This window comes from Lentzea terrae (genome assembly GCF_003265345.1).
GTDB classification, from domain to species: Bacteria; Actinomycetota; Actinomycetes; order Mycobacteriales; family Pseudonocardiaceae; genus Lentzea; species Lentzea terrae.
Genome location: NZ_QFWW01000030.1, coordinates 456633 through 513006 on the forward strand (window position 1 = coordinate 456633; position 56374 = coordinate 513006).

The following is a 56374-nucleotide window of genomic DNA, read 5'->3' on the forward strand; positions in this document are numbered from 1 at the left end:
CGCCGCGCAGCGACTCCCACGCGCTGCCCGACTTCTCGGCCGCGCCCGTCACGAGGTCGGCCACGGTCTCCTTGGCGTTGAGCGCGTTGATGCCCTGTGCTCGTGCGCCCGCCGCCGGCCGCACGATGACAGGGACGGTGTTGCGGCGCGCGTCGTCGTAGCCGAACTCCACCAACGACGTCACGTCGAACAGCCGCGGGTCGAGCTTTCCGTTGGCCACCAACTGAACCGCGTCGGCGGGCACGACGTGCTGGTGCCCGTTCTGCGTGTAGGTGCGCACGGCCAGTTGCCCTCTGCCGGGACCCGGCACGTACTTCACGATCCGGTTGCCGGCCAGTTCGACCCGGTCACCGGTGATCAGCGTGACGCTCTGGCCTTGCTCGGTCGGCTTGGGCTGGTCCGCGTGTGCGACTGCTGCAGTTGTGGTGATCAGGCCCGCCGACAGTGCGAGCGCGGTGAACCCCCGACGGGCACCTCGCTGTCCTGCTCTCACTGGGTACCTCCAGTGTTCGATGAGGTGTTGCTCGAGTGACCGTAGGGACACTTAGCGTCACCCCACCTCCCTCTGGAGGCCGGAGGTGTTATCGCAGATGTCATCCCGCAGAGGTACGCGGAGTGGCCGATCGGCTGGTTGACAGGGTTGCGGGGGTGGCGGCCTCCTTTCCGTGGTGACTGGGCCGGGGTGCGTTCTGTGGGCGGTGGCTCGTGCCTGGTTGGTCAGGGCGGGCGGGGGTTGCGTTGTGCCGGCGGGGGGTGGCGGGTGCGTCGGCGGGCCGGTGTTGCGTTGGAGGCTTGGACTGGCGAGGGGTCCGGGCGTTGGCTTGCGGACCGGCTGGCGCACATGCGGCGGCGGACGTTGTGCCGGGTACGCGGGTGGGGGCGGCGAGGGCGCAGGTGGGCGGGCGACCGACGGGACTTGTTGTGCGAGCCGGGATTGGCCGACGGTTGCCGGTACGCAGGCCGTGGTGGGGACCGTGGGGTGTTGCGGTCGATCAAGGCTCCTTTCAGTTGGTGGGTGGCGGGTGGACAGGCGGCAGGTGACGGGCAGCAGGTGACGGCCGGTAGGCGATGGGTGATGGGCGGTAGGTGGTGTGCGGTCGGGTAGGTGGTGTGCGGTCGGGTAGGTGGTGTGCGGTCGGGTAACTGGCAGGCGCGTTGTATGGCGGGGCTGCGCGGGCGGGCTAGCAGGAGGGTGGTGAAGTTGGCCCGTGCGCGAGCAGGTCGGCGTTGCGTGCCACGCCAGCGAGGCGTAAGCACGCCAGCGTTGCCCAGGCGGCGTGCGGTCAGGCCTCTGATGCGCGCTGTGTTGGCGGGTACGAGCGCCAGATGCGTGGGCGGGCTGGCGGGTGTGGGCGTGGCTCGCCGCGGTGGCGCGCTAGGGGGTCCGCGCACGCCTGGAGCGGTTGGGCAGAGCCGGTTAGCCGACTGTGGCTGGGACGCGGGTTGGCGGTAGGGGTTGGGGGATGCGGCGGCGGTCCAGGACGGCTCGTTCCAGTTGGCGGGCTGGGGATTCGCCCAGGAGTTTGCGGGCCAGGGCCGTGCCTCGCGGTGGGGCCAGAGCCAGTTCTGTGCGCAGGGCTTGGACGCCTACGAAGTGGCTCACCTCTTCGAGGATGGCTTTGGTGTCCGGGATCGACTTGGTGCGGCGGATTGCGTCGATGGCGGCTCGTTCCAGCGGGGCTGTGTGGAAGCCGCGGCGGATCGTTGGTTTGGGGAGGCGGTCGGTGTGTTCTACGCGCAGGGCGGCGTAGCCCATGGCTCTGGAGCGGCGTGGGGCCAGGACGTGGATCGGGCCCAGGAGCGGGATTGCTGACTTCATGCCGTGCAGGCAGAGGGCGTCGAAGGCGGTGAGCATGGCGCCTTCGCCTGCGTACATCAGGGCCGCGTGGACCAACTGGGTGCGGCTGGGGCCTGCTCGGCTCAGGAGCAGGATGCCGGGTAGCAGGCGTTGCCAGGGGCCGCCTGGGCGGCAGCGTTGCTCTATCAGGGGCGGGGTCAGTCCTATGTGGAGCAAGGCGGCCAGCGGGGCCACTCGGTGGTCGAAGAGGGTGCCCAGGGCTTCTAGGTCGATGGGGTGGCGCATGGGTTCATGGTGCGCCGGAGGGCACTCGTTGGAGTCGGGTCAAGTGGAAGTTGTGGATAAGTTCGGGGTTGTGGACAAGTCGCGATCACTCGGGCTTGGGTTCGGGCTCGGCTGTCCTTTCTGGACTGTTGCCGAGGAGTGAGGCTGGGCGGACCGCTAGCGAGCCGAAGCGGGAACGGGCCTGGTCAGCGGCTTGTTCGGCTTCGCGCCAGCCGCGTTCTGGGGCGTCGAAGATCAGTTGCTGGGCGGAGTCGGCGTTGTCAAGTCCCTCTATTCGGACGCCGATCAGACGGACTGCGCCGGGCGGGACCTGGGTGTCGAGGAGCTCGACCGCGGTGCGGTAGACCTCTTGGGTCACGTCGGTTGCCACGGGCAGCGTGCGCGAGCGGGTGATCGTGGTGAAGTCGGCGAAGCGGACCTTGATGGAGACTGTTCGGCCGCACAAACCCTTGGCGCGCAAGGAACCTGCCGAACGCTCGGACAGGCGCAACAGCTCCCGGCGCAGCACGGCACGATCCAGGTGGTCGACCTCGAAGGTTTCCTCGGCGCCGATCGACTTCTCTCGAGCAGAAACGACGACATCGCGCTCGTCCACACCGGAAGCCAGAGCGAACAGGTGCTCCGCCATCGCGACGCCGATCATGCGGCGCAGGCGGGGCAACGGGGTCGCGGCGACGTCGGCGACGGTTTCCAGACCCTTTTCCTCAAGGCGCGCAGCGGTTTTCGCACCGACGCCCCACAGCGAGGACACCGGAAGAGGGTGCAGGAACTCCAGCGCAGCATCAGCGGGAACGACCATCATGCCGTCGGGCTTGCACATGCCGGACGCGAGCTTGGCGAGGAACTTCGTCGACGCCACGCCGACCGAACAAGTGACGCCGAAGGAGTCGAACACGCGCGCACGAATCAGCTCCCCCACGCCACCCGAGGTCAGGCCGAGCCGGCGCAGAGCACCACCAACGTCCAGAAAGGCCTCGTCCAGCGACAGGGGTTCGACGAGCGGTGTGATGTCGCGGAAGATCGCCATGACCCCGCGCGAGACCTCCTGGTAGAGGTCGAACTGCGGCGGCAGGTACACGGCATGAGGGGCCAACCTACGAGCATGCGCGGTGGGCATCGCGGAACGCACGCCGAACGTGCGAGCCAGGTAATTGGCGGAGCACACGACGCCACGGCCGCCGATGCCGCCGACCACCACGGGCACCGACGCCAGCTCCGGGCGTTCGCGGATCTCCACCGACGCGTAGAAGGCGTCCATGTCGACGTGCAGCATCCGGCAGCCCGTGTCGTCGGGCCAGACGCCGTCACGGGCACGGAACCGGTCGCGCAGGCCGCGTGGCAGGTTCGCACTGCGACCCATGAACACCCCCTCGAACGTCAGTTCGAGAGAATCCTACAGTTTGTACACGCGCGCCGCGTTCTCCGACGCGATGAGTCGCGCGATCCGGTGCGCGTCCTCCTCGAGAAACGCGTCACGCCGCAGACCATCGGACAGGAAGTCGGACAACGCGCGCCGGAACAGCAACGCGCCGAGGTAGTACAACTCGGGCAGACCGAACGCGTCGGACGAGAACAAGAACTTCCCGTACGGCACGATCTCCAGCGCCTCGGCGAAGACCCGCGACGCCTGATGCCCCAGCCCGTGCGTCGCCAGCCCGAGATCGCAGAACACGTGCGGGAACACCTGCGCGAGATACCCGGCCTGCCGGTGGAACGGGTAGTTGTGCAACAGCAGCACAGGCACCCCAAGAGACACAGTCGCGCGCAAGAACGGCGTCAGCAACGACGGATCGCATCGGTGCAGATCGATGTCCGAGTCGCCGTAGCCCACGTGGAACTGCAACGGCAGCCCGGCGTCCAACGCCTCCCACGCCAGCCACGCGATCACGACCGGATCGGCCAACCGCCCACCTGACCACGCCCCCACCGCGGCCAGCACATCCGAATCAGCAGGCCGAGCACCAGGCAACGCAAGCCCAACCCGGTACGCCGCAACGGACTTCGCCCCCACGGCCCCACCAGAAGCCAGAGCAGAACGAACGGCGTCCAAAAACTCCGAAGCAGAAACCGACGGCCGCACCGTCTCAGCCAGGTGCTCCAACCGCACCACGGAGTGCGAAACCGCCCCCGCCAGCGACGCCAACTCGGAACCGGACAGCAACCGGTCCGGCTGGAACCCGCCGTCCACCAGAAAGGTGTGGATCCCGGACGCCATGAGGAACGTCCGCGACACCTCGGTGATGTGCAGCGAGTTCCTCCGTTCGAGGTACGCCTCAGCCGACGCGTGCCGGGGCAGGTCGAGCAGCGGAGCACACCACCGACGCACCGCGAACCCCAGCGCCGAGTCGAAGAGCGATCCACCCGGCACAGCGACCGAGTCAGCCTCCAACAGCAGCGACTCGAACTCCGATCGAGTGCTGTCCACGCGCAGCACGCCGTGGCAGTGGTGATCTATCAGCCCGAGTTCGGCGACGAACGGCAAGATGCCCATAACCTTAGGATCGTGGACTCTGCGGAACGGGACCAGCGGTTCGACCGCGCGACGGAACTCTTCGACGGGCTGAACGCCAGGGGCGTGCGCGTCGTGGCGCTCACCTGGGTCGACAACAGCGGCATCACACGCACCAAGTCCGTGCCTCTGCGCAGACTGGCCCACGCGGCGGCACACGGCGTGGGCGCCTCACCGGTGTTCGACGTGTTCCTGTTCGACGACTGGATCATCCAGGGCCGGTTCGCCGGCGGCCCGGTCGGCGACCTGCGCCTGCACCCGGACCTCGACCGCCTCACCGTGCTCGCGGGTCAGCCGGGCTGGGCCTGGGCACCCGCCGACCGCCACTTCCAGAGCGGCGTCGCGTACCCGATGGACCAGCGCCTCCAGGCCCGCAAAGCCGAACAGAAGCTCGAAGAGCAAGGCCTCTCCGCCAAGGCCGGCTTCGAGATCGAGTGGTGCGTCGGCAAGCCCGACACCGACGACTACGTCCCCGCCACGAGCGGCTCCGCCTATGGCCACGCACGGCAGGTGGAGCTGTCCGACTACTGCGTGGACCTCCTCAACGCGTTGGACCAGCAGGACGTCGAGGTCCTCCAGTTCCACCCCGAGTACGCCGCCGGCCAGTTCGAGGTCTCCACAGCGCCCGAGGACCCCACAGCAGCCGCGGACACCGCGGTACTGGTCAAAGAAACCATCCGCGCCATCACGATCCGCCACGGCATGCGCCCGTCGTTCTCCCCCAAGGTGATCAACGGCGGCGTCGGCAACGGCGGTCACCTGCACATCAGCCTGTGGCGCGACGGCACGAACCTCTTCGAGGACTTCCACGACGAGGCCAGGCAGTTCAGCGCGGGCATCCTCAACCACATCCGCGCGTTGTGCGCCATCGGCTGTCCCTCTCTCGCGAGCTACCTCAGGCTCGTGCCGCACACGTGGTCAGCACCGTTCGTGGCGTGGGGCGAGGAGAACCGCGAGACGGCACTCAGGCTCATCCGGGACAACCTCGAGATCAAGTGCTTCGACCTGACCGCGAACCCGTACCTCGTCGTCGCGGGCGTCATCGCGGCCGGTCTCGACGGCATCGCCACGCAGGCCACCCTCCCCGAGGGCCTCAACGTCGACCCGGCGCTGCTGGACGGCGCCCAGCGGCTGCCCACGTCGCTGAGGGAAGCGGTCGAGGAGTTCGAGAAGGACGCCGTCCTCACCGAGGCGTTCGGCAAGGAGCTGGCGGGCACGATCGCCGACGTGCGGCGCGGGGAGATGGAGCGCTACAAGGACGCGAGTCCGCAAGGAATCGCCAACGTCACTCGCTGGCGTCACTGAGTTCGCGACGCAGCCGGGTCAACGCCCGGTGCTGAGCCACCCGCACCGCACCGGGCGTGGAGCCGACCGCCTCAGCCGTCTCCTCCGCCGACAGCCCCACGACCACACGCAGCACCACGATCTCGCGCTGCTTCTCCGGCAACACGCGCAGTAGAGCGGCCATCTGCGCGGACATCTCCCCCTGCATCGCACGCTGCTCCGGACCGGCCTCGGCGTCCACGGACTCGGGCAGCTCGGACACAGGCTCCGCACGGTTCCTGGAGTAGCTCCGGAAGGAGTCGGCGACCTTGTGCGCCGCGATCCCGTACACGAACGCCAGGAACGGCCGGCCCTGATCGCGATAAGACGGCAACGCGGTCAACACAGCAAGGCACACGTCCTGCGCAACGTCATCCGCCGACGCGAACGACCCAACGCGCGCACGGCAGTACCGCACGACCAACGGCCTGATGGTGCCGAGCAGCCTGTTGATCGCCGCACGATCCCCCGCCACGGCCAGCGCGACGTAGCTGTCGGCGACCTCGGGTTTGCGGGAGTAGTACGACGGCGCGGGCGGGTCGACCGGCTCCTTGCCACCGACCTGAGCGGTCCGTTCGACCAACGCGTCCAACGAACCCTTGGAGACGTCGATCGAGCCGCTCACGGACGACTGCTCGACGGCCGAAGCCGGGACCTTGCGATGCAGACCGGGTGTGAACTCCACGCGGATCACCGTTCCTCGTCCGTGTGCTGGCGTGCGGTGAGCCGAGCGCGCCGGATCCGGCCCTCGACGGCCCGCGGGGTGAGGCGGGTGAGCTCCGCGATCTCCGCGTGCGAATAGCCCTGGTCGTGCAGGATCAGCAACCTGCGGCTGTCCTCGCTCAACGCCGCGAACGCCGCGTCGGCCGCCTGCTGCTCCACCACCGCGTCCTCGGGCGTCCCCTCGGTCACGACCTGCTCGAGCGAGGCGAACGAGTCCAGCAGGTCGACGTCCCGCCAACTGTTCATGCGGGTCCGCCAACGCCGGTACACGTTCGGGAACGCCAGCACGCACGCGTTGACGAAGTACTCGTGCAACGGCTGCCCGTTCTCGATCGACCACTCCCTGCCGAGCAGGCCCCGCTCGCAGAAGATCACGAACCCCTCGAAGACCGCGTCGCTCGCGAGCTCTTCCGCCTCGTCCAGCGGAATGGCCTGCTGGTACAGGTAGCGGCCGTGCTTGCCACAGCGCGCGAACATCGCCCCGGACCGGACAAGCCTTGTAACAATCGTGAGCGCGCGTCCGAGAAGCTGGCGGTGGAAGTGGTCCCAGAGCGGGCCCGTCAGTCCTGACTCGCGGAGGTGCTGCACGAGCACCCCGTCGACGCGCAGCCGTTCGGCGGCGTCCGCTGGGTCAGAACTCCTCATGCCCATAGGTATGTCGTTTGGATGCATTTAGCCCACGCGACCAATTGAGATTCACCCGATCGGCACAGTGGCAGCGGCTATTTCCTTCCGCAGACGCCCTAGTGCACGATGCTGAGCCACGCGGACGGCGCCCGGTGTCGACCCGACGGCTTCGGCGGTCTCCTCGGCGGAGAGACCCACCACCACGCGCAGCACGAGGATTTCGCGCTGCTTCTCCGGCAGCAGCCGCAGCAGTTCGCCCATGGTGTCGTTCAGCTCGACCTGGAGAGCGAAATCCTCGGGTCCGACCCCGCGCGAAGCCTGGTCCGGAACATCGGCCATCGGCTCCGCACGGTTACGAGCGAGCGCCCGGTGCGCGTCGGCCACCTTGTGCGCCGCGATGCCGTAGACGAATGCCAGGAAGGGCCTGCCCTGCTCCCGGTAGTTCGGCAGAGCCGTCAGGACGGCCAGACAGACGTCCTGTGCGACGTCGTCCGCGGTTGTCGCGGAGCGCCCCACCCGTGCGCGACAGTACTTCACCACCAGCGGACGCAGGTAGCGAAGTAGCTGGTCAGTGGCCCTGACATCCCCTTGCACGGCCAGGGCGACCAGCTCCGCGGATAACGCCGAACTCTCCATCCGAAGCTTCCCCTCCTCGACATCCCGTGGAGGAGACGTGCGGAACGTCACTCCTTATGCGGAAAGTAGGGAGAAACTTCAAAGGTCACCCGTTCGGCGCAATCAACAGCGGTTGGTAATAGGCGTGGAGCGACCACTCCGCGTAACCGAACCCCGCACGATGCACCAATTCGGTGATTTCGTGACGAGTAATCGCCCAATATCGTGCTTTACCCACCACGACGCGCCATGAATCGGCCTCGTGCAGTTGGAACATCTCCAGCTCGTACTGATCGCCGTCCCAGTGCCACAGCTGGAACCACACGACCCGACCGGGCCCGACGGACGGTGGCGTCGACACCGGCCGTTCGCGCCGAATCGCGTCGTAGTCGCGCGTCGAGAGGATGAGCCGGCCACCGGGCCGCATCACCCGCCGCATCTCTCGCAGCGCCGCAAGGACGTCATCAGCGGTCAGCAAGTGCGGCAGGGCGTTGTCCGCAGCGAGCACAACGTCGAACGAGTCGTCTGCAAACGGCAACGAACGCATGTCCGCCGCAAACGAAGGCAACGACACCCCACGCGCTGAGGCCTCCACAACGGCCCGAGTAGCCGCCTTGGGACTCAGATCAGCGCCAACGACGGAGTAGCCGCGCATGGCCAGACCGATCGCCTGAGTACCGATGCCACACGCACAGTCCAGAACGCGCGCGCCGGGCGGAATGAACGACGAGAGCTGCGCCGCCTGCCGGGCCATCGACGCGTCCCAGTCCGGGAACATCAGGTCGTACGACTCGGCCAGCCCGTCGTAGAACGCCCCGGTCAAATCAGCTCCTCGACCCCCACGGCCGACCGCAGCTTCAACAGCGCCCGGTGCTGAGCCACCCGCACCGCGCCCGGCGTCGATCCGACCGCCTCGGCCGTCTCCTCCGCCGACAGCCCGACCACCACGCGCAGGAGCAGGATCTCGCGCTGCTTGTCCGGCAGCCCCTCCAGCAACCGGCCCAGCCGCACCGAGAGCGACCCGAGCAGCGCGTTCTCCTCCGGATCGATGGCCTGCGACGGCCCGTCCGGCACCTCGGCGACCGGCTCGGACCGGTTGCGCGCCGACACCCGGTGCGCGTCCGCGACCTTGTGCGCGGCAATGCCGTACACGAACGCGAGGAACGGCCGGCCCTGGTCGCGGTAGGTGGGCAACGCCGTCAGCACTGCCAGGCAGACCTCCTGCGCCACGTCGTCCGCCGACGCATAGGCCCGTTCGTTGCGACCGACGCGCGCGCGGCAGTACCGCGACACGAGCGGCCGGACGGACCCCAGCAGCCGGTCGACAGCACGCCGATCACCCGCGACGGCCTCGTTCACGAGTGAGGCCAGCAGGTCGGAACTCTCCATGACGCGGGTCCCTACGTTGGCAGCGGAGCCATCATCTTTCGCCACGAAATCGTTTGGGACCAGTCATCAGGGCCATAAACCCTACTGCAAACCCATGAAAACGACTTCAGTCAGGCGGTTCGGCGGGCAAGGACGTGCAAGCGGGCTGCGACGTCTCTGAGCGGAGACCGCGTCGCAGCAGCCAGTTCCAGCTCGGCCAGCGCGTCGGCAGCGCCCGGATTGGCGTCCAGCACGACGCCCGGCACCAGGTCCGAAACGATGCCATGACCTTGCAGGAGCTCGACGGAAAGCCCCGCCTCCAGGACCAGCTTCTCAAGCCCTGGAACGTCGAACCTACGTTGCAACGGATCGCGCGTGCCCGCAAGCTGACCGGCGTCGTCGTCCAGCAACCGCCGCGCGTCCACGATCCGGCCCGCGATGGCCCGGTGCAGAATGGCCGCGAACCGGTTGGCGACCAGCACCGACACCGCGCCGCCCGGCGCGACGGCGGCGGCCAGCGAGGACAGCGCGGCCGGTGCGTCGTCGACGACCTCCAGCACGCCGTGCGCCAGCACCAGATCGGCCTCACCAGCGGGAACACCGAGGGAATCGGTGTCGCCCTGGACCGCGTTGATCGTCACCCCGGCCTCGCGCGCACGGGTGTTCAACGTGGCCAGCGCGTTGGGCGACGGCTCCACGACCGTGACCGCGCAGCCCGCCGCGGCGAGGGGCACGGCCCAGACGCCGCTGCCACCGCCCACGTCGAGGACGCGCGGAGGTTCGCCACCCCTGCGCGTGCGTGCGGCGGCCAATTCGGCGTCGAGCACCCTGTGTACGGCGTCCGGTCGCATGGCACACAGAGTAGGAGACCCTAGAGTAGGTCTGTGCATACGGTGTCCGTGCTCAGCCTCAAGGGAGGCGTCGGCAAGACGACGGTGGTGCTCGGCCTCGCCTCAGCCGCTCTCCGCCGTGGCGTCCGCACGCTCGTGATCGATCTTGATCCGCAGTGCAACGCCACGTCGACGCTGGAGCCAGAGGAATCCAAGACCAGCATCTACGACGTCCTGCAGGACCCGTCCGAGGAGAACCTCGAGCAGGCGATCCGCCCGAGCAGGTGGGGCGACGGCATCGACGTGCTGTCCGGGTCCGAGGACGCCGAGCTGCTCAACCACCCCGATCCGAACGAGTCTCGGCTGCACCGCCTGAAAGACGCGTTGCGCACGTTGCGGGACATGTACGACGAGTTCCCGTACCACCTGGTGCTGCTCGACTGCCCGCCGTCGCTGGGCCAGCTGACCCGCTCGGCGCTGGTAGCCGCGGACCGCGCGTTGCTGGTCACCGAGCCGACGATGTTCGCGGTGGCGGGCGTGCAGCGGGCGTTCGAGGCGGTGCAGAACGAGCGCGAGCACAACAACGCCGACCTGCAGCCGCTGGGCGTCGTGGTGAACCGGGTGCGGCCGCGCTCGCACGAGCACCAGTTCCGCATCGAGGAGCTGCGCGACATCTTCGGCCCGCTGGTGATGCCGGTCGCGCTGCCGGACCGGCTGGCCGTCCAGCAGGCCCAGGGCGCGTGCATGCCGATCCACGAGTGGGGCACGCCGGGCGCACGTGAGGTGGCGCTGGCGTTCAACCTGCTGCTCGCCCGCATCCAGCGCATCTCGCGGAGCAGACGCAGGGCCGTGCACCACGACTTCGACGACGACGAGATCCAAGAGGCGGTGGATGCCTGAGGGCGACACCGTCTTCCTGGCCGGGCACCGCATGCACGAAGCCCTGGCCGGCAAGACGCTGCGGCGCGGCGAGCTGCGCCACCCTCGGCTGTCCACAGTGGACCTGGCCGGGCTGGACGTCGCCGGCGTGCGCACGTACGGCAAGCACATGTTCACCCGGTTCTCCGACGGCAACAGCCTGCGCAGCCACTTCCGCATGGACGGCGCGTGGCACCTCTACCGGCCTGGTGAGCGCTGGCGCCGACCCGGACACCAGGCCCGCGCGGTCCTGGAGGTGGACGACCGGCAGGCCATCGGGTTCGCGTTGCACGACATGGAGCTCGTGCCGACCTCCCGCGAAGACGAGCTCATTTCGCATCTCGGGCCGGACCTGCTTTCGAACGAGTTCGACGCCGCTGAGGCCGTTCAGCGGTTGACCGCCGATCCTTCCCGAGCCATCGGGCTCGCATTGTTGGACCAGCGCGTGATGGCCGGCGTGGGAAATCTCTACCGCGCGGAAGTTTGTTTTCTGTTAGGAGTTCTCCCCACGACGCCGGTGTCATCTGTGGACGCCGCCCGTGCGGTTGCTTTGTCGCGCAAGCTGTTGCAGGCCAACCAGTGGCGGCCCGAACAGATCACGACTTCTGATCGACGAGTCAAGAACTGGGTTTTCGAGCGCACCGGCAAACCCTGTTTGCGTTGCGGCACAAGGGTCCGATCGGGCGAGTTCGAGACGAGATTCGTGTACTTCTGCCCAAAATGCCAGTCCGGTTGAACCGAGGCGGTCTCCTGGCCGTGTCCCTCGACATGGCGGTAAATCTGGATGCGCTGCGCCCCGGCTTCACCGACGACCCGTACGCGGTGCTGAAGAGCCTGCGCGAAGCAGGGCCCGTGCACCGGGTCGAGGCCCTCGGCGTGCCGATGTGGCTCGTGACCCGCTACCCCGACGTGCGCGCCGCGTTGGACAATCCGCAGCTGTCCTCGCACGGCTCCGCGCTCGCCGAGCCCCTGCGCGGGCATCCGCACTTCGCGTCCTGGTGGTTCGGCGACCTCTCCGACCACATGATGAACACCGACGACCCCGACCACACCCGCCTGCGCCGCGCGGTGTCGAGCGCCCTCACCCCGCGCCGCATCGCCGCGCTGCGCCCCCGTGTCGAGCAGGTCGCGGCGTCACTGGCCGACGCGTTCATCGACTCCGGCGGCTGCGACCTGATCGCGGACTTCGCGGCACCGCTGCCGATCACCGTGCTGATGGAGCTGCTCGGCGTGCCCGCCGTCGACCAGGAGAACTTCCGCTACTGGTCGGACGTGGTCACCGGCCTGTCCGACGGCGACGCGGCCTCGGCGCGCGAAGAGGTGTCCGGCTATCTGCGCGACCTCGTGGCGCACAAGCGGACCTCCGGCGACGACGACCTGATCGGCGCGCTGGCCCGCGCCACCGGCGAGGCCGCGCTGACCGACCGCGAGCTCGCCTCCCTGGCGTTCCTGCTGCTGGTGGCCGGATACACGACCGCCGTCGACCTCGTCGGCAACGGCACGCTGGCGTTGCTGCGCCACCCGGAGCAGCTCGAACTGCTGCAGCGCTCGTCGACGCTGCTGCCCGGCGCGATCGAGGAGTTCCTGCGCTTCGACGGCCCGACCTCGCACCTGATCCGCTTCGCCGCGCAACCGGTGACGATCGGCGGCGTGCAGATCCCGGCCGGCGACGTCGTACTGCTGTCGCTGGCCTCCGCGGAGCACGACAGCACGCGCTATCCGCGGGCCGACCAGCTCAACATCGAGCGGGCGGACCGGCAGCACCTCGCGTTCGGGCACGGCATCCACTTCTGCCTCGGCGCACCGCTGGCCCGGCTGGAGGGCGAGGTGGCGTTCCGGACGTTGCTGGAACGCTGCGCCGGGCTGACGCTGGACCCCTCCGAGTCCCTGAGCTGGCGGGTGTCGCTGGGGAGCCGCGGGCTGCGGGCGTTGCCGGTGACGTTCCGGACCAAGCCCAGGATGCCGCTGGACGAGCAGATGACGGTGAAGGTCAAGAAGCCCATGTAACGGCCTGGCTGGAAGTCGGCAACCATTAGCGTGAGTCAGCCGATGACAGCTCCACAACATCCACCGTTACCGCCTCCGACCCGCGCGGCGCGCGCGTTCGAGGAGGTCTACCAGGCCGAGTTCGACGTGGTCACGTCGTACTTCGCGCGGCGCACCGCGGATCCGCAGACGGCCGCGGACCTCACCGCGGACACGTTCCTCGCCGCCATCACCTCGTTCGGCACGTTCGACCCGACGCGAGGCACCGCCCGCGGCTGGGTGCTCGGCATCGCGCGGCGGGTGTTCGCGCAGCACTGCGAGGCCGTCACGCGCGGCAAGGACGTGGTGGCGCGGATTCACGGGCGGCGGTCGCTCGACACCGACGAGATCACGGACCTGGTCACGCGCATCGACGCGGAACGGACCGGGCGTGAGCTGATCGCGGCCATGGCCGCGTTGTCCGACACCGACCGCGAGGTGATCGAGCTCGTCGATCTGGTCGGGATGGCACCGAAGGACGCGGCGAAGGTGCTGGGCATGTCGTCCGGTGCGCTGCGGATCAGGCTTTTCCGGGTGCGCGGCAAGGTTCGCGACCTGGCCAATGGAGGGGGAGCACGATGACGAGGTTCAAGGACAACCTGCTCGACGACCTGATGCGCGAGCACGGGCAAACGGTGGAGGAAGCGCCGGAGCGGCGCACGAGGTCCACGCGGCCGCTGCTGGTGGCGGCCGGGGCGCTGGCGATCGCTGGTGCGGCCACCGTGGCGATCACCACGAGCGGCAACAGCCCGGAGGCGTTCGCCGTGACCAAGAACGCCGACGGCAGCGTCACGCTGACCATCCGGGACATCAAAGGGGTCGGCCCGGCCAACGCCAAGCTGCGCGAGTACGGGATCGGCGCGAAGGCGGTGCCGATGTCACGCGACTGCGCTCCGCTCGACGAGAGCAAGCTGGACCTCATGGACGGCTACAAGCTGCCGCGCCACGAAGAGGACGGCTCGGTCACGATGAGCCCCGGCGACGTCCCGCCCGGCTACACGATCCTGCTGGGCATCTCGAACCTGCCGAACCGCGGCACCGGACTGGGCTACACCGGTCCGCACCGCGACCCGGCGCCGGACTGCCTGGCCGAAGTCGGCAACTGACGGGCCGCGCGCCCACCCTGAACTGGCGTTATAGGGTGGGCGCGTGGTTTACAAGCAGGTGGTTCGCAGGGCGTTGTTCGGAATGCACGGCGGCGACGCGGAGCGGGTCCACGAGACCACGCTCAACGTCATGGCCAGGTTGAGCCCGCTGGCGAGGTTCGCGCGAAACCAGAACAACCCGCGCACCGTGTTCGGCATCCGGTTCCCCAACCCCGTCGGGCTCGCGGCCGGCCTCGACAAGGACGGCAGGGCGCTGCCGGCGTGGGCCGCGCTGGGGTTCGGGTTCGTCGAGGTCGGCACGGTCACCTGGCACGCGCAGCCGGGCAACCCGAAGCCGCGGCTGTTCCGGCTCCGCGAGGACGAGGCGATCATCAACCGGATGGGCTTCAACAACGCGGGCGCGCAGGCGCTGGCGTTGAAGCTCGACCGGACGCCGTTGAAGGCCCCGCTGGGCATCAGCCTCGGCAAGTCCAAGATCACGCCGGTCGAGGACGCCGTCCAGGACTACCTGAACTCGCTGAACGCGCTGAAGAACCACGGCGACTACTACGCGATCAACGTCAGCTCGCCCAACACGCCCGGTCTGCGCAGTCTGCAGGACAAGGGCGCGCTCACCGAGCTCGTGCAGGCCCTGACGCAGGCCACGACGAAGCCGATGCTGGTCAAGATCGCGCCGGACCTCACCGACGACGCCATCGAAGAGGTCATCCAGGTGTGCCTCGACAACGGCATCAAGGGCCTCATCGCCACGAACACCACCCTCAGCCGTGAGGGCCTCAAAAGCGCCCATCAGAGCGAGACCGGCGGCCTCAGCGGCAAGCCGCTCACGCAGCGTGCGAACGACGTCGTCCGGTTCATCACCAAGAACAGCGAACTGCCGGTCATCGGAGTCGGCGGCATCGCGTCCGCCGACGACGCCAAGCGGATGATCGACGCCGGCGCGAGCCTCGTGCAGATCTACACCGGGTTCATCTACGAGGGACCGGGGCTGGTTTCCAGGATCAACCGGGCACTGAGGTGAGCGTGCGCTCGACGTGCTCCCAGCGGCCCATCGGACGGTAGCCGCGCAGCACCGTCAGCATCGACCGCAGCACGGCCACGAAGTCGACGAACACGATCACCATCAGCAGCGGGTAGGCCAAGGGCGCCAAGGCGAGCAACGGCGCCTTGGCCCGCCACCGTTCGGTCACGTCGCCAATGATCGTGAAGAACGCGACGCCCGTGTAGACCGCGCACAGCAGCAGGATGCCGGTGAACCAGCCGGTCTCGAACGTCGCGGCGATGACGACGTAGATGAAGACGGGCTCGAACAGCACGAGGACCTCCCCTGCCGCCGTGTAGGGCAGGTGCAGCCACGAGAGAAGGCGCGAGCACGACGTGCCGAAGAAGAGCGAGCGGTGTTTGTAGAACGCTTGCAGGCGGCCGAATTTCCAGCGGAACCGTTGGCGCAGCAGGCCCCGTAACGACGGCACGGCCTGGGTGTAGGCGATGGCGTCGGCGGCGAAGATGATGCGCCAGTCGTAGTTGCCCTGCCGCGACAGGATCTTCATCGAGAAGTCGATGTCCTCGGTCATCGTGTCGGTGTCGAAATAACCGCACGCGCGCACGATCGAGGTGCGGAACATCGAACCGACGCCGCCGATCACGTACTCGCAGTTGAACACCGTGTAGCCCTGCTTGAGCCGGTGCACCACCGCGTACTCCAGGCGCTGCACCCACCCCAGCACGCCGCGCTGGCCGCGGATCTTCACGTTGGCCGCGGCCGCGAGCACCAACGGGTCGGCGAAGTGCGCGACCATCCGCGAGATCGCGGACGCGGACACCGTCGAGTCGGCGTCCAGCACCATGACGAGCCCGTCGCCCACCAGGTGCATGCCGGTGTTGATCGCCGCCGCCTTGCCCGCGTTCGGTTGCGAGACAACGCGAACACGCGCGCCGAAGGATTCCAGCGCGGCAACCGTGCCGTCCGTGGAACCGTCATCGACCACGACCACCGACACGTCGGCGTACGAACTGTCCAAAACAGACTGAACCGCCCGCGCGACGCAGAGCTCTTCGTCGTAGGCGGGGATGACGACCCAAACCGTTGGCGCGTAAGGCAACGGGCGCGAGCGGAAGAGCGACAGGTCGTAGAGATCAGCTGCCACCAGCACGACGCACACCCGCACCACGCCGATCACCGCCAGCGGCACCATGAGCCACGCCAGCGAGGTCATCGGCGGTGGCGCAGCAGGAGGATGCGGGACGCGACCAGGCTGCCGGTGATGACAGCGCAGGCCAGGAAAAGCACCACGTAGTACGCGGCGACCATGACGGAACTCCCTCCGTGGACCGGGAGAGGATCGGTCCGAAGTGGAGGGACAGAAACCACACAAACGTGTATGGCTCAGTTACGGCGTGCGGCCCTCAGCCAGCGCATCACCGGGTGCAGGATCACGACGAGCAGCGAACCCCACACCATGCCGCCCATCGACAGGTCGCCGATCTCGATGGTCAGGTCGCCGACACCGGCCACCAGCGCCGCGCCGCCCACCATGGCGTTCGCCGGGTTCGTGAGGTCGACGCCGCGGTCCATCCAGATCCGGACGCCGATGAGCACGATCAGGCCGTAGAGCACCAACGTGCAGCCGCCCAGCACACCGGCCGGGATGGTGCCGAACAGCGCGATGGCCTTCGGGGAGAACGCCAGCGCCGCCGCGAACACACCGGCGAACGCGAACGCCGCGGTGGTGTACACGCGCGTCACGGCCATGACGCCGATGTTCTCGGAGTACGTCGTCGTCCCGACGCCACCGCCGAGCCCGGCCAGCGCCGTCGACAGCCCGTTCGCGATGATCGCGTCGCCCGCGCTGCCGTCCAGGTTGCGGCCGGTCAGCGCGGCGACGGCCTTGACGTGACCGACGACCTCGGCCACCAGGACGATCACCACCGGCAGCATCAGCAGCACGACGGACGGCCGGAGCTCCGGCTGGTGCAGCTGCGGCAGACCCAACCACGCCGCGTCGCGCAGCGCGTCGAACTTGGCCTGCGGAACGGCGCCGAACGCCAGGCCGCCCAGCCAGACGGCCACGAAGCCCACCAGGATCGAGAACCGGTACAGCAGGCCCCTGCCCAGCACGCCGGCCAGCAGGATCAGCACGGTCGTGATGGCGGCCAGCAAGGGCTGGTCGGCGAAGTTCGAGGTGGCCTGGTGCGAGAGGTTCAGGCCGATGATGATCACGACGGCGCCGGTGACGACCGGCGGCATGACCGACTCCAGCAGGCGCACGCCCAGTGCCTTGACCGCGATGCCGACGACGATCACCAGCAGGCCGGCGGCGACGACACCGCCGAGCTGGGCGGCGATGCCCTGTTCGCGAGCGGCCACGAGAGGCGCGACGAAGGCGAAGGACGAGCCCAGATAGCTGGGGACGCGATTTTTGGTGATCAGCAGGAACAGCAGCGTGCCCAGGCCGGAGAACAGCAGCGTGGTGGCGACGGGGAGGCCGGTGGCGGTGGGGACGAGCACCGTCGCGCCGAACATGGCGACCAGGTGCTGCACTCCGAACCCGATGGTGAGCGGCCAGCTCACCCGTTCTTCTGGCGCGACGGTTTCACTGTCGGTGATCCGACCGTCCCCGTGCACGGTCCACAACGCCACGCACTGCCTCCCGGCAACCCAGCCGGACTTCCCGCAGACCGGCCCCGGAATCCTGCCACGCCATGTAGTGGCTACGGCTAGATAACGGTCTGATAATCACACGATTGCCGTAAAGATCTCCAGAGGTAACCGTCGAATAGGCGCACGCGACTACACAGCGTCATAGTCAGTGCGCTGAATAGCCTGACACGTCTCGCATCGCAGACGCGAGGCCCGCCATGTGATCGGTGGCGTCGTCGAGCACTTCGCGCGGATCCTGGAACGCCGTGCTCGCCGCCAACGCCTGACCGGCGGCCGCCACCAGCGAACAGTAGCGGTCCACACCATCCGCCAGTTGGATCCGGAGCACGCGCACGCCCTCGATCAACGGTGCCCGCTCCAGGTGCGGTGCGGTGTCGCGAGCGCGTTCCACGGCCTGGAGCTGTGCGGACACCGAACGGATCGCCGCAGACGCCTCCTGGGCGGTCTGCCGGGCGTGCTGGACGGACTCGGCCGGCATCGACACGAGCGTCGGCGAGTCGAGCTGGCGCAGCAGGTCGTGCATCGCGTCCTCGGCCCCGTGCAGCTTCTCCATCGGCACGCGTGCGGCGGAGATGTGCGCGGGCAGCGGCGGCCGGACCGCCGGCGGTGGAGTCAGCTCCAGCCGTTGCTTGGCCGACTTGAGCTCACGCAGCTTGAACCCGCTGCGCACGGCGAGCAGACCGGGCAGCGCGGCGCCGATCGTGCCGCTGACGGTCGCCCACGTGCCGAGCACGCCGGTGAAGCCGAACACCGCAAGGGTGCCGAAGATCGTGATGAGGGCCAGCCAGAACGTCAGCACGGCGTTGGTGCGCTTGCGCTTGCGTTCGAGCTTGGCGCGGGGGTCGTTCCACTTCTGCAGGCGGTACCGCGCCTGTTCGGCCAGCGGGTGGCCCTGGAGCGACGCACCCAACTCGTTGACGACCTTGCGGACGATCTCGTTGTTGGGACGGTTTCTCCAGGGCTCCATGATCACCTGCTGACTCCTCCTGACCCGCTCAGTTCTGAGCTGGCGGGACCTGCTGCTGCGTGGTCTTCTGCTCCTGCTGGACGCGCTGCGCGATCTCGGCCTGGATCTGCGCGGCGGCGCTGTTGCCCGCGGTCACCTGCGGCGGCGTGTTGGCCTGACCACCGTGCATGGACGCGCGGATCTGCTCCAGCCGCGACGACCCGGCGAGCTGCGTGGTCGAGGCCTGCACCTCGAGCATGCGGCCCTGCACCGAGTTCTGGGCCAGCTCGGCCGACCCGATCGCGGTGGCGTAGCGCTTCTCGATCTTGTCGCGGACCTCTTCCAGCGACGGCACGTTGCCGGGCGCGGCGAGCTCGCTCATCTGGGTCAGCGACGCGGAGACCTGCTCCTGCATCTTCGCCTGCTCCAGCTGGCTGAGGAGCTTGGTGCGCTCGGCGAGCTTCTGCTGCAGCATCATCGAGTTGCGCTCGACGGCCTGCTTGGCCTGTGCGGCGGCCTGCAGCGACTGGTCGTGCAGCGTCTTCAGGTCCTCGATGCCCTGCTCGGCGGTCACGAGCTGGGTGGCGAAGCCCTGCGCGGCGTTCTCGAACTGCTGCGCCTTCTGCTCGTCACCCTTCGAACGCGCCTCGTCGGCGAGCACGAGCGCCTGACGTGCGGAGGCCTGCAGCTTCTCGACGTCGCCGAGCTGCCGGTTCAGCTTCATCTCCAGCTGCCGCTGGTTGCCGATCACGGCCGCCGCCTGCTGAGAAAGCGCCTGGTGCTGACGCTGCGCTTCCTCGATGGCCTGCTGGATCTGCACCTTCGGGTCAGCGTGCTCGTCGATCTTGGACGAGAACGATGCCATCAGGTACTTCCAGAACTTCACGAACGGACTGGCCATCTCCTACGCCTGCCTTCTCGGTGCCGGTGTTGGATCCATCGTCTCAATTGTGCGTCGGCGGTTCCACCAACCTGGGGAGATATCCGGGAAGACCCCGACCCACCCCGGGACTTTGGACTGAACCCCCGACGGCGCCCAATCCTGCCCGCACCCGCGCCCCGAGACGCGGTGACCCAACGTGCTGTGGCCAAGCCGTTGCCTGCCGTCCAGCGTGCTGGCGTCGTTGCAAGGTGAACGCACGAAGGCCCGAACTTGTTGCAGCGCGTGACGTGGCGGGGGCCACAGGTTGATCCCGTTCACCCGAATGCAGGCGACCCCGCTCGCCTCGTGGCGAACGGGGTCGTGACGACATGGGCTCAAGCCGCTACTACGGCCTTCGGGGTCTCGCCGATCTTGCTCGTGAGCCGGTGACTGAGCATCGGCTGCAGGCGCAGGTCGGACAGGTCGTCCGAGAGCGTGGTCGGCAGCACCCGGCCACCCTCCAGCTTGCCGCGCTCCGTTCGGCCGTCGGGGACGGTGTCGGGCACCGTGTCCGGCGTCTGCGAGACGGCGCCGATGTCGGAGGCGACGTGGTGCAGCAGTTCGGACAGCGGCAGCTCTAACGCGTCACAGATGGCCGCGAGGAGCTCGCTGGACGCCTCTTTGCGGCCGCGCTCCACCTCGGACAGGTACCCCAGGCTCACGCGGGCGGTCCGAGAGACCTCGCGCAGCGTGCGGCGTTGGTTGGTGCGGGCATGGCGAAGTCGATCACCGATCGCCTCGCGTAGCAGCACGGTCATCGCGCGCCTCCTTCCGGCCGGCCGTGTCCCTACGTTACCGATCGACACCGACAACGGGCAGTGACTTCCGAACACGTCCGCCAAGGGCGAACGAACGCCAAGTCATCGTTTGTTCCCGTCCACGGTCATCAGCAGGTAATCCGACAGCAGGACCAGCGCTTTTTCCACAGCTGTGAAACGCACCGCTTTCCGGTCGCCACTCACCGTGATGGTCCGCACTGTGGACACTCCAGGCCCGCTCAAGCCGATGTGGACCGTGCCTGGAGCAACTCCATCTTGCGGATCAGGGCCGGCGACGCCCGTGAGTCCGATCCCCCAGTCCGATTTGCACCGGTTCCGGGCTCCCTCGGCCAGTTGGATCGCAACGTCGGGGTGCACGGCGCCGTGCTCGTCGAGCAACTGCTGATCCACGCCGGCGAGCTCGTGCTTGAGCTCGGTGGCGTAGACGATCAACCCACCGCGGACCACGGCACTCGCCCCCGGTGTGTCGACGATCGTCGCGCACAGCAGACCCGCGGTCAGCGACTCGGCGGTGGCAACGCTCTGCCCACGCGCCTTCAGCAGTTCGACGACGTTCGTCACGCCACCGCCCTACCCGCGCGGGCTTTCAACTTAAACGCGCGGATGACGTAATCGATTCCCGTCACGACGGTCAGGATCAACGCGGCCGCCATGATCACCCAGGCGATGAGCGCGAGGACGTCGTTCTGCGGCAGCAGGAACAGCCCGATCGCGATGACCTGTGCCAGCGTCTTGGCCTTGCCGCCCCGGCTGGCGGGGATGACGCCATAACGGATCACCCAGAACCGCAGCAGCGTCACGCCGACCTCGCGCACCGCGATGACGATCGTGATCCACCACGGCAGCACGTCGAGGATGCTCAGCCCGACCAGCGCGGACCCGGTCAGCGCCTTGTCCGCGATCGGGTCGGCGATCTTGCCGAAGTCGGTGATCAGCCCGTGCTTGCGGGCGAGCGTGCCGTCGATGTGGTCGGTGAAGCTCGCGACGGCGAAGATCCCGAATGCGATGAGCCGCCACGTGGTGTCGAAGCCGCCCGCCGCGAACAGAGAGAGCAGGAAGACCGGGACCAGTGCCATCCGCGCCATCGTGAGGATGTTGGCGACGTTGAGCAGCGGGACCTTCCTGGCCTCTGTCATGTCGGGAGCACCTCGACGATCAGGTCGACGCCCTCGGAGTCGACCACCCGGCACCGCACGAAGTCGCCGCGCTTGAGACCCTCCGCCTCGAGCACGATGCACTCGCCGTCGACCTCGGGCGCCTGGTGCTCGGCCCGGCCGACGCAGTCGCTCTCCTCGTCCTCCTCGTGCTCGATCAGCACGAGGACCTCGCTGCCGACCCGGTCCTCGGCGCGCTGGCTGGTCAGCTCCTCGACGAGGTTGCCGATCCGCTGGACGCGCTCGGCGATGACGTCCGCGTCGAGCTTGCCGTCGAGGTTCTCGGCCTCGGTGCCGTCCTCGTCCGAGTAACCGAAGATGCCGACCGCGTCGAGCCTGGCCTCGGTCAGGAACCGCTCGAGCTCCTGCAGGTCCTCTTCGGTCTCGCCGGGGAAGCCGACGATGAAGTTGCTGCGGATGCCCGCCTCTGGCGCGTGCTCGCGGATCTGCCACACGAGCTTGAGGAAGCTGTCGGTGTCGCCGAACCGGCGCATGCGCCGCAGCACGTTCTCGCTGGAGTGCTGGAACGACATGTCGAAGTAGTTCGCGACCTTCTCGGTCTTGGCGATGGCCGCGACGAGGCTCGGCTTGGTCTCGGCCGGCTGCAGGTAGCTGACCCTGACCCGCTCGATGTTCGGAATGGACGCCAGCCGCGGGAGGAGCTGCTCCAGGGCGCCCTGCTCGCGCGGCAGGTCCTTGCCGTAGCTGGTGCTGTTCTCGCTGACGAGGAACAGCTCCTTGACGCCGTTCTCGGCGAGCCACATGGCCTCGGCCACGACCTCGTCGGGGTGCCGCGACACGAACGCGCCGCGGAAGCTCGGAATCGCGCAGAAGCTGCACCGGCGATCACAGCCGGACGCGATCTTCAGCGGCGCCACCGGGGCATCGTCCAAGCGCTTGCGGGGCGTTTTGGTCGGGCCCCAGCCGTGGCCGGGCACCTGAACAGCAGTTGCCGCTTCCTGGCGCTGCACCGGCGTGATCGGCAGCAACGTGCGCCGGTCGACCGGCACGTGCGACTCGACAGGCGTGCCGTGCAGCACGTCGTTGAGGCGCTCGGCCAGGTCGTTGTACTGGTCGAACCCGAGCACCGCGGCCGCCTCTGGCAGGCTGTCCGCGAGCTCCTTGCCGTACCGCTCGGCCATGCAGCCGACCGCGACGACCTTGGCTCCGGTGTCGCTCGCCGCGAGCAGCGTGTCGACCGAGTCCTTCTTGGCCTGCTCGACGAAGCCGCACGTGTTGACGACGACGACGTCCGCTTCGGAGCCCTCGTCCACCAGCTCCCAGCCGCCCTCGCCGAGGCGTCCGGCGAGCTCTTCGGAGTCGACCTCGTTGCGGGCGCAACCCAGGGTCAGCAGCGACACGCGTCGCGGAGTGGTGGAAGAAGACACGGTGCTCAGCGTAACCGGGTCGGGTCCCGCGGCTTGAATCAGCGCTGCAACAGCACCTCGACGAGTCGCCACACGTCCGTGGACGGGTTACCCGGCCCCAACTCCTTGGCGCGCTTGATCGCCGCCTCGACTCCGTCGTCGAACGTCGCGTAGTCGACCTTCGTCTTGTCGTAGCCGGGAACGTGCTTGGTCAACAGCTTGCAACAGGCCTTGCCGTTGTCCACGTGCGCGCGGTGGTCGGTGAAGTGCAGGATCAGCCAGATTTCGAAACAGGGGTTGGACACCGCGAGCTCAACACCTAGACGTTCCGCTTCGACCCGAGCAGCCTCGATGTCGAAGTCGTCCACATCGACAACACACCAGACGCTGTCGTACTCGTCTTTTGTGAAGATGCACTTCGCATATCTCACGAGGTTCTCGGGTGAGTCCGTTTTCTGCCTCACCTTGACGCGGGCACCGCGCGCTCGGGCGAGCCCGTTGAAGTATGCGGGCTCGGTGCAACGCCCACCTGTCACGATGAGAACGTGACCGGGCCGCAGTTCGCGGGGCCGACCGCGTCGAGACTGCGTGTTCTCCCGTTTCTTGTCACGCTTCGCCACGGCCACCTCGGACGACTTCGGCGAACCTGTCCTCGAACAGTTCCGGCACAGCTCCATAGCGCCCGGCGAGATAGCGGCGTTCGAGGTTGTCTTCGTTGCGCGGTTTGAAGTCGGTCAACGGGTAGAGCGAGCTGGCGCCGCTCGCCCTCTCCTTTTCCACGAACCAGACCTCGTCGCGGGCGAGCACCTCCTCCGCGAAAGGCGCGTTCAGCAGCGTTGCGTCGTGCGTGGTGAAGATCAATTGGCCGCCGGCCGGGTTCGCGTGATCGTCGTTGAAGAGGGAGATGAGCCGCATCGTCAGCAACGGGTGCAGGCTCGCGTCGATCTCGTCGATGACCAGGCAACCGCCGTCGCGCAGGACGGCCAGGACTGACGGAAGCACGCCCATCCAGGACCGGGTGCCAGCAGATTCCTCATCGAGCCGGAAAGGCTCTGAACATCCCTGGTGGATCAGCTGTACTGCCGGCCTGACGACGAGCATCTCCGCCAGGTCCTGATTGTGAGCCGAAGGCTTGTAGAGGATCCTGTCGGATTGGCGGATGGTCGTGCCAGCACGTCCCGGAAAGACCCCGTTCACCACTTCGATGTCATCAATTCCGACATCTGCCGCACGAACGAGCGTGACCAGATCAGCGCCGAGTTCCGGCCGTCCTTGCAGGAACTCGGCGATCTCGACTTCCAGCGTTTGCTCACCGGAGTTCTCGCGAAAACGCAGCGACCTGGCGAACCAGCGGTACACCGGCAACACCCAGGAAAACTTGAGCTGAGCAGCAAGGCTCACGAGAAGCGCGTTCGGCCGGAGCATCGTCTCCAAGAATTCCAGCACGGACTTCGAGTCGTCGAGCGTGCTCCCGAACTTGATGTCGTCACCAACGCGTTCGAACAGCACTCGTTTGCGCTTCTCCGGGTAGCTGTACAGCCACTCCTCCCGGACGCGTGCGTCATCCACCTCGACGCCGTAGGTGTACCGCACACCGTCCTGGATCAGTTCGACCACATACGTGGACGGCTCAGCGCGCTTGCCCGCATCGAGCTTGAACGACCGACGACCGACAACTCCCGCGTCTGGCCCCCACACGGCGAACGAGTCGCGCACGGCCTCCGCCATGAACCTCAGACCGTCGAGCAGGTTCGACTTCCCGGAAGCGTTGGCACCGTAGATCGCCACGACCGGCAGAGCCTCGCGGTCCTTGGCATACGCGGGCATGAGCAACAACTCGTGCTCGTCACGGAACGAGCGATGATTCTCCAGCCGGAAGCTCCTGAGCACCCGAACCACCTCTGCCAAGGACTCTCAAGTCATCTCGTGCAAGTAAACCGCACAGAACCACCTGTAGCTTCCTCCAGGCAAAGTTTCACGAGCAAGTACGCCGCCGAGCAGCTGGCCGGGGGGCCAGCTCATACTTGACGGTTGTGACCAGTGGGGTAGTCGTGCGGCGCGCCCGCACCAGCGATGTGCGCGCCATGAAGGCGTTGATCGACGGGTACGCGGGGAAGGTCCTGCTGGCCAAACCGCTGGTCACCCTCTACGAGGCCGTCCAGGAGTTCTGGGTGGCCGAGGAGAACGGCGAGCTGCTCGGCTGCGGTGCCCTGCACGTGATGTGGGAGGACCTGGCGGAGATCCGCAGTGTCGCCGTGTCGCAGCTCGCACTCGGCCGGGGGGTCGGGCACCGGATCGTGGCGCAGCTGGTCGCCGTGGCCAAGGAGCTGCAGCTCAAGCGGATCTTCGTGCTGACGTTCGAGACCCGGTTCTTCGGCAAGCACGGGTTCGTGGAGATCGAGGGCACGCCGGTGAGTCCCGAGGTCTACGAGGAGATCATGCGCAGTGTCGACGAGGGTGTCGCCGAGTTCCTCGACCTCAGCTACGTGAAGCCGAACACGCTCGGCAACAGCCGGATGCTCCTGGAGTTGTAACTCTTCGAGTAATTACTCGAAGAGTCTTGACTCAACTAACGCGGGCACGCCAGGATCTGGGCGTGCCCGAATCGCTCACCGTCGACGAGCTCGCTGCCCGGATCGGCCTGCCCAGCAGCACCATTCGCATGTACCAGACGAAGGGTGTGCTGCACGCGCCGAGACGGCAGGGGCGCGTGGCGTACTACGACGCCTCGCACGTCGAGCGGTTGACGTTGGTGCAGCGGTTGCAGCAGCGGGGGTTCTCGCTGCCCGCGATCGCGGAGCTGATCCAGGCGCGGGAAAAGGGCGAGTCGGTCGCCGCGGTGCTCGGCATGGGCGAGACCGAGGGGCCCGACGACTGGGTTCGGATCAAGGTGCGCGACATCAAGCACCTGATTCCGATGGGAGATGTCCAACCGCGACTCCTCCTCCGGGCTATGCGGTTGGGCTTGGTGCGGTGGAAGTACGGCTGGCCGCACGCGCGTCGCTGGGCACTCGAAGCGGGCGGCAGGCTTGCCGGCCTCAGGGTGCCCAGCGATGACGTCATGGACAGCTTCACGCGCCTGCGCACGGCCACCGATGCGATCGCGAGCGACTTCGTGCGGTTGTTCGAGCAGCAGTTCTGGCCGGAGCTCGCGCGCAAGGCGGGCGACGACAACCAGCTCGAGAACGTGCGGGCGCTGCTGGTCGAGCTGACCTACACGGCGGAGACCGCGGTGGTGGGGACGCTGCGCGAGTCGATCAGGGACGCCGCCGAGGAGTTCGCGGAACGGCACGGGCTGCTGCCCAGCGACGACTTCCAGCCCGCGTGGGCCGAGCAGCCGTTGCCGCCGATCGCCGAGAACATCGTGGATCCGGCCGGTGACCTGCCGAGCGAGCAGGAGATCGAGCGGTTCCTGGCGAGGGGGGACGAGGATGAGTCTGGTCGCTGATCCCGCGTGGCATGCGCAGATAAGAGATGAAGGCCTGGTCGTGTACGCGGGAGCTGATCTCGCGTACCTGATTCCCGACCTGCCCAGGGCGGTGGCCGTGGCGCTGGCGGGACTGTTCGAGCCAGTTTTGAGGGGAGTGGCTCGAACGGTCGACGAGAGCCGGTTGGGGGAACCGGTTCGCCGGCACGTGGCCCAGCTGAGGACCCTGGGCGCTCTCCGCCCGGCCGGGTTGCCGAAAACCGACGAACCGAAGCCGATGGGGGTCGGCACGAGGTTCGTCGGCGAGGCACCCGCCGGGCTGGCAGAGCTGTTGCCGCACAACGACGATCCGGACCTGCTGCTCGTCGTGCGGACGACCGGCACGCTCCTCGACCTGGTCGAGGTGGCACGGGAGACCGAGATCCCGCACCTGTTGCTGGACCTCGCGTACCACCACACCGCCGCGATCGGGCCCTTCGTGGTGCCCGGTGCCGGCGCGTGCCTCGCGTGCCTCGCGGTGCGGGCGGGGCGGCGGTGGGGGGATCCGCCGCCTCCCCCGCATCCGGGGGCGATGTCCCACGACTTCCCTCTTGCCCTTGCGCTGCAAGCAATCCAGAACATCCGCGGCGGATCGCTGGCACTGCTCGACGCGGTCGTGACCGTCAACCTCGACGAGTTCACCACGACCCGCGAGACCGTGCTGCCCGCCGCCGGCTGCGAGATCTGCCCCGCGCTTCCAGTCGGGCGCGTGTCCTTGCCTTGGGGGAACCATGACGACGGCAGTTCGGTTACCTGACCAGTTCTCACCCGGTGCGGCCGCCGCGAACGCCGCGACGCCCACGTGTTGCTGTTGTTGTTGCTGTTGCGCGGTTTCCTCGGTCGGCGCGGCCGTGCACATCCCGGCAGCGCTGTACGAGGACACCAAAGAGCTCGAACGCCCGCGCAGCCTGCTCATCCTGCCCGCCGCGCTCTTCCCGCTGCTCGTCCTCGTGTCGCCGTTCCTCACCGGAGGCGACATCTTCGAGCTGCACTGGACCTGGTGGCTCGGCGGCTTCCTGGTGGCCCTGCTGTGGGCGATCGCCGCCGACGCCATCGCGAAGTCGCCGACGCCGTGGAAGAGCGCGTTGCGGTTGTTCGGCTGGGGCGCGCTGTGGTGCCTCGAACCCCTTGGCGTGCTCTTCCTGCTGGGGCCGCTGGCTGCCGCGCACGAGATCACCGCGATCGTCGTCGGGGTGCTCTACCTCGTCGGGGCACTGGCGTTCGGCTTCGCGATCTTCCGCCACTACCGGAGGAAGCGGTGAAGACCGTCGCGGAGGCGCTGATCGAGCGCGCGGTCGGGTGGCGGCAGGGTGTCGTGTCGCAGCTGCAGCCCGTGCCGCACAGTCTGTCCGATGTGGACATCGAGGGTTGGGCCGCGGTGCCCGAGCCGTTCGCCACCGGTGGCACGTCCGGCGGCACGACGAGGGTTGCGGCCGTTGCCGAGGCTCTGGAACGGCATGCCGCCGCGCGGTCACCGTTGGAGATCGTGACGGACGGGGAGTGCTGGCCGTTGGAGCACTTCAGCCTGCACACCGTGGAGCAACGCGTGCGGGGCGACTACCGCTACCGCAAGGGCTACGTCGACACCCCGTACACGCGGGCGTGGACGTTGCCGGACAACGCGCCGATCCGCGTTCCTGCCGGTCTTGTCGGCCTGGACGCGTCGTACGGACTGCCCACGACGTCTTCAGGCCTGGCGGCCGGGCCGTCGACCACGAGCGCGTTGCTGCGGGCCACGCAGGAACTGGTCGAGCGCGACGCGCTCACCACAACGTGGCTGCATTCCATTGCCCCCCAACGGTTCTCCGCCGACCTGCCGCACGGCGCGCAGGCGTTCGACCTCACGCCCGACTACAGCCCGCACCCGGTGATCGCCGTCGCCGGATCGCTGCCGATCGCCGGCAAACCGCGGCCGACGCTCGGGCTCGCGTGCCGGGCGACGGTGGCGGAGGCGCTGCAGAAGGCCTACGAGGAGTGGGTGCAGGGCACGGTGTTCATCGAGGTGTGGTTGGCACGCAACGGTTCTGAGCCCGTCTCAGAGGTCACCGACTTCGACAAGCACGCCGTCTACTACGCCACACACCCAGACGAGTGGGACGCGCTGCCGTGGTGGAACGGCATCGAGACGGACCCACCACCGGACGCGGAATCCCGTGGTGTCGCGGCCGAACTCACCGAACTGGTGCACGCACTGGACGGGCGCGGCATCCGGCTCGCGTACCGGGAGCTGACGACGCCGGAGCTGTCGGCGGTAGGGCTGCACTGCGTCCGCGTCCTCTCCCCCGACCTCACGCCGCTGCACTCCGACCACCGCTGGCCGCACCTCGGCGGCCGCGCTCGTGAGCTGTCGTGGCGCTACCCGCACGCCTCGCCGGGCGTGTTCCCCAATCCCGCACCGCATCCGCTGGGGTGACCGCGTGTTCGACGACTTCTGGGCCGCCAGCCGGTTCTCGCCCCTGCACCAGCTCCGCCTCGGCGAGCGGCTGCGCGACTTCCGGCCGCAGCCGCCGTTGCTCGACCCACTGGAGCTGCCGTCCGCACCCCGGCCCCTGCCGCGCCCGAAAGACCGGCTGCAGAAGCTGTTCCAGGCCCGCAAGAGCACGCGGGAGTTCGCGGCCAAGCCGTTGACGGACAAGCAACTCGGCGCCGTCCTGGGCGCGCTGGGAGACAACAGCTATCCGTCAGCGGGCGGGCTGCATCCGTTGCGCTGCTACGCGTTCGTCAACGACCGCGCGGTCCGGTACGACATCGCCCGGCACGCCTTGCAGGACATCGGCCCAGCGCCGTCGAACCTCGCGGAGATACTCGGCACGCCGGACGTGCCACCGCTCGCGATCGTGCTGGTGCTGAAGGACAACGAGTCGTTCGAGAAGTACGGCGAACGTGCGGGCAGGTTCGGCTTGATCGAAGTGGGCGCCGCAGCCCAGAGCATCTGCCTCCGTTTGGCGCAGCAGAACCTCGGCGGCTATCTGCTCGGCGGAGTAGCGGACAACGAGATGCTTCACTCTTTGGGGCTACCGCGCGAACTTCGCGTGGCCACTGCGATCGCGTGCGGTCACAAGATCACCTGACGTTCATCAGATCGTGTCTACCGGGCAGTATCGATCACCCGCTACAACTGGCGAGACCCTGCTCACACACCGAGGAGCTCGCCATGTCGAAGACCCTGCGCTCGGCATTCGTGGGTGCCACCGCATCCCTGGCCCTGATCTTCACAGGTGCCCCGGCCCAGGCCGTGGACGTCGTCGCGGTGACCGACGACTACGTCTTCACGAAGACCCTGGCCCAGTTCACAACAATCCGCGCTCAACAGCCCTACGCGGGCCAGCTGGACTGGTCGTCGGACGGCTGCTCGTACTCGCCGGACAACCCCTTCGGGTTCAAGTTCCTGCCGGCCTGCCACCGGCACGACTTCGGCTACCGCAACTACAAGCGGCAGTCCCGGTTCACCGAGACCACGCGCCTGAGCATCGACAACCGCTTCAAGACCGACATGTACAACCAGTGCAGCGGCAACTGGGCGTGCAAGCGCACCGCCGACCTGTACTACAAGGCCGTGCGCGAGTTCGGCGGCAGCGCCAGCTCCACGGCGACGAGCATCCAGCAGGCCGGCCTGAAGTAAGACCTTGAAGTAGAACTCAGTCCTCGTCCACCTCGGCGGGGCCGCCTCCACGCATCAGGTAGATCACGGACTCGAGCTCGTCCGGCTTGATCAGCACCTCACGTGCCTTCGAGCCCTCGGACGGCCCGACCACCCCGCGGGTCTCCAGCAGGTCCATGAGGCGCCCCGCCTTCGCGAACCCGACGCGGAGCTTGCGCTGCAACATCGACGTCGAGCCGAACTGCGACGTGACGATCAGCTCGGTCGCCTGCACCAGCAGCTCGAGGTCGTCGCCGATGTCGGCGTCGATCTCCTTCTTCTCGCCGGCCTTCTGCGACGTGACGCCGTCGGTGTACTCCGGCTGGGCCTGGTTCTTGGTGAACTCGACGATCGACGAGATCTCCTCGTCGCCGACGAACGCGCCCTGGATGCGCACCGGCTTCGAGGCACCCATCGGCAGGTACAGCGCGTCGCCCATGCCGATCAGCTTCTCGGCACCGGGCTGGTCCAGGATGACCCGCGAGTCGGTCAACGACGAGGTCGCGAACGCCAGCCGCGACGGCACGTTCGTCTTGATCAGACCCGTGACGACGTCCACGGACGGACGCTGCGTCGCCAGCACCAGGTGGATGCCCGCGGCACGCGCCTTCTGCGTGATGCGCACGATGGCGTCCTCGACGTCGCGTGGCGCGGTCATCATCAGGTCGGCGAGCTCGTCGACGATCGCCATGATGTACGGGTACGGCCGGTAGACGCGCTCGGATCCGGGCGGCGCGGTGATCTCGCCGGACTTGACCTTGCGGTTGAAGTCGTCGACGTGGCGCACTCGGTTGACCTGCATGTCCTGGTAGCGCTGCTCCATCTCCTCGACGAGCCACGCGAGCGCCGCCGCGGCCTTCTTCGGCTGCGTGATGATCGGCGTGATCAGGTGCGGGATGCCCTCGTACGGCGTCAGCTCGACCATCTTCGGGTCGATGAGGATCATCCGGACCTCGTCCGGCGTCGCGCGGGCCAGCAGCGACACCAGCATCGAGTTGACGAACGACGACTTACCGGAACCCGTGGAGCCCGCGACCAGCAGGTGCGGCATCTTCGTCAGGTTCGCGGTGACCATGTGGCCCTCGATGTCCTTGCCGAGGCCGATCACCATCGGATGCGTGTCCTTGACCGTGGACGGCGCGCGCAGGACGTCGCCGAGCCGCACCATCTCGCGGTCGCTGTTCGGCACCTCGATGCCGACCGCCGACTTGCCGGGAATCGGGGCCAGCAGGCGCACGTTGTCCGTCGCCACGGCGTACGCGATGTTCTTGGTCAGCGCGGTGATCTTCTCGACCTTCACGCCGGGGCCGAGCTCGACCTCGTACCGCGTGACCGTCGGGCCGCGGGTGAAGCCGGTGACCTGCGCGTCGATCGAGAACTGGTCGAGGACACCGGTGATGGCCTCGATCATCTGGTCGTTGGCCTTGCTGCGGGTCTTCGGCGCGTCACCGTCCTTGAGGACGTCCGGCGGCGGCAGCTGGTACTCGCCCTCCACCGCGCGCACGACCATCGCCGGCGCGGCGGCCTTCTCCTTCTTCGGAGCGGGCTTCGCCGGGGCCGGTTCCGGCTCCTCCAGCGGAAGTTCGGCCTGCGGCTCCTCTTCCACGGGCGCGGCGGCCTGACGACGGCGCGACGGACGGCGCAGGCGAACCGGCTTCGGTTCCTCTTCCTCGGTCTCGTCGACCGCTTCCTGCGGCCGTTCACGGTGCACGAGCGCGCGAAGTCGCTGCGGCACCTCGCGAACCGGCCAGTGCAGCACGCAGAGCAGACCGAAGACGAAGATCAGCACGAGCAGCGGACCCGCGACCCACGGCGTGAGGCCCTGTGCGAGGAACCCACCGGCCAGGTAGCCCAGCGCGCCACCCGCGTCGCGTCGCGCCAGCGGTTCCATCGGCAGACCGCCGATCAGGTGGAACATGCCGAGCACACCGATACCGATCAGCACGCCACCGATGACCAGCCGGAACCGCTCCTCCGGCTTCGCGTCCGTGCGCATCAGCGTCACGCCGATGCCGAGCAGCACCACGGGGACGATCACCGCCGGGAACCCGACAGAGCTGCGCACGGCGACGTCGACCCACTGGCCGACCGGCCCTCCCGCCTGCCACCACACACCCGCGCCGGTGATGACCGCGAGTGCGATGAGGAACAGCCCGATGCCGTCCCGCCGATGCTCGGGATCGAGGCCTTTGGTGCCGGTGATCGCTCGCACCACGGTGCCGACACCACGTCCGATGCCGCCCCACACGGCGCTGATGGCGCCACTGCTCTTGCGTGGAGCGGGCTTTTTGGACGCGGCGGATCGCGCCCGCGGCTTCGCAGGTGCTTTGCCGCGTGACGTGGTCTTGCGTGAAGTCCCTGTACGCCCGGCCATGTGTATAAGGTAGTCCCTCGCGTCTCACCAGCCCCGTTTGCAACTGGGACGCGTGCGAAACCTCATGCTTCCCCGGATCCTGCACGGTGTCGTTCCGACACGCCGTACGCTGCCCCGCGTGTCCACACCGCTCTTCTGGCGCGTGCTCATGGCGATCGACCGTGGCTTCGTCGCGCTGACCGGCAAGCTCGAGGTGTCCGGCGACGTTCCGCCCGAGCTGCTCGGCAAGCCGTTGCTGCTCGCTTCCAACCACATCGGCAACCTCGACCCGTTCGTGCTCATCGCGGCGTGTCGCAAGGTGGGCATCAACCCGCGCTTCATGCTCGCGGGCGGGCTGCTCGACGCGCCGGTCATGGGCCCGGCGCTGAAGGCGTGCGGCCACCTCCGCGTCGACCGCAGGTCCGCGAACGTGGGCGAGGCGATGCACCGCGCCGTCGAGGCGTTGCAGAAGGGCGGCGACCCGATCGCCGTCTACCCCGAGGGCAAGATCACGCTGGACCCCGGCATGTGGCCGGAGCGCGGCAAGACCGGCGTCGCCCGCATGGCGCTGGGCGGAAGCATCCCGGTCATCCCGATCAGCCAGTGGGGCGCGCACGAGGCGGTCTACTGGGGCAACCTGCACGTGAGCGGCTGGAGGGACTTCCTGCCGTACCTGACGTCGTGGCTGTCCGCGGTCCGCAAGCGCCCGACGTTCAAGGTCCACTTCGGCAAGCCGGTCGAGCTGTCCGACCTGAACGCGGAGACGATGGGCGACGCCCGGCGCGCGCACGAGCGGATCATGCTCGCGATCACCGAGGGCTTGGTGCCGCTGCGTCTCGACGAGCCGGACGTGCCGCGCTTCCACGACCCGACGCGTCCGACGACCGGTTCCTCCCCCTGGCGGCCCGCCTGATCGCGTAGGCGATCACCGTGACCAGCATCAGGAACGGCGCCGGGCTGGCCGTGTAGACGCCGATCACGAAGTCCGCCGCCGGGATCACCAGGGCCAGCACGAACGCCTTGGTGCTCGCCGTGGGCAGTTTGACCTTCGGGTCTGCCCACGGCGTGCGCCCCCACGGCTTCGCGACGCTGAGCCACGTCTGGAACGAGAACGCGCTGATCATGAAAGCCGTGCCGACCGGCAGCCACGGCGTGACGTGACCGTGCGACGCCGCTTCGAGGTTGTCGCTCAGGATGAAGATGCCGATGTACAACTGCCCCACGGTGATCACGAACTTCGCGAGCACCCACCAGTGCCGGAAGTAGCCCCACGGCGTCGTGGCGCTGAGCATCATGCCGGTGAACGCACTGGCGGCCCCCATGAACGCGAGCACCTGGTGGTCGAGCACCCGCGCCATCTTGAAGGCGTTGTCATCGCCCGTCTTCATGCCGTAGAGCACCAGTGCCAGCAACGCCACGGCCTGGCTGAGCCAGCCGACGGACGTGACGACGTGCAGCCACACCACCAGGGTTCTCATGCGTTTCTGCATGACATGTAGCTTGCCTACGCATCAGCGCGCGCACATCAGGGAAGACCCCTACTGAGCAACCCGGTCCAGCCACTCCCCCATGAGCGCGTTGAACAACGCCGGTTGCTCGATCTGCAGGTTGTGCCCGGCGGTGTCCAACACGGCGAACGACGCGTACGGGTAGTGCGGCAGCAACGCGTACACGTCCTCGTATCCGGTGACGTTGTCCTGACGCCCGGTGAGGAACAGCGCCGGCTTGTCGTACGTGCCGAGCTCCGGCCCGGCCGACAGCTCCCACCGCTCGAAGATCCGCGCCATCCCCTCGCGGTCCGCGACGTGCAGCCCGGGCAGGATCTCCTCCGCGAACCGCCGCGCCGTCTCGGCCGTCCGCACCACGGCCATGCCGTCGAACTGCGCGGCCAGCTCCGGCTCCAGCTCAACGTTGTCCGACCGGCGGACCTCGAACTCGGGCACCGTCCGGTCCTGGGCGTGGACGTTCGTGCCGGTCGGGCAGATCAACGCGAGCCCGGCCACCTGGTCGGGACGGCGATGCGCCATCGCTCGCGCGAGATAGCCGCCGTACGACTCGCCGATCAGCAGGAACGGTCCGTCGATGTGCTCGTCCACGAATTCTTCAAGCGCCGCGAGGACGTCGTCGGTGGACTTCACGTCGTCGGCCGGCGACTTTCCCATCGCCGGCAGGTCGGGGTACAGGCGCCGGTAGCCGGGCCTGGTCGCGAAGAGCGGTTCCAGGCAGCCCAGCATCAGGCGGTGGTCGGGGGTCCAGCCGTGGACGGCGAGCACCGGGGTGCCCGCACCGTGTTCTACGAAGTGCACGGACGCTTTTCTACCCGGTCCAACCACTCGTCCATGAGCGCGTTGAACAACTCCGTCCGCTCGATCGAGTGACACATGTCCTGAACCAGGCGCTCGCTCGTCTGGTGACTGTGACAGAAATGCGAGAGGTTCGGGTTGTCCACACCCACACGGGTAGCGAATGTCCTGAAACACTGTTGTCGTTTCTCCCGCTATTCGGAAGCGCGGGGGGCGGCCGAAGGCGAAGGATGCGCGCCAGCTCCCCACGGTCCGCGAGTTGCAGGTCGGCAGGACTTCGTCGACGAACGGCCGCCCGATCTCCTCGATCGCGGCCGCGTCGGCCGTCGAACCGCTCGGCCAGCTTCACGCCGTCCGACCGGCGAACCTCGAACGCGGGCAGCGTCGGCCAGGCGCTCCGAGATACGCGGCCACGGGACAGAGCAACGCCAGCCCGCGCACCTGGCTCGGTCGCCGGTGCGTCAACGCCCTCGCGAGGCGCCCGCCAAAGGACTCGCCTATCAGCAAGAACGGCGCGTCGGTGTGCTCGTCCACGAATTCTTCAAGTGCGGCAAGGATGTCCTCGGCCGACGCCACATCCCCCTGCTGGCGACCGCCCCATCCTCGGCAGGTCGGGGTACAGGCGCCGATACCCGTTTCGCACGGCGAGAACCGGCTCCAGGCACCCCAGCATCAAGAGGTGGTCAGGCGTCCAGCCGTGGACGGCGAGCACCGGCACCCCGGCTCCGCGTTCGACGAAGTGCGCGTCTACGCCAACTCGTGCAGGCGCGCCCGCACCTCCGGGGTGAGCGGGTGGTCGTAGTCCTCGTAGATCGTCAACGCTTCCAGCAGGTGCGTGCGCGCGACGTCGGGCTGGCCGGCGCTCGTCTCCCCCAAGCCGTGCAACGCTTCCGCGAGGCTCTTGCGGTCACCGAGCACGCGCAGGAACGCCAGCGCGTGCCGGAACGAGTCGCGCGACTCGACGCGTTGTCCCAGCCTGAACTGCGCCCAGCCGATGCTCACCAGCGCCATCGCCTTGCCGTGCACGGCGTCGTGCGAGTCCATCAGCTCGAACGCCATCTGCGCCGACTCGAGAGAAGCGTCGTACTGACCGGCCGAGCGGAGGATGTCGCTGAGGAACAGGCGCGTACCGCCCTGCCCGAACCACGAGCCCACCTCGGCGTGGCGGTCGAGGGCCTCACCGAAACGATCCACAGCCAGGTCGAACTGGCACAAGCCGCCGTAGGCCATGCCCAGGCCGGTCAGGCTCCACGCGGCACCGACGCGGTCGTCGATCTCGCGCCGGATCGCCAGCGCGCGGTCGAAGAGTTCGAGGGCGTCGGCGAAGCGCTGACCGCGGAACGCCGCGAGGCCCTGGCCGTGGACCGCCCAGGCACGCGCTGCCTGGTGGCCGTCGCGGGCGGCGGCGCGTTCGGCGACGCGGTAGGTGCGGGTCCACTCGTCCAGCGAGCTGGAGACGATGAAGTAGTTCCACAGCGCCACGGGGATCTGCCACGCCGCCGGCGAGTGCTCCTCCTCGCCGAGGCGCGCTACGGCCAGCAGGTTCGCGGATTCCGTGCGGCACCAGGTGAACGCGTCGTCGTGCGAGGTGAAGTCCTGAGTGGACAGTGGCGGCAGCAGGAACGACGGGTGGTCCGGCGGCGCGATGACCAAGCCGGCGGCGTTCGCGGTGTCGGCGTACCAGTGCAGCAGGCGCTGCACAGCCTCGGCACGGCCCTCCGCGGACTCCTCGGTGGTGCTCAGTTCCGTGGCGTACAAGCGCAGCAGGTCGTGCAGGCGGAACCGGCCGCGAGCGACCTCCTCCAGCATGTGGCCGCCGGCCAGCACGTCCACCAGGACGCGCGCCCGCGACACCGGCAGGCCGGCCAGCGCGGCCACGGCGGTCAGGCTGATCTCGGCGCCCGGATGCAGGCCGATGAGCCGGAACACCCGTGCCGCGTCCGGTTTCAGCGCCAGGTACGACCACGAGAAGGCCGCGCGCACGGCGGTGTCCTCGTCGTCGCCGGTCGCCAGGACGTTCAGTCGGTCGCGTTCGTCGGCCAGGTCGTTGGCGAGGTCGGTCAACGTGAGGTGCGGGCGGGTGACGACGCGTTCGGCCGCGATCCGCACCGCCAACGGCAGATGGCCGCACAGCTCGACCAGCTTGGCGGCGGCTTGGGGTTCGGCGGCGACCCGGTCCGACCCCACCGCGGAAGTCAGCAGCGCCAACGCTTCGTCGCGAGTCAGCGTGGACAGCGTCACCGAGTGCGCGCCGTCCCTCGCCACGAGCCCCCCGAGGTGGTTGCGCGAGGTCACCAGCACCATCGACGAGCTGCGCCCCGGCAGCAGCGGGCGAACCTGGTCGGCCAGCCGCGCGTTGTCGAGCAGCACCAGCACCCGTTTACCGGCCAGCACGCTGCGGTACAGCGCGGACTTCGCCGGCAGGTCGTCCGGGATGCGTTCGGCCGGAACGCCGAGGCTCTGCAACAACTGGTGCAGCGCGGCGGCGGGCTGCACGGGCGGCGACGACGCGTCGAACCCGCGCAGATCGACGTGCAGCTGACCGTCGGGGAAGCGCGCGGCCACCTGGTGCGCGAACCGGACGGCGAGCGCGGTCTTGCCGACGCCCCCGGTGCCGGTGATCGCGACGAGCACCGGGGAGTGGTCGTGCGGCACGACTTCGGAGAGCTTGGCGAGTTCTTTGGCACGGCCGGTGAAGTCACGGATCTCGTGCGGTAGTTGGACGGGCACCAGCACGGGCGCCGCGGGCTCTGGCTGCGGATCGTGGCGGCCGACGAGCAGTTGTTCGTGCAGTTGGCGGAGTTCAGGGCCGGGCTCGATGCCGAGTTCCTCGATCAGCAGCCGGCGTAAGTCCGTGTAGACGGCCAACGCCTCCGCCTGCCTGCCCCCGCGGTAGAGGGCCGACATCAGCAGGCCGTGCAGCCTCTCTCGCAGCGGATGCGCACTGACCAACGTCGTCAGCTCCGCCGCCACCTCCGCCTCGCGCCCGACGGACAGCATCAACGCGGCGCGCTGCTCCACCGCCGTGAGTCGTAACTCGGCCAAGCGCGCGCGTTCGACCGCAGCGAACGGTCCAGGCACACCATCCAGAGCGATGCCACGCCACAAGCCCAGAGCGGCGTCGAACGCGCTGATGGCCTCCGCGGGCTGTGTGCGCAAACGGCCCGCATCATCCAGATGGGCGCGGAACGTGGCGACGTCTGAACTACCGGATGGGAGCTTCAGCAAGTATCCAGCGTCAGTGGAGAGCAGCACGGAGCTCGGCGCCCGCGACGCCCGCTTCGGCTCGAACAGGCGGCGCAGACCGGCCACGTAGGTGTGGATGCCGTTGTCCGCGCTCGCCGGCGGCTCATCGCCCCAGACGGCGTCGATCAGCTCGCTGCGCGACACGACGTGGTTGGCGCGCAAGGCAAGCACGGCAAGGACAGCTCTCTGCCGCGGCGGCCCCAAAGTGAGCTCCTGGCCGTCCACCGTCGCCGCGAGCGCGCCCAGCATGCTGACGCGCAACTCGTTCTGCACCCTGTGTCCCACTCCGTTGCTGTCCGCAGTCACCCAGCAACCTACCGTCAGTTTTCGTCCAGAAGCCATCCAGAGTCCGTGCAGAGGCCTTCTCCACACTTCACATCAGGTGGATTGGGCCGAAATGAGGGGGCGGAGATGAACGCGGCCGATGTCTTCGACACGCTGGGACTGGAATACCAACGAGCGTGGTCGCACCAGCCCGCGCTGCACGGCACCCTCGCCTGGTTCGCCGCGACGCAGCCCTCCGGCTCGCGCGTGCTGGACATCGGTTGCGGCACCGGGGTTCCGGTGGCCCGCACCCTCGCCAAGGCCGGCATGAAGGTCACCGGCCTCGACGTCTCACCGGTGATGGTCGACATCGCCACCGCCCAGGTCCCCGACGCGACGTTCCACAAGATCGACATCCGCGACTTCGAGTCGCCGCCCGGTTCGTGGGACGTCATCTGCGCCGTCTTCTCCCTGCTGCAGATGCCGCAGGCCGAGATCATCCAGACCCTCGGCCGCGTCTCGGCGTGGCTGCGGCCGGGCGGCCACTTCTTCCTGGCCACCGTGGCGATCGACGTCGAGCAGATCACGCTGCCGTGGATGGGCCAGGAGATCGAGGTGTCGTCGTTCTCCGAGGAGAACTTCGAGTCCCACCTCGCCGACGTGGGCCTGCGGGTCGTGCGCCGGAGCCGGCCGGTTTTCACGCCGTCCTACCCCGGCGCCATGCCCGAGGAGTCGCTGCACCTGGTGTGCCAGCGCCCTTAGTGCTGCTCCGCCAGCGCGCGCCCGATGAAGTGCGCCGACAGCAACGCGAAGATGTACGCCTGCAGCACCTGCACCAGCGCCTCCAGGAAGATCAGCCCGATCGCGAGCCCGAAGCCCAGCACCGACACCGGCTTCAGCCAGATCGGGCCGTGCAGCAGCAGGAACTCGCCGCCGAGCGTGAACACCATCACCAGCAGGTGACCCGCGAACATCGCCGCGAACACCCGGATCATCAGGTTCAGCGGGTCGAAGAAGAACTTCAGGATGACCTCGGTGGGGATCAGCAGTCCCCACAGCACGCCTTTCGGCACCTCCGGGATGATGAACTGGTTGCGCAGGTAGCCGCGCAGCCCGAACTTCCGGACGCCCACGATGTGGTAGAGCGGGTAGATGATCAGCACGATGGCCAACGGGAAGCCGCTGTGCGTGAACGTCGGGAACTGCACGAACGGGATCAACCCGTAGAGGTTGTTCACCAGCGCGAAGCAGAAGATGCTGACGATCAGCGGCACGTACGGCGCGAACTCCTTCGCACCGATCTGCTCCCGCGCGATGGTGTTGCGCCCGAAGTCGTAGACGGACTCGGCGGCGAACTGCCACCTGGTCGGGACGAGCTTGAGGTTCCTCGTGGTGGTCAGGAAGAACGTCAGGATGATCACCACTGAGAGGACCAGCAGGATCTGCGGCTTGGTCACCGCGAGGGTGAACGGCAGGCCGAACGGCTCGTGCCAGGAGAAGATCGGCGGAAGAAAGATGTCTTCCTTGCCGGGTGGAGAGAAAACGTCATCGGCCATGAGGCGACCCCCTCGTCCATGGTCTGGATCTAGACCTTAGCGGACGAGGGGGACGCAGATCACAGCAGGGTCACACCGGAATGACCGTCGGCACGATCATCGGCCGGCGCCGGTACGTCTCGGCGACCCAACGCCCAACGACCCGCCGCACTGCCTGTGCAATGCGGTGCGTGTCCGTGATCCCCTCGGCCTCGGTCCGCGCCAGCTCCATCTCGACCAACGGCACGACCTGGTCCAAAGCCTTGGGGTCGTCGGAGAAGCCACGCCCGGAGATCGTCGGCGAGGACACGGCCCTGCCCGTGGTGGTGTCGATGGCGACCGAGATCGAGATGAAGCCGCCCTCGCCCAGCACCAGCCGGTCGGACAAAGTGGACTCACCCACGTCGCCCACGGACAGGCCGTCGACGTAGACGTGGCCCACCACAACGCGTCCGGAGACAGCCGCCTTGCCGTCGACGAGGTCCACGACAACGCCGTCCTCGGCGATCACCACGTGGTCCTCGGCGACACCGGTCGCGACGGCCAGAGCCGCGTTGGCCCGCAAGTGCCGCCACTCGCCGTGCACCGGCATCACGTTGGACGGCCGGACGGCGTTGTAGAGGAACAAGAGTTCACCGGCCGGTGAGTGGCCGGAGACGTGCACCTTGGCGTTGCCCTGGTGCACGACGGTGGCGCCGAGCTTGGCCAGGCCGTTGACGACGTTGAAGACCGCGTTCTCGTTGCCGGGGATCAGCGACGACGCCAGGATCACCGTGTCGCCCTCGCGGATCGAGATCTGGCGGTGGTCGCCGCGGGCCATGCGGGACAGCGCGGAGAGCGGCTCGCCCTGCGAACCGGTGGAGACGAAGATGACCTCGTGCTCCTCCATGCGCATCGCCACGTCGAGGTCCACGAACAACCCGTCGGGCACGTTCAGGAAGCCGAGCTCGGACGCGATGCCCATGTTGCGCACCATCGAGCGGCCGACGAACGCGATCTTGCGCTGGTACTGCACCGCCACGTCCAGCACCTGCTGCACGCGGTGCACGTGCGAGGCGAAGCACGCGACGATGACCCGCTGCGACGCCTTGCGGATCACGTTCTCCAGCACCGGGCCGATCTCGCGCTCGGGCACCACGAAACCGGGCACCTCGGCGTTGGTCGAGTCGACCAGGAAGAGGTCGACGCCCTCGTCGCCCAGGCGGGAGAAGCCCGCCAGGTCGGTCAGGCGGCCGTCGAGCGGCAACTGGTCGAGCTTGATGTCACCGGTGTGCAGCACCAGGCCCGCGGACGTGCGGATGGCCACGGCCAGCGCGTCCGGGATGGAGTGGTTGACGGCGAAGAACTCGAGCTCGAACGGCCCGTACGAGCGCCGCTCCCCCTCCTTCACCTCCACGAGCCGCGGGGTCTGGCGGTGCTCACGACACTTCGCGGCGAGCAGCGCCAGCGTGAAACGGGAGCCCACGACTTGCACGTCGGGGCGCAGCTTCAGCAGGAACGGCACGGCGCCGATGTGGTCCTCGTGGCCGTGCGTCAGGACGATGGCGTCGATGTCGTCGAGCCGGTCCTCGATGGCGCGGAAGTCCGGCAGGATCAGGTCTACGCCCGGTTGGTCGTCTTCGGGGAACAGAACGCCGCAGTCGACCACGAGCAGCCGGCCGGCGTGCTCGAAGACGGTCATGTTGCGGCCGACCTCGCCGATTCCGCCGAGTGCGACGACCCGCAGGCCGCCTTCCGGCAGAGCGGGCGGCAATTCGGTCGATTGGGTCACGCGTTTACTCCCAGTTCGGCCGCGATGGCCTCGATGTCCTCGGCCGCGGCGGGCACCAGCGGCAGACGCGGGTCGCCCACGTCCAGTCCGCGCAGGCGCAGTGCGGCCTTCGTGTACGTCACGCCGGGGACCCGGCGGAAGGGTCGCAGCAGCGGCAGCAGCGACTCGTGGATTTCTTTTGCCCGGACCACGTCTCCGGCTTCATACGCATCAATGAGATCCCGCAGGCGGTCGGCCGCCAGGTGGCCGATGACGCTCACGAACCCGACCGCGCCGACGGACAGCCACGGCAGGTTCAGCGGGTCGTCGCCCGAGTAGTAGGCGAGATCGGTCGACGCGATCACCCGGCTGCCCGCGTGCAGGTCGCCCTTGGCGTCCTTCACGGCCAGGATCCGCGGGTGCTCGGCCAACCTCAGCAACGTGTCGACCTCGATCGGCACGACCGCGCGCGGCGGGATGTCGTAGAGCATCACCGGCAGCTCGGAGGCGTCGGCGACGGCCGTGAAGTGCGCCAGCAGACCCTCCTGCGGCGGCCGCGAGTAGTACGGCGTCACGACCAGCACGCCGTGCGCACCGGCCTTCGCGGCCTGCTGCACGAGGTGGACGCTGTGTGCGGTGTCGTACGTGCCCGCGCCCGCCACGACGGTCGCGCGGTCGCCCACGGCCTCCACGACGGCCGTGATCAGCGCGGCCTTCTCGCGGTCGGTCGTGGTCGGGCTCTCCCCCGTCGTGCCGTTGACGACCAGGCCGTCGTTGCCCAGGTCCACCAGGTGTTTCGCCAGCTCCTGCGTCTTGGCGAGGTCGACCTCGCCGCGCGCGTCGAACGGCGTGACCATGGCGGTGAGAACGCGGCCGAACGGGCGGTTCGGCCCTGCGTACGGGCTTGCAGGCATGCGCAGAAACTACCCGAGTTCACACACTTCGGTTCAACGACCGCACTCGTTCGACCGCGTCGGGGTCGCCGCTGTACTCCACCCGCGCCTGGTCGCGACCGAACGCGAGCATCACCAGCTCGGACGCCTCACCGGTGATCACCACGCCGTTCGCGCCCGGCTTGGCGACGATGTGCTCGCCGTCCGGCCGCACCAAGGTCACGCCGACCGGGGACGAGCGGTAGGTGAACTTCGCGGTGAACGGCAGCAGCTTCCACAGCGCGTTCTCGCGGCGGGCGTCGTACGGCCGTGGCTCCCAGTCGGGCTGTGCGCGGCGCACGTCCTCGTGGTGCACGAAGTACTCGGTCGCGTTGATGTACGAGTCGATGGGCTGGACCCAGAACGGCGGCGTGCGCACCAGGTCGAGCAGTTCGCTCCACGCCTTGTGGGCGTAGTCCGCCTGCACCTTCTCCGCCCACTTCGCGAACGGCTTCAGCAGGATGCCGGGCGCCGTGTCCAGCCGCCGCTCGCGGATCGCGAGGTGCGCGGCGAGGTCCCGGTTCGTCCAGGTTCCGCACAACGTCGGCGCGTCCGGGCCGAGCTCGGTCATCAGTTCGACGAGCGCCTTGCGTTCGTCGCGTGCGAGACCCACACCTGCTCCTAGGACTCGTTCGGCTTGTAGCAGCTCTTGAAGCCTTCCGGCTTGGCGGAGCTGTCCGCAAGCAGCTTGACCGTCTGGTCGCGGTTCAGGTTCTCCGGGTACCCCGGCCAGTCCGGTTCCTGCCCGTTGACGTGCAGCTCGTCCAGCCAGTAGCCGGACTGCCCGGACGTCTTGGCGAACTCCAGGTCGCAGCCCTTCACCCGCACGATCACCTCGATGGTCTTGTCCGAGGTCTTGATCGTGCGCTTGCCGACCTTCTTGGACTTCTTCGACTTCTCCGTGCTGGGCACGCCGATGTTGGTGTGCCCGGCGGCCTTGAGCTCGGTGACGAACTTGTCCTCGTTGCTGGTGCAGGCGGTCAACGCCGCCGTGCAGCCCAGGGCCAGCAGGACGGGAACGAGCCTCTTCACAGTCAGTTGTCCTTCTTCGCGCTGATGGAGCCGTCGAGCTTGCTGCCGTCCTTGGCAGCGGCGACGCACCAGATCTTGCGGTCCGCGTTGCCGCCCTTGTCCTTGCGCCACGCGTTCTCGCCGGGGACCAGCGTGGTGAGCTTGAGCTTCGTGCCGTTCTTGACCCACTCCGACTTCAGCGTCAGCTCGCAGCGGGCGACGCCGAGGCTCTTCAGCGCGTCGAGGCCGGGGTAGGCGGTGTCGGGCAGGTTCGACTGGACGGGCAACGTGTCGATCACGTCGAACACCTCGAAGTCGTGCGGCTTCTCGCAGTCCTCGCGGCTGTCCGAGTTGAGCAGCTTGGCCGGTGCGACCTCGCCGAGGCCGCAGCTGTTCTCGTACAGCCCGAAGACCGGGACCTGGCCTCCCTCGCCGTACGTCAGCGCCTGGCTGCCGCTGCCGCCAGGTGCCGAGAACGCCCTGTGCGCGAAGATGCCGCCCGTGAACGCCGCCGCGGCGATGACGGCGGCGCCGACCAACGCGATGATGCGGTTGCGCTTCTTCTTCGCGGGATCGACGGCCTGCGTCTGCTGGTACTGCTGCGTGGCCTGAGGCGGAATTCCGGTGGGCGGCGTCGGCTGGTTGCCGATGCTCGAGAGCATCGCGCGGGCCTGCGGGCCGGAGAGTCGCGCGTTCGGGTCGGCGATCAGCAGGCCGGTGATCACGGCGCCCAGCACGCCCGTCGCGCGGGTCAGCCGCGGCGTCTCGCTCATGATCGCGTGCAGCGTCGAGGCCGTGGAGGAGCGCTCGAACGGGCTCCAGCCCTCGACGGCGTAGCAGAGGGTCGCGCCCAGCGCCCACAGGTCGGACGCGGGGCCCGCCTCGTGGCCGTGAATGCGTTCCGGCGCCATGTACGCGGGCGAGCCGATGAGGCTGCCGCTGGTCGTGAGACGCGGGTCGTCGACGGCCTGGGCGATGCCGAAGTCGGTGAGCTTGAGCTTGCCGTCCGGGCGGACCATCAGGTTGCCGGGCTTGACGTCGCGGTGCACGATCCCGGCCTGGTGCGCGGTCTCCAGTGCGGACAACGCCTGCAGCGCGATCGACACGACCTGGTTCGGCGGCATCGGGCCGTGCGTGCCGATCAACGACGACAGCGTCGCCGCGTCAACCAGCTCCATGACGATGTACGTCGTGCCGTTCTCGTTGATCGCGTCGTAGACGGTCACGATGCTGGGGTCGTTGAGCTTGCCCGCGGTGCGCGCCTCACGCAGAGCGCGCTCTTCGAGCACACGGCGTTCCTCGTGCGCGATGCCGTCGGGCAGGTGCAGTTCCTTGATCGCGACGAAGCGTCCGATGTGGCGGTCCTGCGCACGCCACACGATGCCCATGCCACCGCGGCCGAGCTCCGCCATCAGGGCGTACCTGCCCGCGATGACCCGCGGTTCGACTGCCTGTCCGTGCAACGTGCGCTCCTACGAATGTGCCGGGGGACGTTGACGGTACTTCAGACCCGCCACGCGCAGGATCGGTTCCTAGACTTCCGGCGCTACAACCAGTTCGTGACCTGCAGCACGCAACGCGAGCACGGCGCGACCGAGGTCGGTGTGCTTCACGAGCAGGTGGTCCGTGTCGTAAGTGGACAGCGCGAACAGCGAGACGCCCGCCGCGGCCAGCTCCCCCGCCAGCGCGGCCATGATGCCGGTGAGCGTGAACTCCAGCGGCCCCCGCACGGTGAGCAGCCGCCACCCCTTCTCGGCCGCGGCACCGTCCAGTGCGAACGACGAGGGCGCGATGATCGACATCTCGTCCGGGGTCCTGGTCACCGACACCAGCACGTCGGTGAGGTCGAGCAGCCCGGCGGGGACTCGGGCGTCCGCCGCCAGGCGCGTGACCGTGTACTCGCCAGGGCGGACGTCCACGATGAGCCGCTTCATGGGCGTCAGCCTTCAACCACCAGTGGGCTGGAGGCAACTTCTGTGCCGTCCGGGAGTGTCGAGATGACGAAGTCGGCGAACGCGTTCGGCGCGGCCCTGGTCAGTTCGCGCAGGCAGGCGACCGCGAGCTCGCGCAGTTCGACGTTGATGTGCTCGGTCGCGCGCATCGCGATGAAGTGCCGCCACGAGCGGTAGTTGCCCGTCACGACGATCTCGGTGCCGGTGGCGTTGGGCAGCACCGATCGTGCGATCTGCCGCGCACGCCGGCCGTTGACGGTCTTCTCGAGGCTGTGCACCAGGTCCTCGTAGGCCTTGAGGCTCGCCTCGGTCGCGGCGACGAACCGCGCGTGCAGCTCCGGGTCCCGAGCGATCAACTCGGGCTCGACGACGTCGGTCGGGTCGGTGCGCTGGGACAGCTGCGAGTACGAGAAGTGCCGGTGCCGGATCAGCTCGTGGGTGAGCGACCGGGGCAGCTCGGTCAGGTAGAGCGACGCGCTGCCGTGCTCGAACGCGGCGAGGTGGCCGACGTCGAGCAGGTGGTGCAGGAACGTCGCGTTGGTGTTCGTCATGGGGTTCGAGCGGTCCCACGACTGGTAGCAGGCCCGGCCGGCGAACTCGACGAGCGCCGCGCCGCCGTCCGCGTCCGTCGTCCACGGCACGTCGTCCGGCGGGATGAACTCGGTTTTCGCCACCAAGCGCACTCTCGGCATGACGCGGACATTAGTCCTGATGTCAGGCGACGGTTGCACGACGCCAGATGTGACGTCATAGTGGTGTCATGGATCTGTCGCCGTACATCGCGTCACTGCGCGAGGACCTGGCGACGGCCGCCTCAGCGGGGGACGAGAGCACCCGTCGAACGGCCGCCGCGTTGTCCGCAGCGCTCGAGCCAGCCGCGCGACTGGCAATCATGAACGCACTGTCGGACCTGGCCGCTGAGGTCACCGCCGCACTGGAAGGCCAGGTCGTGGAGGTACGCCTGGCCGGCCGGGACGTGCAGGTGGTCGTCACCGGGTCCGCCGAACCGGAGCCGGAACCCGCACCGCGGCAGGAAGTGCCGCTCGGTGACGCCACGGGTGACATCAGCCGCATCACCCTCCGCATGATCAACGAGCTCAAGTCGAAGGCCGAGGCCGCCGCGGCCGCCCAGGGCGTGTCGCTGAACTCGTTCATCCAGCAGGCGGTGCAGGGGTCGGTCCACGGCAAGCACAAGCATCAGCACAAGGGGTGGAGCGGAAACGCGGGCTCCGGCTCGCGCGTCCGCGGATGGGTGCAGGGGTGAGCGGGATGACCGAACCGTCGGAACCAACAGGCGTGGTGCGTCAGCAGAGCTTCGAGTTCGCGGGCATCGCCGAGATCGACATCTCGCTGCTCAGCGGCCGCGTGCAGGTGCACCTGGCCGACGAGCCGGGCGTGCACGTCGAGGTGCGGCACGACCCGACTGCGGGCAACTCGTGGACCGAGGGCCTGTCCAGCGTGCTGAGCTGGGTCAGCGGCCAGTTCGGTCCGGACAAGGGCGCCGGACCGGGCGGTCCCGAGGACGCCGTGCGCGAAGCCCGCGTCGAGCTGCTCGGCAACCGTTTGCGCATCGAGTCGTCGAAGGCGCTGCCGTTGCGCGCGGTGCCGCTCTCGGTGGTGGTGACGGCGCCAGTGGGGTCACACGTGACATCACGGACCGGCGCAGCAGACATCACCGTCACGGGCGGTGCGGGCCGGATCGACCTGAACACGGGCACGGGCAGCGTGTCGGCGGACCGGGCGACCGGCGAGGCCAAGGTGAACTCGGGCGCGGGCACGGTCCGGCTGGGCACGATGCTGGCCGGCCTGAAAGCCAAGACCGGCAGCGGTGACGTCGAGGTGTCGTCGGTGGGCGGCAGCTCCACGTTGATCACCGGCACCGGCGACGTGTGGCTGGGCGCGGTGCAGAGCGACGTCATGGTCCGCACCGGCAGCGGCGACCTGACCGTGGCCGACGCGGCCTCCGGCGAGGTCCAGCTGGCCACCGGCTCCGGCAACATCCGCGTCGGCATCCGCCAGGGCACGCTCGCCCGCATCGACCTGGTGTCCACGTCCGGCAACGCCCGCAGCGACTTCGACGTCTCGGCCGAGCCGCTGGGCGACGCCTCGCTGACGGTCACGGGCCGCACGGGCAGCGGCAACGCACTGGTGACCGCCGCCGCGAACTGACCGGGGGGTCGGAGAAAACGCGTCCCCGGCTAGGGCTCCTGGAACGGTTTGGAGCCGCCGGGGACGTCGTCCGGGAAGATCGGGCAGCGGATCTCGCCGGTCAGGAACTTCCGGACGAAGCTCGAGAAGTTGCCGTCGTACGACCAGCTCTGCCGCAGGTCCGTGATCACCACGGTCCACTCGTCCGGCTCGCCCTGCGTGTACCAGAGGCAGTGGTCGCTGTTCAGCGTCGTGCCCCACGGCAGCAGGCCGGGCACGTCCGGGTGCACGCGCAGTCCCGGTTGCCGGCGCAGGGCCCGCAGGAGCTTCGGCGCCTGCGCCATCCAGTTCATGAAGCCGGCCCGTGCCGTGGGGTGCAGGATCCGGACGTAACCGCCGACGATCAGCGGTGGATAGGCCTCCGCGAGGTGCACGTAGTCGCTGGGCAGAGCCGTGCCCGCACGTGCGGTGACCGCGTCCCAGTCAACCGGGTCCGGACGCCGTTCCGGGGCTCCCAGCAGATCGATCCACTCGTCAGGCGGCACCGCTCACCTCCGTGACCCTCAAGCATCGCCTGCGGCACTCGGGCTTCGGTTGTACCGCAGTCCAGCGATGATCAGTGAGACGACGGCGTCGAATGCGTCCTGAATGTGAGGATCCCCCCACTCCTGGGCGTGCGCCGGGTGGTGGAACCGGTCGGTCGCGTCCCACACCGCCTGGGCGGTCGCGTTCACGTCGTCCGTCACGAACTCGTGGGTTTCCACTCCCGCCGAAATGATGCGTGCGAGCTGGCCCACGAGGTGCTCGATGTGGAACTCGGGGATGGCCCGGCTCTCCCTGACCAGCACCAGGTACGTCGCGAACAGCTCGGGTTCCTCGACGTGCGAGTGCTTCTTGCGGTCGAAGAGCTTCTGCAGCCAGATCCTGAGCATCTCGGCGGCGGTGAGCCCCTGGTCGAACGCCGGCTCCATCGCCGCGTGCTGCGCGTCGAGCCAGCGCCGCGTCACGGCTTCGCGCAGCGCGGCCTTGGTGGCGAAGTGGCGGTAGACGCTGCCGTGGCTGACCCCGAGCGCCTTGGCGACGTCGACCACCGTCGCCTTGGCAGGGCCGTACCTGCGCAGCACCTCTTCGGTTGCCACGAGGATCGCCTCTGAGGTCAACGCCTCCGCCACGTGCTCACCTCTCGCTGTCCAGGAAGGCCATCATCGCGGCCGGGTACCGAGTGCCCGCAGCGGCCCCAACAGGAACAACGGCCTCGATCTCCTGCAGTTCCCGCTCGGTGAACGTCACGTCGACGGCCCCGATCGCCTCGCTCAGCCTCGCACGCTTGGTCGTACCGACGAGAGGCACCACGTCCTCTCCGCGTGCCGCGACCCACGCGATGGCGAGCTGCGCGACCGTGATGCCCTTGTTGGTCGCGATCTCGTTGAGCTTCTCGACGAGCGCCCGGTTGTGGATCAGGTTGTCGCCCTGGAACCGAGGCGTGTGGACGCGGTAGTCGCCGCCGATGGTGACCGGCGTGGCCGAGATCAGGCCCCGCGACAGCACGCCGTACGCGGTGATGCTGATGCCGAGCTCGCGCGTGGTCTGCAGGATCTCCCGTTCCACACCGCGTTCCAGCAGCGAGTACTCGATCTGCAGGTCGACGATCGGGTGCACGGCGTGGGCACGGCGGATGGTCTCGGCGCCGACCTCGGACAGGCCGATGTGCTTCACCCGGCCCTTCGCGATCTGCTCGGCGATGGCGCCGATGGTGTCCTCGATCGGCACGCTCGGGTCGAGCCGCGCGGGCCGGTAGACGTCGACGTGGTCGGTGCCGAGCCGTTCCAGCGAGTACGCCAGGAAGTTGGCCACCGCGGCCGGCCTGGTGTCGAACCCGACGAACGCGCCGCCGGCGTCCCGCATGCCGCCGAACTTGACGCTGAGCTGCACCTCGTCCCGGCGGCCCTTGATGGCCTCGCTGATGAGCAGCTCGTTGTGCCCCATGCCGTAGAAGTCACCGGTGTCGAGCAACGTGACGCCCGCGTCCATCGCCGCGTGGATGGTCGCGATGCTCTCGTCGCGGTCGGCGGGGCCGTAGGCGTTGGACATGCCCATGCAGCCCAGCCCGATGGCGGACACGACCGGGCCGGTGGCTCCGAGCTGACGCTTCTGCATTGCCGAACTCCTTCGTCTCTTCGGTGAGTTCCACCCTGCCCGATGGACTGACAGATTTCACTATCTGTCAGTCCATGGTTGTCAGCACGATTGACAAAAGGGTTTTGAACGTTCAAAGTTGTTTTTGCGATGAGAGACGTGATCTATCTGGACCGGATGGAGCAGGCCGAGACCCTGCTCAAGCCGCAGCGCGTGGAGGTGCTGCGGCAGCTCGCCGCGCCGCGCTCGTGCACCGAGGTCGCCGAGGTGCTCGACCAGACGCCGCAACGCGTGCACTACCACGTGAAACAGCTGGTCAAGGCCGGTCTGGCCACGCAGGTCGCCGAACGCAAGGTGCGCGGCGTCCAGGAGGGCCTCTACCAGGCCGTGGCGCGCTCGTACTGGCTGTCGCCGCGGCTGGTCGGCCGGATCGGGTCGCGCGACGAGCTGGCGCTGGGCCACCTCGTGGATCTCGCCGAACAGATCCAGGTCGACGTGGCGGCGCTGGACCGCAACTCCGAGCTCCCGTCGGTGGGCGTGTCCGGCGAGATCCGCGTCCGGCCGGAAGAGCGCCAGCAGTTCCTCGCCGAGCTGCAGACGACGTTGCAGGACCTCTTCACCCGATACGGCGGCGCGGAAGGGGATGCGTTCCGCATCGCGCTCGCCTGCTATCCCAAAGGAGACAACCGATGAGCACCGGAACCGTCCGCGTTCGCACGTCCGCGCCCGCCGCCCGGATCTACGAGGCCTTGACGACCGCAGAGGGCCTGCAGACCTGGCTCGCCGAGCACGCGCACGTGGATCTGGAGGGCGGCCAGTTCGAGTTCTGGGGGCGCTACACCCCGGAAGGCGAACGCGGCCGGCAGAAGCTGCTGAGCTACGACGACACGTCAGTGCGCTACTCGTGGCAGCTGTACGGCACCGAATACACGGTCGAACTCGGCATCGAGCAGCGTGACGGCGAGACGGTCATCGCGGCGACGCAGACGCCGTACCCGAGCTGGGGCATCGGCGACGAGAAGTCGGAGATCCTCCAGACGTTCTGGCCGCTGGTGCTGGCGAACCTGGTCGAGCACGTCGAGGGACGGCCGGCGTTCGGGTTCTGCGACTTCACGACGGCCGAGCAGCGGTTCGAGACCGACATCGCGGCGACGCCGGCGGCCATCATCGACGCGCTGACCGACCCCGACGTGTTCGCGCGGTGGTTCGGGGCGCGGATCGAGATCGAGCCGCACGTCGGCGGCCGGTGGACGATGGGCAGCCTGGAGGAGAACCCAAACCCGGCGAAGATCATCGCGCTCGACGAGGGGCACTTCGCGCTGGACTTCCAGGAGGGGATGGTCGCGTCCTGGGAGCTCAAGGGATCGGAAGGCCGGACGCACCTCACGTTCGTGCAGAGCGGGTTCGACGCCGGCAGCCCGCCGTACGGGGCGTGGATGGGCTGGCTCAGCGGTTTCGCGGACATGAAGCGGATGCTGGAGCTGCCCAACTGGCGCCCGATGTGGCACTCGTACGACATTCCCGGTTTGCCGGATGGCGTGCTCGTGCTCGAATAATCGGGTGTGGAACCAGCGGGTGAGAGCCAGATCATTCGACTCTCACCCGTTTGCGCCTGGCTTTCGTCGGCGGGTGCTCGATAACTTCGGGGTCGTGCTTCAGTCAGCCCGAGTCGCCGTCGCCGCTGCGTTGATCGCCTTCTCCGTGACGGCGTCGATCTTCTTCTAGAACCACGCCATGACCATGCCCGGTGAGGCCGCGAGGAAGCTGAACCTCGCGAAGCGGCCCACCATCCCGGTCACGACGAACATCGCCGTCGACATGCCCGCGAGTCCGGCGAGCACGCTCGTCGCCATGAACGGCGGCACTCCCACCAGCGCGCTCACCGCGTGCGTACCGGCCATCCAGTTCGGGTGCGCCCGGCACTTCACGTGGATCCAGTCACCCCAGCGGTGCATCCGCGTGCCAGGTCCGAACCAGCGCGCCAGTTTCGACGGCTTGGTGCGCTCTTTCTTGGTGCGGTGCATGAACTTGGGCAGCTTGAGGTCGCCTCGTGCCGCGTAGAAGTACAGCAGCTTGCCGAGCACCTGGGCCGTCGCCACGACCAGACCCACGACGAAGCACGAGACACCGGGCCAGCGCGCGCCGACACCCACCACCCACATTTCGATGCTGATGAAGGGGATGATGGCCGAGCCGAACGCGACCCCGAAGGTGAGGCCAACCAAGCCGAGCACCCGGCCGAGGCTACACAGGTCTCAGGAGGCGAGTCGGACGGTCAGCGGCCCGGACACCCGGATTTCGCGCAACGGACGCCCGCCTGCGTCCAATGTGCGTACGGTGCCGTCACCCGTCCAGCCGATCCGTTCGTAGAAGTTCCGCGAAGCCTCGTCCGCTTCCGGCACCCACGCGATGCCGCGCGTCGCCCCGGATTCCTTCAGCCGTTTTGCCGCTTCCGCCACGAGTCGCGTGCCGTGCCCGCGCCGGCCCCACCGCGGTTCGACCAGAACGCTGATCAACGCCGTGGTTTCCGCGTCTTCCGGGAGCGTTCCGTCCGCTTTGGCCACCTCGTCGTCCGGGGCCTTGCTCGCGACCGCGAACCCGACCGTCCACTCCCCCTCGGTCGCCCTGAGCACGGCTTCTTGCTGAACCGCCAGCGACCACGCCTCCTCGGTGTCGAGTGTGTCGAGGATTTCTTGTGGTAGGAGTTGGGCGTAGGCGAGCCGCCACGTCTCGCGGTGGATGCGGATGATCTCCGCGAGGTCAGCAGCGGTGGCGATCTGGACGCCGGCGTCGGCCATAACCGCACCTTATCGACGGAGTGTCCGAGAATTGTCAGGGGTGCGTGGCAACATCGGCGACGTGCAGAGGATGAGCGCCGACGTCGCCCGCCGAATCGCCCTGGGGGCACAGGGCTTCACCGACCTGCGTCCAGCGGCGGCCACCCGCAGGCACCTGCAACGGGTGCTCTCGCGCGTGCAACTGCTGCAGATCGACTCGGTGAACGTGGCCGTGCGCGCCCACTACATGCCGTTGTTCTCGCGCCTGGGCGCCTACGACCCCATGCTCCTGGACGACGCGGCGTGGACGCACTCGTCGCGCAAGCCCCGCATGCTGGTGGAGACCTGGGCCCACGAGGCGTCCCTGGTGCCGGTGCTCGACTGGCCGCTGTTCCACTCGGGCGCCAAGAAGCGCGGCTGGTGGCAGAACTACCAGACGATCCTCGAACGCTCGCCGCAACTGGTCGACGAGGTCCTGGCCGCGGTGAAGGAGCTCGGCCCGATCGGTGCCGGCGCCCTGGAGAAGGCTCTGACGGGCGACTCCGGCCGGTCGAAGGGTCCGTGGTGGGACTGGTCCGAGGTCAAGCGCGTGTGCGAGGTCCTCTTCGGCGTAGGCGTGCTGACCACCGGCACCCGTCGTTCCTTTGAACGCCTGTACGACCTGACCGAGCGCGTAATCCCACCGGATGTCTTGGCGCAGAGGTGGACGCCGGAGGAGGGCGCGCGGGAGCTCGTTCTGCGCTCCGCAGTGGCGCTGGGGGTGGCGACCGAGCCAGATCTGCGCGACTACTACCGGCTGGACCCACGACGCTCGCAGGCAGCGGTGGCGTCCCTGGTCGAGGACGGCGTCCTGGAGCCGGTGTCCGTCGACGGCTGGCGCGGCGTCGGCTACCGGCACGTCGACGCGAAGGCACCGCGCCGCGTGGCCGGGCGGGCGTTGCTGTGCCCGTTCGACCCGTTGATCTGGGAGCGGGCCCGCACAGAGCGCATCTTCGGCTTCCGCTACCGCATCGAGATCTACGTACCCGAGCCGCGCCGCGTGCACGGCTACTACGTGTTCCCGTTCCTGCTGGACGGCGAGCTCGTGGGCCGGGTGGACATCAAGGCCGACCGCGCGGCCGGGGTGCTGCGCGTGCAGTCGGCGTGGGCGGAGGACGGGGTGGACCGGCCACGGGTCGCGGCCGAGCTCGCCGGGGAGTTGAAGCACATGGCCGAGTGGCTCGGGCTGGAGGACGTGCTGGTGGTGCAGAAGGGGGATCTGGCGGCAGAACTGGCCGTCGCTGCGCGCTGACCTCGCGCCTGCTCGAACCACGAGTTGGCCGCGTCCCGTTCAACCCGCCCGGGTTACGGCGTTCGCGGAGAACGGTGTGGACCGACCACGGTCGCGGCCGACACGCGGGCGAGCCCAGCCCTCTGACTCGGGCTGGAAGGCGTGCTCGTGGTGCAGCAGGGCGATCTGGCAGCGGACCTGGTCGTCACCGTCGCGCACGGCTAACCGTGCAGCTCGATCGCCTTCCGCATCGTCTCGCGGGCCCGCCCCCGGTCCCCCGCGATGTCGTACGCGTACGCGAGCCGGAACCACACCCGCCAATCCTCCGGCGAAGCCTCCACCTCGGCCCGCCGCTCCTCGAACCACGAGTCCGCGGCATCCCGATCGACCCGCCCGGACGGCCGGCGCGGCAGGTGCGACACGTCCGGCAGCAGCCCGTCGGCGTCCAGCTCACGCGCCATCTTCTCGGTCTCCCAACCAAAACGCAGGTTGGAATAGACGAGCCACACGCCGATCAGCGGCAGGATCAGCACGCCCACGCCGAGCAGCACACCGACCAACGAGCCGGTCTGCAGCAAAGCCACAGCCCGGCCCGCGAGCAGGACGAAGTAGACCGCGAGAGCCGCGATCAGCAGCCCGACGGTGACCCGGACCTTCACAGGTCGAGGTACTTGTCGAGTCCGACAGCCAGGCCAGGGCGGGAAACGATCTCCCGCACACCGAGCACGACACCCGGCATGAACGACGTGCGGTGCAGCGAGTCCTGACGCAGCGTCAGCGTCTCGCTCTCCCCGCCGAACACGACCTCCTGGTGCGCGATCATCCCGGAGATCCGCAGCGAGTGAACGCGCACGCCGTCAACGACCGCACCGCGCGCGCCCGGCTCTTCCTGGGTGGTCGCGTCGGGCATCGGGTCCATTCCGGAGCGCGCCGCGGCGATCAAACGTGCCGTGTGCGCTGCGGTGCCCGACGGGGCGTCGGCCTTGCGCGGGTGGTGCAGCTCGATGATCTCGGCCGACTCGTAGTAGCGAGCGGCGATCTCCGAGAAGCGCATCAGCAGCACGGCACCGATGCCGAAGTTCGGCGCCACGAGCACACCGACGGAAGGCTGCGCGGCCAGCATCTTCTCGACCGCGGCGAGCTTCGCGTTGTCGAAACCGGAAGTGCCCACCACGCAATGGATTCCGGCGTCGATGCAGAACGAGAGGTTCTGCATCACCACGTCGGGGTGCGTGAAGTCGACGACCACATCAGCACGAGCATCGACCAGAGCGGACAGCGGGTCGTCGGCGTCGATCTCCGCCACGACCTCCATGTCCTTCGCGGCCTCGACCGCGCGGACCACCTCGGAACCCATGCGGCCCCGCGCGCCGAGAACTCCGACGCGAATCATGCAATCACCTCGTGTACCTGGTCCGGCAGATCATCGGCGTGATCGTAGGGCCCGACCACCGCCGCAGCGACCGGGCGGCGCAGCAGATCACGTGCGAGGACCGCCACTTCGTCAGAAGTGACGGCGTCGATCCGCGCGAGAGTCTGCTCAACGCTCAGATGGTCGCCGTAGTTCAGTTCGGACTTGCCGATGCGCGACATCCGGGAACTGGTGTCCTCCAGTCCCAGCACCAGCGCACCGCGGAGCTGTCCCTTGCCGCGCGCCACTTCCGCGTCGGACAGACCGCCACGAGCAACGTCCACGAGCACCTCGCGGATCACGCCGGCGGTCTCCCCCAGGCGGTCCGGCTGGCAGCCCGCGTAGACGGCGAACGTGCCGGTGTCCGCGTACAGGCCGACGGACGAGTACACCTGGTACGCCAGGCCTCGCCGCTCGCGGACCTCCTGGAACAGCCGGGAGCTCATGCCGCCGCCGATCGCCGCGTTCAGCACGTTCAACGCGAACCGGCGCTCGTCGTGGCGGTCCAGGCCCTTCATGCCGAGCATCAGGTGCGCCTGCTCGGTGTCGTCGGTGTGCAGCACCAGCTTGCGGGCGTCGGCGATGCGCGCCCGGCCGGCGCGAGGTGCGATCGCGTTGCCCTCGCGGGCCAGCCGGTCACCGATCGCCTTGCGCACCAACCGCATCACGTGCGCGTGCTCGATGTTGCCCGCTACCGAGAACACCATGCGCGGCAGCGTGTAGTTCCTCTTGTAGAACGAGAAGAGGTTGTCCCGCTGCATGTCCTGAATGGACTTCTCGGTGCCGAGCACGGGACGGCCCAACGCGTGCCCGCCGAACAACGCCTCGATGAACGCGTCGTGCAGCAGGTCCTCGGGGTCGTCGTCGCGCATCGCGATCTCTTCGAGCACGACACCGCGTTCGGTCTCGAAGTCGCGCGGACCGCAGATCGCCTCGAACACCACGTCGGAGACGAGGTCGACCGCCAGCGGCAGGTCCTCGTCCAGCACGTGCGCGTAGTAGCAGGTGTGCTCCTTGGCGGTGAACGCGTTCAGCTCGCCGCCGACCGCGTCGATCTCCTCGGCGATGGCCGCAGCCGACCGGCGCGCGGTTCCCTTGAACAGCAGGTGTTCCAGGTAGTGCGCGGCACCGGCCACTTCCGGCCGTTCGTCACGGGAGCCGACCTGCACCCACAGCCCGACCGAGGCGGACCGCACGCTCGGGATGCGCTCGGTGATGACCCGC

The 56374-nt window shown here is 68.4% G+C and carries 62 protein-coding genes (2 of these 62 only partly in view); 21 read left to right on the forward strand and 41 right to left on the reverse strand.

Translation table 11 applies throughout. The features are described from left to right. The 4 genes from DI276_RS39160 to DI276_RS39175 form a co-directional block, all read right to left on the reverse strand. Positions 1–493, reverse strand: partial view of a S8 family peptidase gene (locus tag DI276_RS39160; protein WP_112273246.1) — the beginning only. Its footprint begins 2651 nt before the window's first position; 493 of the gene's 3144 nt are visible here — the first part of the coding sequence; it begins with the start codon at positions 491–493; its stop codon lies beyond the left edge, outside the window. A gap of 924 nt (positions 494–1417) precedes the next feature. Continuing rightward, on the reverse strand, positions 1418–1876 hold the full coding sequence (locus DI276_RS39165; RefSeq protein WP_157985231.1) for a hypothetical protein: 459 nt from the start codon (positions 1874–1876) through the stop codon (positions 1418–1420). Positions 1877–2168: 292 nt separating this feature from the next. Further along, positions 2169–3443 carry a DNA polymerase IV gene (locus DI276_RS39170; RefSeq protein WP_112273492.1) on the reverse strand — a complete coding sequence of 425 codons (1275 nt, stop codon included), beginning with the start codon at positions 3441–3443 and terminating at the stop codon, positions 2169–2171. A 33-nt stretch (positions 3444–3476) separates the two neighbouring features. Further along, positions 3477–4574: an amidohydrolase family protein gene (locus DI276_RS39175; protein WP_112273250.1), complete on the reverse strand. Its 1098-nt coding sequence runs from the start codon at positions 4572–4574 to the stop codon at positions 3477–3479. Positions 4575–4586: 12 nt separating this feature from the next. Between DI276_RS39175 and DI276_RS39180 the strand changes: the two genes are divergently transcribed. Further along, the gene (locus DI276_RS39180) at positions 4587–5897 is read left to right on the forward strand and encodes a type I glutamate--ammonia ligase (protein ID WP_112273252.1); all 1311 of its coding nucleotides are present in this window, start codon (positions 4587–4589) and stop codon (positions 5895–5897) included. On the opposite strand, the gene DI276_RS39185 is transcribed toward DI276_RS39180, so the two are convergent. The 6 genes from DI276_RS39185 to DI276_RS39210 all read right to left on the reverse strand — a co-directional run bounded on the left by DI276_RS39185 (position 5878) and on the right by DI276_RS39210 (position 10099). Then, positions 5878–6396 carry a sigma-70 family RNA polymerase sigma factor gene (locus DI276_RS39185; protein WP_232837238.1) on the reverse strand — a complete coding sequence of 173 codons (519 nt, stop codon included), beginning with the start codon at positions 6394–6396 and terminating at the stop codon, positions 5878–5880. The two genes, DI276_RS39180 and DI276_RS39185, sit on opposite strands and share 20 nt — an antisense overlap. Positions 6397–6605: 209 nt before the next feature. After that, positions 6606–7283 carry an RNA polymerase sigma factor gene (locus DI276_RS39190; protein WP_157985232.1) on the reverse strand — a complete coding sequence of 226 codons (678 nt, stop codon included), beginning with the start codon at positions 7281–7283 and terminating at the stop codon, positions 6606–6608. Between the two features lie 51 nt (positions 7284–7334). Further along, on the reverse strand, positions 7335–7901 hold the full coding sequence (locus DI276_RS39195) for a sigma-70 family RNA polymerase sigma factor (protein WP_112273256.1): 567 nt from the start codon (positions 7899–7901) through the stop codon (positions 7335–7337). An 85-nt stretch (positions 7902–7986) separates the two neighbouring features. After that, positions 7987–8703 carry a class I SAM-dependent methyltransferase gene (locus DI276_RS39200; protein ID WP_198681184.1) on the reverse strand — a complete coding sequence of 239 codons (717 nt, stop codon included), beginning with the start codon at positions 8701–8703 and terminating at the stop codon, positions 7987–7989. Continuing rightward, on the reverse strand, positions 8700–9269 hold the full coding sequence (locus DI276_RS39205) for a sigma-70 family RNA polymerase sigma factor (RefSeq protein ID WP_112273258.1): 570 nt from the start codon (positions 9267–9269) through the stop codon (positions 8700–8702). The genes DI276_RS39200 and DI276_RS39205 overlap by 4 nt, the downstream gene beginning before the upstream one ends. A 110-nt stretch (positions 9270–9379) precedes the next feature. Beyond that, positions 9380–10099 (reverse strand): class I SAM-dependent methyltransferase, encoded by a 720-nt coding sequence (locus tag DI276_RS39210; protein ID WP_112273260.1) that lies wholly within the window; start codon positions 10097–10099, stop codon positions 9380–9382. 33 nt (positions 10100–10132) lie between these two features. Here DI276_RS39210 and DI276_RS39215 point away from each other — a divergent pair, with 33 nt between their 5' ends. From DI276_RS39215 to DI276_RS39240, 6 genes are read left to right on the forward strand one after another with little or no spacing between them, the layout of a single operon-like run. Beyond that, positions 10133–10978 (forward strand): ParA family protein, encoded by an 846-nt coding sequence (locus DI276_RS39215; protein ID WP_112273262.1) that lies wholly within the window; start codon positions 10133–10135, stop codon positions 10976–10978. Continuing rightward, positions 10971–11732: an Fpg/Nei family DNA glycosylase gene (locus tag DI276_RS39220; RefSeq protein WP_112273264.1), complete on the forward strand. Its 762-nt coding sequence runs from the start codon at positions 10971–10973 to the stop codon at positions 11730–11732. Before DI276_RS39215 ends, DI276_RS39220 begins: the two co-directional genes overlap by 8 nt. Positions 11733–11752: 20 nt before the next feature. Then, positions 11753–13003 (forward strand): cytochrome P450 family protein, encoded by a 1251-nt coding sequence (locus tag DI276_RS39225; protein ID WP_198681185.1) that lies wholly within the window; start codon positions 11753–11755, stop codon positions 13001–13003. Positions 13004–13045: 42 nt separating this feature from the next. After that, on the forward strand, positions 13046–13603 hold the full coding sequence (locus DI276_RS39230; RefSeq protein WP_112273266.1) for an RNA polymerase sigma factor: 558 nt from the start codon (positions 13046–13048) through the stop codon (positions 13601–13603). Beyond that, positions 13600–14127 carry a hypothetical protein gene (locus tag DI276_RS39235; RefSeq protein ID WP_112273268.1) on the forward strand — a complete coding sequence of 176 codons (528 nt, stop codon included), beginning with the start codon at positions 13600–13602 and terminating at the stop codon, positions 14125–14127. Before DI276_RS39230 ends, DI276_RS39235 begins: the two co-directional genes overlap by 4 nt. A gap of 43 nt (positions 14128–14170) precedes the next feature. Further along, entirely contained in the window at positions 14171–15148 is a 978-nt protein-coding gene (locus DI276_RS39240) for a quinone-dependent dihydroorotate dehydrogenase (RefSeq protein ID WP_112273270.1), read from the forward strand. On the opposite strand, the gene DI276_RS39245 is transcribed toward DI276_RS39240, so the two are convergent. The 10 genes from DI276_RS39245 to DI276_RS39290 form a co-directional block, all read right to left on the reverse strand. Further along, positions 15129–16343, reverse strand: a complete 1215-nt coding sequence (locus DI276_RS39245; RefSeq protein WP_112273272.1) for a glycosyltransferase — start codon at positions 16341–16343, stop codon at positions 15129–15131. The two genes, DI276_RS39240 and DI276_RS39245, sit on opposite strands and share 20 nt — an antisense overlap. A gap of 170 nt (positions 16344–16513) precedes the next feature. Beyond that, a complete protein-coding gene (locus DI276_RS39250) occupies positions 16514–17767 on the reverse strand; it encodes a uracil-xanthine permease family protein (RefSeq protein ID WP_112273274.1) in 1254 nt (417 codons plus the stop codon). A gap of 166 nt (positions 17768–17933) precedes the next feature. After that, the gene (gene pspM / locus DI276_RS39255; RefSeq protein WP_112273500.1) at positions 17934–18755 is read right to left on the reverse strand and encodes a phage shock envelope stress response protein PspM; all 822 of its coding nucleotides are present in this window, start codon (positions 18753–18755) and stop codon (positions 17934–17936) included. 28 nt (positions 18756–18783) lie between these two features. Beyond that, complete coding sequence (locus DI276_RS39260; RefSeq protein WP_112273276.1) at positions 18784–19635, reverse strand: PspA/IM30 family protein; 852 nt, start codon at positions 19633–19635, stop codon at positions 18784–18786. A gap of 356 nt (positions 19636–19991) precedes the next feature. After that, positions 19992–20414 carry a helix-turn-helix domain-containing protein gene (locus DI276_RS39265; RefSeq protein WP_112273278.1) on the reverse strand — a complete coding sequence of 141 codons (423 nt, stop codon included), beginning with the start codon at positions 20412–20414 and terminating at the stop codon, positions 19992–19994. 102 nt (positions 20415–20516) lie between these two features. Beyond that, positions 20517–20996, reverse strand: coding sequence for a CinA family protein (locus tag DI276_RS39270; RefSeq protein ID WP_112273279.1), 480 nt, complete (start codon positions 20994–20996; stop codon positions 20517–20519). Next, the gene (gene pgsA, locus DI276_RS39275) at positions 20993–21571 is read right to left on the reverse strand and encodes a CDP-diacylglycerol--glycerol-3-phosphate 3-phosphatidyltransferase (protein ID WP_112273280.1); all 579 of its coding nucleotides are present in this window, start codon (positions 21569–21571) and stop codon (positions 20993–20995) included. The genes DI276_RS39270 and pgsA overlap by 4 nt, the downstream gene beginning before the upstream one ends. Further along, complete coding sequence (gene rimO, locus DI276_RS39280) at positions 21568–22977, reverse strand: 30S ribosomal protein S12 methylthiotransferase RimO (RefSeq protein ID WP_232837222.1); 1410 nt, start codon at positions 22975–22977, stop codon at positions 21568–21570. The genes pgsA and rimO overlap by 4 nt, the downstream gene beginning before the upstream one ends. 38 nt (positions 22978–23015) lie before the next feature. Then, positions 23016–23492 (reverse strand): RloB family protein, encoded by a 477-nt coding sequence (locus DI276_RS39285; protein ID WP_157985233.1) that lies wholly within the window; start codon positions 23490–23492, stop codon positions 23016–23018. Between the two features lie 70 nt (positions 23493–23562). Continuing rightward, the gene (locus tag DI276_RS39290; RefSeq protein WP_112273504.1) at positions 23563–24846 is read right to left on the reverse strand and encodes an AAA family ATPase; all 1284 of its coding nucleotides are present in this window, start codon (positions 24844–24846) and stop codon (positions 23563–23565) included. A gap of 143 nt (positions 24847–24989) precedes the next feature. Here DI276_RS39290 and DI276_RS39295 point away from each other — a divergent pair, with 143 nt between their 5' ends. From DI276_RS39295 to DI276_RS39320, 7 genes are all read left to right on the forward strand, one after another. Next, positions 24990–25490, forward strand: coding sequence for an amino-acid N-acetyltransferase (locus DI276_RS39295; protein ID WP_112273283.1), 501 nt, complete (start codon positions 24990–24992; stop codon positions 25488–25490). 62 nt (positions 25491–25552) lie between these two features. Next, positions 25553–26404 carry a MerR family transcriptional regulator gene (locus tag DI276_RS39300; RefSeq protein ID WP_232837223.1) on the forward strand — a complete coding sequence of 284 codons (852 nt, stop codon included), beginning with the start codon at positions 25553–25555 and terminating at the stop codon, positions 26402–26404. Continuing rightward, positions 26388–27179 (forward strand): hypothetical protein, encoded by a 792-nt coding sequence (locus DI276_RS39305; RefSeq protein ID WP_157985234.1) that lies wholly within the window; start codon positions 26388–26390, stop codon positions 27177–27179. The genes DI276_RS39300 and DI276_RS39305 overlap by 17 nt, the downstream gene beginning before the upstream one ends. A gap of 94 nt (positions 27180–27273) precedes the next feature. After that, positions 27274–27684, forward strand: a complete 411-nt coding sequence (locus DI276_RS50470) for a hypothetical protein (RefSeq protein WP_157985235.1) — start codon at positions 27274–27276, stop codon at positions 27682–27684. Continuing rightward, a complete protein-coding gene (locus DI276_RS39310) occupies positions 27681–28835 on the forward strand; it encodes a YcaO-like family protein (protein WP_157985236.1) in 1155 nt (384 codons plus the stop codon). The genes DI276_RS50470 and DI276_RS39310 overlap by 4 nt, the downstream gene beginning before the upstream one ends. Positions 28836–28839: 4 nt before the next feature. Then, a complete protein-coding gene (locus DI276_RS39315; RefSeq protein WP_157985237.1) occupies positions 28840–29493 on the forward strand; it encodes a nitroreductase family protein in 654 nt (217 codons plus the stop codon). Between the two features lie 83 nt (positions 29494–29576). Beyond that, positions 29577–30044 carry a phospholipase gene (locus DI276_RS39320; protein ID WP_112273291.1) on the forward strand — a complete coding sequence of 156 codons (468 nt, stop codon included), beginning with the start codon at positions 29577–29579 and terminating at the stop codon, positions 30042–30044. 16 nt (positions 30045–30060) lie between these two features. Here the strand turns inward: DI276_RS39320 and DI276_RS39325 are convergent, their stop codons facing one another. Then, positions 30061–32436, reverse strand: a complete 2376-nt coding sequence (locus DI276_RS39325; protein WP_112273293.1) for a DNA translocase FtsK — start codon at positions 32434–32436, stop codon at positions 30061–30063. 64 nt (positions 32437–32500) lie between these two features. Here DI276_RS39325 and DI276_RS39330 point away from each other — a divergent pair, with 64 nt between their 5' ends. Then, the gene (locus DI276_RS39330; RefSeq protein WP_112273508.1) at positions 32501–33328 is read left to right on the forward strand and encodes a lysophospholipid acyltransferase family protein; all 828 of its coding nucleotides are present in this window, start codon (positions 32501–32503) and stop codon (positions 33326–33328) included. Here the strand turns inward: DI276_RS39330 and DI276_RS39335 are convergent. The 4 genes from DI276_RS39335 to DI276_RS39350 form a co-directional block, all read right to left on the reverse strand. After that, on the reverse strand, positions 33225–33893 hold the full coding sequence (locus tag DI276_RS39335) for a hypothetical protein (protein WP_198681186.1): 669 nt from the start codon (positions 33891–33893) through the stop codon (positions 33225–33227). The genes DI276_RS39330 and DI276_RS39335 overlap by 104 nt on opposite strands. A 60-nt stretch (positions 33894–33953) precedes the next feature. After that, on the reverse strand, positions 33954–34721 hold the full coding sequence (locus DI276_RS39340; protein ID WP_112273295.1) for an alpha/beta fold hydrolase: 768 nt from the start codon (positions 34719–34721) through the stop codon (positions 33954–33956). Between the two features lie 342 nt (positions 34722–35063). Next, entirely contained in the window at positions 35064–35294 is a 231-nt protein-coding gene (locus DI276_RS39345; RefSeq protein WP_232837225.1) for an alpha/beta fold hydrolase, read from the reverse strand. 171 nt (positions 35295–35465) lie between these two features. After that, the gene (locus tag DI276_RS39350) at positions 35466–38270 is read right to left on the reverse strand and encodes an AfsR/SARP family transcriptional regulator (protein ID WP_232837226.1); all 2805 of its coding nucleotides are present in this window, start codon (positions 38268–38270) and stop codon (positions 35466–35468) included. Between the two features lie 105 nt (positions 38271–38375). Between DI276_RS39350 and DI276_RS39355 the strand changes: the two genes are divergently transcribed. Further along, positions 38376–38990 carry a class I SAM-dependent methyltransferase gene (locus DI276_RS39355; RefSeq protein ID WP_112273299.1) on the forward strand — a complete coding sequence of 205 codons (615 nt, stop codon included), beginning with the start codon at positions 38376–38378 and terminating at the stop codon, positions 38988–38990. On the opposite strand, the gene DI276_RS39360 is transcribed toward DI276_RS39355, so the two are convergent. From DI276_RS39360 to thyX, 8 genes are all read right to left on the reverse strand, one after another. Continuing rightward, positions 38987–39784, reverse strand: coding sequence for a F0F1 ATP synthase subunit A (locus tag DI276_RS39360; RefSeq protein ID WP_112273301.1), 798 nt, complete (start codon positions 39782–39784; stop codon positions 38987–38989). The genes DI276_RS39355 and DI276_RS39360 overlap by 4 nt on opposite strands. A 70-nt stretch (positions 39785–39854) precedes the next feature. Further along, complete coding sequence (locus tag DI276_RS39365; RefSeq protein WP_112273303.1) at positions 39855–41534, reverse strand: ribonuclease J; 1680 nt, start codon at positions 41532–41534, stop codon at positions 39855–39857. Then, positions 41531–42427 (reverse strand): 4-hydroxy-tetrahydrodipicolinate synthase, encoded by an 897-nt coding sequence (gene dapA, locus DI276_RS39370; protein ID WP_112273305.1) that lies wholly within the window; start codon positions 42425–42427, stop codon positions 41531–41533. Before dapA ends, DI276_RS39365 begins: the two co-directional genes overlap by 4 nt. Positions 42428–42446: 19 nt before the next feature. Continuing rightward, positions 42447–43058, reverse strand: a complete 612-nt coding sequence (locus DI276_RS39375; RefSeq protein ID WP_112273314.1) for a TIGR03085 family metal-binding protein — start codon at positions 43056–43058, stop codon at positions 42447–42449. Between the two features lie 8 nt (positions 43059–43066). Continuing rightward, entirely contained in the window at positions 43067–43477 is a 411-nt protein-coding gene (locus DI276_RS39380) for a hypothetical protein (protein ID WP_112273316.1), read from the reverse strand. 2 nt (positions 43478–43479) lie between these two features. Further along, positions 43480–44919 carry a serine/threonine-protein kinase gene (locus DI276_RS39385; RefSeq protein WP_232837227.1) on the reverse strand — a complete coding sequence of 480 codons (1440 nt, stop codon included), beginning with the start codon at positions 44917–44919 and terminating at the stop codon, positions 43480–43482. A gap of 69 nt (positions 44920–44988) precedes the next feature. Then, on the reverse strand, positions 44989–45390 hold the full coding sequence (locus DI276_RS39390) for an ACT domain-containing protein (RefSeq protein WP_112273318.1): 402 nt from the start codon (positions 45388–45390) through the stop codon (positions 44989–44991). 5 nt (positions 45391–45395) lie between these two features. Further along, the gene (thyX, locus tag DI276_RS39395; RefSeq protein ID WP_112273320.1) at positions 45396–46100 is read right to left on the reverse strand and encodes an FAD-dependent thymidylate synthase; all 705 of its coding nucleotides are present in this window, start codon (positions 46098–46100) and stop codon (positions 45396–45398) included. A 68-nt stretch (positions 46101–46168) separates the two neighbouring features. Between thyX and DI276_RS39400 the strand changes: the two genes are divergently transcribed. Together DI276_RS39400 and DI276_RS39405 are read left to right on the forward strand one after the other, a co-directional pair. Beyond that, entirely contained in the window at positions 46169–46672 is a 504-nt protein-coding gene (locus DI276_RS39400) for a toxin-antitoxin system HicB family antitoxin (protein ID WP_112273322.1), read from the forward strand. 5 nt (positions 46673–46677) lie between these two features. Beyond that, complete coding sequence (locus DI276_RS39405; protein WP_112273324.1) at positions 46678–47577, forward strand: DUF4097 family beta strand repeat-containing protein; 900 nt, start codon at positions 46678–46680, stop codon at positions 47575–47577. A 29-nt stretch (positions 47578–47606) separates the two neighbouring features. On the opposite strand, the gene DI276_RS39410 is transcribed toward DI276_RS39405, so the two are convergent. Genes DI276_RS39410 through DI276_RS39420 form a run of 3 tightly spaced genes read right to left on the reverse strand, consistent with a single transcriptional unit; the run spans position 47607 to position 49713 of the window. Beyond that, positions 47607–48101 (reverse strand): hypothetical protein, encoded by a 495-nt coding sequence (locus DI276_RS39410; protein ID WP_112273326.1) that lies wholly within the window; start codon positions 48099–48101, stop codon positions 47607–47609. An 18-nt stretch (positions 48102–48119) separates the two neighbouring features. Next, positions 48120–48728, reverse strand: a complete 609-nt coding sequence (locus DI276_RS39415; protein WP_112273328.1) for a TetR family transcriptional regulator — start codon at positions 48726–48728, stop codon at positions 48120–48122. A 4-nt stretch (positions 48729–48732) separates the two neighbouring features. After that, positions 48733–49713, reverse strand: a complete 981-nt coding sequence (locus DI276_RS39420; protein WP_112273330.1) for an aldo/keto reductase — start codon at positions 49711–49713, stop codon at positions 48733–48735. Between the two features lie 129 nt (positions 49714–49842). Between DI276_RS39420 and DI276_RS39425 the strand changes: the two genes are divergently transcribed. Both DI276_RS39425 and DI276_RS39430 read left to right on the forward strand, forming a co-directional pair. Further along, positions 49843–50385: a winged helix-turn-helix domain-containing protein gene (locus DI276_RS39425; protein ID WP_112273332.1), complete on the forward strand. Its 543-nt coding sequence runs from the start codon at positions 49843–49845 to the stop codon at positions 50383–50385. Continuing rightward, positions 50382–51248, forward strand: coding sequence for an SRPBCC domain-containing protein (locus DI276_RS39430; RefSeq protein WP_112273334.1), 867 nt, complete (start codon positions 50382–50384; stop codon positions 51246–51248). Before DI276_RS39425 ends, DI276_RS39430 begins: the two co-directional genes overlap by 4 nt. Positions 51249–51413: 165 nt before the next feature. On the opposite strand, the gene DI276_RS39435 is transcribed toward DI276_RS39430, so the two are convergent. Together DI276_RS39435 and DI276_RS39440 are read right to left on the reverse strand one after the other, a co-directional pair. Then, positions 51414–51926 carry a hypothetical protein gene (locus DI276_RS39435; protein ID WP_112273336.1) on the reverse strand — a complete coding sequence of 171 codons (513 nt, stop codon included), beginning with the start codon at positions 51924–51926 and terminating at the stop codon, positions 51414–51416. Positions 51927–51947: 21 nt separating this feature from the next. Beyond that, positions 51948–52490 carry a GNAT family N-acetyltransferase gene (locus DI276_RS39440; RefSeq protein ID WP_112273338.1) on the reverse strand — a complete coding sequence of 181 codons (543 nt, stop codon included), beginning with the start codon at positions 52488–52490 and terminating at the stop codon, positions 51948–51950. 70 nt (positions 52491–52560) lie between these two features. Here DI276_RS39440 and DI276_RS39445 point away from each other — a divergent pair, with 70 nt between their 5' ends. Beyond that, positions 52561–53760, forward strand: a complete 1200-nt coding sequence (locus DI276_RS39445) for a winged helix-turn-helix domain-containing protein (RefSeq protein WP_112273512.1) — start codon at positions 52561–52563, stop codon at positions 53758–53760. A 200-nt stretch (positions 53761–53960) separates the two neighbouring features. On the opposite strand, the gene DI276_RS39450 is transcribed toward DI276_RS39445, so the two are convergent. The 3 genes in view from DI276_RS39450 to DI276_RS39460 are tightly spaced (each overlapping or abutting the next) and all read right to left on the reverse strand, a layout consistent with a single transcriptional unit that may run on beyond the window. Further along, entirely contained in the window at positions 53961–54398 is a 438-nt protein-coding gene (locus DI276_RS39450) for a tetratricopeptide repeat protein (RefSeq protein WP_112273340.1), read from the reverse strand. Further along, complete coding sequence (gene dapB / locus DI276_RS39455) at positions 54395–55132, reverse strand: 4-hydroxy-tetrahydrodipicolinate reductase (protein WP_112273343.1); 738 nt, start codon at positions 55130–55132, stop codon at positions 54395–54397. Before dapB ends, DI276_RS39450 begins: the two co-directional genes overlap by 4 nt. Continuing rightward, positions 55129–56374, reverse strand: the 3' portion of a protein-coding gene (locus tag DI276_RS39460) for a M16 family metallopeptidase (RefSeq protein ID WP_198681188.1). The gene runs 47 nt beyond the window's last position; only the last 1246 of its 1293 coding nucleotides appear in the window; its start codon lies beyond the right edge, outside the window — the gene reads right to left on this strand; the stop codon is at positions 55129–55131. Before DI276_RS39460 ends, dapB begins: the two co-directional genes overlap by 4 nt.

Coding starts and splice junctions, on each gene's coding strand:
- DI276_RS39440 (WP_112273338.1), bottom strand. CDS start 52,490: ATGGCCGACGCCGGCGTCCAGATCGCCACCGCTGCTGACCTCGCGGAG.
- DI276_RS39445 (WP_112273512.1), top strand. CDS start 52,561: ATGAGCGCCGACGTCGCCCGCCGAATCGCCCTGGGGGCACAGGGCTTC.
- DI276_RS39175 (WP_112273250.1), bottom strand. CDS start 4,574: ATGGGCATCTTGCCGTTCGTCGCCGAACTCGGGCTGATAGATCACCAC.
- DI276_RS39425 (WP_112273332.1), top strand. CDS start 49,843: ATGAGAGACGTGATCTATCTGGACCGGATGGAGCAGGCCGAGACCCTG.
- DI276_RS39320 (WP_112273291.1), top strand. CDS start 29,577: ATGTCGAAGACCCTGCGCTCGGCATTCGTGGGTGCCACCGCATCCCTG.
- DI276_RS39390 (WP_112273318.1), bottom strand. CDS start 45,390: ATGAAGCGGCTCATCGTGGACGTCCGCCCTGGCGAGTACACGGTCACG.
- DI276_RS39210 (WP_112273260.1), bottom strand. CDS start 10,099: ATGCGACCGGACGCCGTACACAGGGTGCTCGACGCCGAATTGGCCGCC.
- DI276_RS39230 (WP_112273266.1), top strand. CDS start 13,046: ATGACAGCTCCACAACATCCACCGTTACCGCCTCCGACCCGCGCGGCG.
- thyX (WP_112273320.1), bottom strand. CDS start 46,100: ATGCCGAGAGTGCGCTTGGTGGCGAAAACCGAGTTCATCCCGCCGGAC.
- DI276_RS39405 (WP_112273324.1), top strand. CDS start 46,678: ATGACCGAACCGTCGGAACCAACAGGCGTGGTGCGTCAGCAGAGCTTC.
- DI276_RS39360 (WP_112273301.1), bottom strand. CDS start 39,784: ATGGCCGATGACGTTTTCTCTCCACCCGGCAAGGAAGACATCTTTCTT.
- DI276_RS39165 (WP_157985231.1), bottom strand. CDS start 1,876: ATGTACGCAGGCGAAGGCGCCATGCTCACCGCCTTCGACGCCCTCTGC.
- DI276_RS39260 (WP_112273276.1), bottom strand. CDS start 19,635: ATGGCCAGTCCGTTCGTGAAGTTCTGGAAGTACCTGATGGCATCGTTC.
- DI276_RS39190 (WP_157985232.1), bottom strand. CDS start 7,283: ATGAGGAGTTCTGACCCAGCGGACGCCGCCGAACGGCTGCGCGTCGAC.
- DI276_RS39170 (WP_112273492.1), bottom strand. CDS start 3,443: ATGGGTCGCAGTGCGAACCTGCCACGCGGCCTGCGCGACCGGTTCCGT.
- DI276_RS39330 (WP_112273508.1), top strand. CDS start 32,501: ATGCTTCCCCGGATCCTGCACGGTGTCGTTCCGACACGCCGTACGCTG.
- DI276_RS39235 (WP_112273268.1), top strand. CDS start 13,600: ATGACGAGGTTCAAGGACAACCTGCTCGACGACCTGATGCGCGAGCAC.
- pspM (WP_112273500.1), bottom strand. CDS start 18,755: ATGGAGCCCTGGAGAAACCGTCCCAACAACGAGATCGTCCGCAAGGTC.
- DI276_RS39335 (WP_198681186.1), bottom strand. CDS start 33,893: ATGAGAACCCTGGTGGTGTGGCTGCACGTCGTCACGTCCGTCGGCTGG.
- dapB (WP_112273343.1), bottom strand. CDS start 55,132: ATGATTCGCGTCGGAGTTCTCGGCGCGCGGGGCCGCATGGGTTCCGAG.
- DI276_RS39305 (WP_157985234.1), top strand. CDS start 26,388: ATGAGTCTGGTCGCTGATCCCGCGTGGCATGCGCAGATAAGAGATGAA.
- DI276_RS39245 (WP_112273272.1), bottom strand. CDS start 16,343: ATGACCTCGCTGGCGTGGCTCATGGTGCCGCTGGCGGTGATCGGCGTG.
- DI276_RS39265 (WP_112273278.1), bottom strand. CDS start 20,414: ATGACCGTGCTGCTACGCGAGGCGATCGGTGATCGACTTCGCCATGCC.
- pgsA (WP_112273280.1), bottom strand. CDS start 21,571: ATGACAGAGGCCAGGAAGGTCCCGCTGCTCAACGTCGCCAACATCCTC.
- DI276_RS39430 (WP_112273334.1), top strand. CDS start 50,382: ATGAGCACCGGAACCGTCCGCGTTCGCACGTCCGCGCCCGCCGCCCGG.
- dapA (WP_112273305.1), bottom strand. CDS start 42,427: ATGCCTGCAAGCCCGTACGCAGGGCCGAACCGCCCGTTCGGCCGCGTT.
- DI276_RS39325 (WP_112273293.1), bottom strand. CDS start 32,436: ATGGCCGGGCGTACAGGGACTTCACGCAAGACCACGTCACGCGGCAAA.
- DI276_RS39220 (WP_112273264.1), top strand. CDS start 10,971: ATGCCTGAGGGCGACACCGTCTTCCTGGCCGGGCACCGCATGCACGAA.
- DI276_RS39205 (WP_112273258.1), bottom strand. CDS start 9,269: ATGGAGAGTTCCGACCTGCTGGCCTCACTCGTGAACGAGGCCGTCGCG.
- DI276_RS39355 (WP_112273299.1), top strand. CDS start 38,376: ATGAACGCGGCCGATGTCTTCGACACGCTGGGACTGGAATACCAACGA.
- DI276_RS39420 (WP_112273330.1), bottom strand. CDS start 49,713: ATGCAGAAGCGTCAGCTCGGAGCCACCGGCCCGGTCGTGTCCGCCATC.
- DI276_RS39195 (WP_112273256.1), bottom strand. CDS start 7,901: ATGGAGAGTTCGGCGTTATCCGCGGAGCTGGTCGCCCTGGCCGTGCAA.
- DI276_RS39400 (WP_112273322.1), top strand. CDS start 46,169: ATGGATCTGTCGCCGTACATCGCGTCACTGCGCGAGGACCTGGCGACG.